At 39.5% G+C, this 44,063-nt stretch carries 32 protein-coding genes, 22 tRNA genes, 1 pseudogene and 1 riboswitch; of the genes and pseudogenes, 12 read left to right on the top strand and 43 right to left on the bottom strand.

All coding sequences use genetic code 11. The features are described 5' to 3' along the window. Positions 1-240: 240 nt before the first annotated feature. A complete protein-coding gene (locus tag H0185_RS17630) occupies positions 241-1,257 on the top strand; it encodes a TIGR00341 family protein (protein ID WP_221874803.1) in 1,017 nt (338 codons plus the stop codon). A 164-nt stretch (positions 1,258-1,421) separates the two neighbouring features. Here H0185_RS17630 and H0185_RS17625 read toward each other — a convergent pair whose 3' ends face one another. From H0185_RS17625 to H0185_RS17585, 9 genes are all read right to left on the bottom strand, one after another. Continuing rightward, positions 1,422-2,312, bottom strand: a complete 891-nt coding sequence (locus H0185_RS17625; RefSeq protein WP_221874802.1) for a spore coat protein — start codon at positions 2,310-2,312, stop codon at positions 1,422-1,424. Positions 2,313-2,605: 293 nt separating this feature from the next. Further along, positions 2,606-2,926, bottom strand: a complete 321-nt coding sequence (locus tag H0185_RS17620) for a transposase (RefSeq protein WP_221874801.1) — start codon at positions 2,924-2,926, stop codon at positions 2,606-2,608. A gap of 107 nt (positions 2,927-3,033) precedes the next feature. Then, positions 3,034-3,702 carry a collagen-like protein gene (locus H0185_RS17615; protein WP_221874800.1) on the bottom strand — a complete coding sequence of 223 codons (669 nt, stop codon included), beginning with the start codon at positions 3,700-3,702 and terminating at the stop codon, positions 3,034-3,036. A 40-nt stretch (positions 3,703-3,742) separates the two neighbouring features. Next, positions 3,743-5,782: a PKD domain-containing protein gene (locus H0185_RS17610; RefSeq protein WP_221874799.1), complete on the bottom strand. Its 2,040-nt coding sequence runs from the start codon at positions 5,780-5,782 to the stop codon at positions 3,743-3,745. A 191-nt stretch (positions 5,783-5,973) separates the two neighbouring features. After that, positions 5,974-6,351: a hypothetical protein gene (locus H0185_RS17605; RefSeq protein ID WP_425515837.1), complete on the bottom strand. Its 378-nt coding sequence runs from the start codon at positions 6,349-6,351 to the stop codon at positions 5,974-5,976. Between the two features lie 406 nt (positions 6,352-6,757). Next, positions 6,758-8,863: an MMPL family transporter gene (locus H0185_RS17600; RefSeq protein WP_221874798.1), complete on the bottom strand. Its 2,106-nt coding sequence runs from the start codon at positions 8,861-8,863 to the stop codon at positions 6,758-6,760. A gap of 225 nt (positions 8,864-9,088) precedes the next feature. Then, complete coding sequence (locus H0185_RS17595) at positions 9,089-9,661, bottom strand: TetR/AcrR family transcriptional regulator (protein ID WP_221874797.1); 573 nt, start codon at positions 9,659-9,661, stop codon at positions 9,089-9,091. Between the two features lie 72 nt (positions 9,662-9,733). After that, positions 9,734-10,183 carry a small multi-drug export protein gene (locus H0185_RS17590; RefSeq protein WP_221874796.1) on the bottom strand — a complete coding sequence of 150 codons (450 nt, stop codon included), beginning with the start codon at positions 10,181-10,183 and terminating at the stop codon, positions 9,734-9,736. A gap of 174 nt (positions 10,184-10,357) precedes the next feature. After that, on the bottom strand, positions 10,358-11,554 hold the full coding sequence (locus tag H0185_RS17585) for a phosphoglycerate dehydrogenase (protein ID WP_221874795.1): 1,197 nt from the start codon (positions 11,552-11,554) through the stop codon (positions 10,358-10,360). 394 nt (positions 11,555-11,948) lie between these two features. Next, a riboswitch (ZMP/ZTP riboswitch) is annotated at positions 11,949-12,029 on the bottom strand. Between the two features lie 254 nt (positions 12,030-12,283). Between H0185_RS17585 and H0185_RS17580 the strand changes: the two genes are divergently transcribed. The 3 genes from H0185_RS17580 (at position 12,284) to H0185_RS17570 (ending at position 18,487) form a co-directional block, all read left to right on the top strand. Further along, on the top strand, positions 12,284-15,577 hold the full coding sequence (locus H0185_RS17580) for an SH3 domain-containing protein (RefSeq protein ID WP_221874794.1): 3,294 nt from the start codon (positions 12,284-12,286) through the stop codon (positions 15,575-15,577). Between the two features lie 152 nt (positions 15,578-15,729). After that, on the top strand, positions 15,730-16,506 hold the full coding sequence (locus H0185_RS17575) for an SPOR domain-containing protein (RefSeq protein ID WP_221874793.1): 777 nt from the start codon (positions 15,730-15,732) through the stop codon (positions 16,504-16,506). Between the two features lie 247 nt (positions 16,507-16,753). Further along, the gene (locus H0185_RS17570; RefSeq protein WP_221874792.1) at positions 16,754-18,487 is read left to right on the top strand and encodes an ABC transporter ATP-binding protein; all 1,734 of its coding nucleotides are present in this window, start codon (positions 16,754-16,756) and stop codon (positions 18,485-18,487) included. 159 nt (positions 18,488-18,646) lie between these two features. Here the strand turns inward: H0185_RS17570 and H0185_RS17565 are convergent, their stop codons facing one another. Then, the gene (locus H0185_RS17565) at positions 18,647-20,044 is read right to left on the bottom strand and encodes a hypothetical protein (protein WP_221874791.1); all 1,398 of its coding nucleotides are present in this window, start codon (positions 20,042-20,044) and stop codon (positions 18,647-18,649) included. A gap of 448 nt (positions 20,045-20,492) precedes the next feature. After that, on the bottom strand, positions 20,493-20,756 hold the full coding sequence (locus H0185_RS17560) for a CGCGG family putative rSAM-modified RiPP protein (protein ID WP_221874790.1): 264 nt from the start codon (positions 20,754-20,756) through the stop codon (positions 20,493-20,495). A 206-nt stretch (positions 20,757-20,962) separates the two neighbouring features. Here H0185_RS17560 and H0185_RS17555 point away from each other — a divergent pair, with 206 nt between their 5' ends. Continuing rightward, on the top strand, positions 20,963-22,579 hold the full coding sequence (locus H0185_RS17555; RefSeq protein ID WP_221874789.1) for an ATP-binding protein: 1,617 nt from the start codon (positions 20,963-20,965) through the stop codon (positions 22,577-22,579). A gap of 141 nt (positions 22,580-22,720) precedes the next feature. On the opposite strand, the gene H0185_RS17550 is transcribed toward H0185_RS17555, so the two are convergent. Further along, positions 22,721-22,861, bottom strand: coding sequence for a YrzI family small protein (locus H0185_RS17550; protein WP_221874788.1), 141 nt, complete (start codon positions 22,859-22,861; stop codon positions 22,721-22,723). A gap of 241 nt (positions 22,862-23,102) precedes the next feature. On the opposite strand from H0185_RS17550, the gene H0185_RS17545 reads away from it, so the two are divergent. Beyond that, a complete protein-coding gene (locus tag H0185_RS17545; RefSeq protein ID WP_221874787.1) occupies positions 23,103-23,483 on the top strand; it encodes a VOC family protein in 381 nt (126 codons plus the stop codon). A 66-nt stretch (positions 23,484-23,549) separates the two neighbouring features. Here the strand turns inward: H0185_RS17545 and H0185_RS17540 are convergent, their stop codons facing one another. After that, a complete protein-coding gene (locus tag H0185_RS17540; RefSeq protein ID WP_221874786.1) occupies positions 23,550-24,065 on the bottom strand; it encodes an ankyrin repeat domain-containing protein in 516 nt (171 codons plus the stop codon). A 212-nt stretch (positions 24,066-24,277) separates the two neighbouring features. On the opposite strand from H0185_RS17540, the gene H0185_RS17535 reads away from it, so the two are divergent. Genes H0185_RS17535 through H0185_RS17525 form a run of 3 tightly spaced genes read left to right on the top strand, consistent with a single transcriptional unit; the run spans position 24,278 to position 27,924 of the window. Then, a complete protein-coding gene (locus H0185_RS17535) occupies positions 24,278-25,378 on the top strand; it encodes an endospore germination permease (protein WP_221874785.1) in 1,101 nt (366 codons plus the stop codon). Beyond that, the gene (locus tag H0185_RS17530; RefSeq protein WP_221874784.1) at positions 25,350-26,804 is read left to right on the top strand and encodes a spore germination protein; all 1,455 of its coding nucleotides are present in this window, start codon (positions 25,350-25,352) and stop codon (positions 26,802-26,804) included. Before H0185_RS17535 ends, H0185_RS17530 begins: the two co-directional genes overlap by 29 nt. A gap of 4 nt (positions 26,805-26,808) precedes the next feature. Further along, entirely contained in the window at positions 26,809-27,924 is a 1,116-nt protein-coding gene (locus H0185_RS17525) for a Ger(x)C family spore germination protein (protein ID WP_221874783.1), read from the top strand. 75 nt (positions 27,925-27,999) lie between these two features. On the opposite strand, the gene H0185_RS17520 is transcribed toward H0185_RS17525, so the two are convergent. Then, on the bottom strand, positions 28,000-30,081 hold the full coding sequence (locus H0185_RS17520; protein ID WP_221874782.1) for an ABC transporter permease subunit: 2,082 nt from the start codon (positions 30,079-30,081) through the stop codon (positions 28,000-28,002). Between the two features lie 207 nt (positions 30,082-30,288). Between H0185_RS17520 and H0185_RS24085 the strand changes: the two genes are divergently transcribed. Together H0185_RS24085 and H0185_RS17510 are read left to right on the top strand one after the other, a co-directional pair. Then, entirely contained in the window at positions 30,289-30,753 is a 465-nt protein-coding gene (locus tag H0185_RS24085) for a glycine zipper domain-containing protein (protein WP_246629267.1), read from the top strand. A gap of 204 nt (positions 30,754-30,957) precedes the next feature. Beyond that, positions 30,958-32,161 (top strand): annotated as a pseudogene (locus tag H0185_RS17510) (MFS transporter). Positions 32,162-32,215: 54 nt separating this feature from the next. On the opposite strand, the gene H0185_RS17505 reads toward H0185_RS17510, so the two are convergent. The 7 genes from H0185_RS17505 to H0185_RS17475 form a co-directional block, all read right to left on the bottom strand. Beyond that, complete coding sequence (locus H0185_RS17505; RefSeq protein ID WP_221874781.1) at positions 32,216-33,457, bottom strand: ABC transporter permease; 1,242 nt, start codon at positions 33,455-33,457, stop codon at positions 32,216-32,218. Beyond that, a complete protein-coding gene (locus H0185_RS17500; RefSeq protein ID WP_221874780.1) occupies positions 33,450-34,382 on the bottom strand; it encodes an ABC transporter ATP-binding protein in 933 nt (310 codons plus the stop codon). Before H0185_RS17500 ends, H0185_RS17505 begins: the two co-directional genes overlap by 8 nt. Next, on the bottom strand, positions 34,379-35,254 hold the full coding sequence (locus H0185_RS17495; protein ID WP_221874779.1) for an ATP-binding cassette domain-containing protein: 876 nt from the start codon (positions 35,252-35,254) through the stop codon (positions 34,379-34,381). The genes H0185_RS17500 and H0185_RS17495 overlap by 4 nt, the downstream gene beginning before the upstream one ends. Positions 35,255-35,257: 3 nt before the next feature. Then, positions 35,258-35,653 (bottom strand): GntR family transcriptional regulator, encoded by a 396-nt coding sequence (locus tag H0185_RS17490; RefSeq protein WP_221874778.1) that lies wholly within the window; start codon positions 35,651-35,653, stop codon positions 35,258-35,260. Between the two features lie 27 nt (positions 35,654-35,680). Further along, positions 35,681-36,403: a hypothetical protein gene (locus H0185_RS17485; protein WP_221874777.1), complete on the bottom strand. Its 723-nt coding sequence runs from the start codon at positions 36,401-36,403 to the stop codon at positions 35,681-35,683. Between the two features lie 410 nt (positions 36,404-36,813). Continuing rightward, complete coding sequence (locus tag H0185_RS17480) at positions 36,814-38,631, bottom strand: ABC transporter ATP-binding protein (protein ID WP_221874776.1); 1,818 nt, start codon at positions 38,629-38,631, stop codon at positions 36,814-36,816. Continuing rightward, a complete protein-coding gene (locus H0185_RS17475; RefSeq protein ID WP_221874775.1) occupies positions 38,624-40,366 on the bottom strand; it encodes an ABC transporter ATP-binding protein in 1,743 nt (580 codons plus the stop codon). The genes H0185_RS17480 and H0185_RS17475 overlap by 8 nt, the downstream gene beginning before the upstream one ends. 262 nt (positions 40,367-40,628) lie before the next feature. Here H0185_RS17475 and H0185_RS17470 point away from each other — a divergent pair, with 262 nt between their 5' ends. Next, positions 40,629-41,390, top strand: a complete 762-nt coding sequence (locus H0185_RS17470) for an AraC family transcriptional regulator (protein WP_221874774.1) — start codon at positions 40,629-40,631, stop codon at positions 41,388-41,390. 140 nt (positions 41,391-41,530) lie between these two features. Here H0185_RS17470 and H0185_RS17465 read toward each other — a convergent pair. The 22 genes from H0185_RS17465 to H0185_RS17360 form a co-directional block, all read right to left on the bottom strand. Continuing rightward, positions 41,531-41,604: transfer RNA gene (locus H0185_RS17465), tRNA-Arg, on the bottom strand. A gap of 23 nt (positions 41,605-41,627) precedes the next feature. Further along, a tRNA-Ile gene (locus H0185_RS17460) sits at positions 41,628-41,701 on the bottom strand. 4 nt (positions 41,702-41,705) lie between these two features. After that, positions 41,706-41,779, bottom strand: a tRNA-Gly gene (locus H0185_RS17455). Positions 41,780-41,791: 12 nt separating this feature from the next. Next, a tRNA-Leu gene (locus H0185_RS17450) sits at positions 41,792-41,873 on the bottom strand. 4 nt (positions 41,874-41,877) lie between these two features. Continuing rightward, positions 41,878-41,949: transfer RNA gene (locus H0185_RS17445), tRNA-Cys, on the bottom strand. Positions 41,950-41,959: 10 nt separating this feature from the next. Further along, positions 41,960-42,034, bottom strand: a tRNA-Gln gene (locus tag H0185_RS17440). A 38-nt stretch (positions 42,035-42,072) separates the two neighbouring features. Continuing rightward, positions 42,073-42,148, bottom strand: a tRNA-His gene (locus H0185_RS17435). 6 nt (positions 42,149-42,154) lie between these two features. Beyond that, positions 42,155-42,228 (bottom strand) — tRNA-Trp (locus tag H0185_RS17430). Positions 42,229-42,279: 51 nt separating this feature from the next. Then, positions 42,280-42,363, bottom strand: a tRNA-Tyr gene (locus H0185_RS17425). 8 nt (positions 42,364-42,371) lie between these two features. Further along, a tRNA-Phe gene (locus H0185_RS17420) sits at positions 42,372-42,444 on the bottom strand. A 290-nt stretch (positions 42,445-42,734) separates the two neighbouring features. Next, positions 42,735-42,811 (bottom strand) — tRNA-Asp (locus H0185_RS17415). A 22-nt stretch (positions 42,812-42,833) separates the two neighbouring features. Then, positions 42,834-42,910, bottom strand: a tRNA-Met gene (locus H0185_RS17410). Positions 42,911-42,942: 32 nt separating this feature from the next. After that, positions 42,943-43,035, bottom strand: a tRNA-Ser gene (locus tag H0185_RS17405). Positions 43,036-43,042: 7 nt separating this feature from the next. After that, positions 43,043-43,116: transfer RNA gene (locus tag H0185_RS17400), tRNA-Ile, on the bottom strand. Between the two features lie 23 nt (positions 43,117-43,139). Then, a tRNA-Ala gene (locus H0185_RS17395) sits at positions 43,140-43,212 on the bottom strand. Between the two features lie 27 nt (positions 43,213-43,239). Further along, a tRNA-Pro gene (locus H0185_RS17390) sits at positions 43,240-43,316 on the bottom strand. Between the two features lie 6 nt (positions 43,317-43,322). Next, positions 43,323-43,399, bottom strand: a tRNA-Arg gene (locus tag H0185_RS17385). 36 nt (positions 43,400-43,435) lie between these two features. Further along, positions 43,436-43,520, bottom strand: a tRNA-Leu gene (locus H0185_RS17380). A 41-nt stretch (positions 43,521-43,561) separates the two neighbouring features. Further along, positions 43,562-43,634 (bottom strand) — tRNA-Lys (locus H0185_RS17375). A 29-nt stretch (positions 43,635-43,663) separates the two neighbouring features. Next, positions 43,664-43,739: transfer RNA gene (locus H0185_RS17370), tRNA-Thr, on the bottom strand. Between the two features lie 38 nt (positions 43,740-43,777). Next, positions 43,778-43,853 (bottom strand) — tRNA-Val (locus tag H0185_RS17365). 36 nt (positions 43,854-43,889) lie between these two features. Continuing rightward, a tRNA-Glu gene (locus H0185_RS17360) sits at positions 43,890-43,964 on the bottom strand. Between the last annotated feature and the right edge of the window lie 99 nt (positions 43,965-44,063).

Below are 44,063 nucleotides of genomic sequence, written 5' to 3'. Positions count from 1 at the left end.
AATCTCCTTGTTGTTTCTCATAATGTCCTTGAAAGTGCTTTTCATAGACAAAATCTCCTTGTTGTTTCTCATAATGTCTTTGAGAGTGCTTGTCATAGACAAAATCTCCATCAAGACTGCCTCAAATGTCCTTGAGCTCAAGAATCGTTGGCGTATGCTCTCTTTCTTTTGTTACTTTATTTTAAAACAACTATTATTGGCAAAACTATAAATCAATTAGCTTTATAGGGAGTTGGATTTGTGGATTTACAACTTGTTGAAGCTTACATCCCTGAAAAATATTTTGAGAAAGTGAATGAGTCTTTACATGAATTTCCCCTTGTTTCTTATTGGGTATCAAGGGAGTCAGAAGAGCGCAAATTAATTCGAGTTCTTGTTGAAACCAAAAACACAGAGGAAGTTTTAAACTACTTAGAAAATGTTTCAAATGTAGTGGATGGCTTTGAAGTCCTTCTGTTTCCAGTACAAAGCTATTTGACTAGATTAACACAGGAAGAGAAAGAAAAAATTAAACAAGAGGAAAAGGAAGAAACCACTAAAATACAAAGAGCTAGCCGCCATGAACTTTTAGGTGCGATTGAAAAGTCTAGTCGAATTACGCTCAACTATACCTTACTAGTCATTCTTTCAGCGATTGTGGTAACGATAGGGTTTATCAAGAATAGCGAAGCGGTGATTATTGGGGCGATGGTGATAGCACCGATGTTAGGACCAGTTATATCGATTGCGTTTTCATCCATCCTGGGTGATTTTTCTCTAATCAGGCATTCGTCGATAACGCTTCTATATGCCATTGCCATTGGGGTTGGCATCAGCATCTTGTGCTCGTTCTTTCTTCCAGTCCCACTCGATAACACCGAATTTGCTTCCAGGACTCATGTCAATTTATCTGATATTGTTCTAGCCTTAGCATCTGGTACAGCTGGTGCTTTGTCGATTATCAGTCGTCTTCCTGACGCACTTGTCGGCGTGATGGTCGCGGTTGCCTTGTTACCCCCGACCGTTGTCCTTGGGATGTCTTTAGGGGAAGGCTTGTGGCAAGAGGCTTATGGGTCGGGGCTTTTATTAGCCGGAAATATAAGTTCAGTAATTTTAGCAGCGATTATTGTCTTTTCCTTAAGTGGCATTCGACCAATAAAGTGGAAAGATGTGGACCGGGCAAAAACATCTGTCAAATTTTCCATTCTATTTGTCAGTATCACGATTATCATTCTAATTACGGCAATTGTTTTCAGCAAGCAGGTTGATATTTTATAAAGGATAACATAAAGAGGGAAATAGATAGAAAACAACGAAAAAATTCAGAGTGAGCATCCGCCTTGGGATGGGTGTATATAAAAAGTGTCTGTCAGCTTCTAGCAGTAAATTAAATAAATTACCTGTTAAAGTGCCCCAAGTTGTTCACTTGGGGCACCCTTTGCTTAATGGTTAAATTTTTGGTTCCCTTGATAAGTATGCATATTTGTTTGGTATGCGGGAGGTGTATTCATGTTACCACTTTGCCCGAAGGTTTTCATAGGCTGCCCGGAGGCATTCATACTCTGCTGCTGTCCCATTGAACTTCCAGTTGGCATACTTCCCATTGTCCCAAGGTTTTGACTATGACCTCCACCCATTTGCCCTGAAGGTGGATAGCTTTGGGCTGGAGTAGCAGCATTCATATAATTTGCAGGAACTTGGGGTGTAGTCTGCTGCATATAAGGTTTCATTGGATTGTCTTTTCCTAAATTTTGATTACCTTGCATGGTGTATTGCGCTTTTAATCCTTCGCTAGAAGGCTGGTAGCTGTGTAGATAGGTTTTCGCAGTATGGTCTTTTATTGTCGGTACTTGGTATAAACCTTGTTGGTTCATAAATAAAAACACTTCATAAGCTTGGTTCACACAGTTCATCGCACTGTTGGTAAGCATTTGGCGAAGATTAGGGTCCGCTATTTCTAATGCTGCCTTAACCCCATTTGCTGCGGCATTTTTATGACATAAAAGCATGGCTGTAGCCACTTCATAATCATTTAAAGCTGCATTTGTTTCCGGGGCTAGCATGGATGGATTATCAAGACCATATTGGATTTGATCTGGTTTTATGTTGCTGACACTCGTATTAGGAGGGATCGGTGTAAACTGAGTATAGTCATGGGTGTACTTGACCAGCGCATCATAAGACTGAATTTCTTCTTGTTGATGACGCATAATCATACTTTTAAGTTCAGGATTTTTGGTTTGCATGGCATAAAGATTAAAATGGCTAATCATATTCATTTTTTCTGCTAGTACCTCATGGACTTCCATGGTTTCATGTGCGCCGAATGGCATATGCTACACTCCTTTTGTTAAATAACTAATCAATAAGCTAAGTGTTATTGGTGAAAACTTTTTGTTGACGTCAGTTGGACTTTGATATTTAATGCAACAACCTAAAGTTGTTTCTCCTCTTCAAAATCCACCTTTATCATGTGTTTAACCAATCAACTTAATCCTCCATTTAAAAATAGGAAATTCACTAGAAAAGGAATAATGTTTTTATCCCGACAGATAACTAAAAGGGGAAGGTTTGAAGAGTGAATAAAAGGGGATAAAGAGTAAAACCTAACAAAAAAGTCCCACTCTTATGAATGGAACTTTAATTTTCTTTCTCTCTGGGCATGTTCACTAAACGTCCATACAACCAACCTATAGAGGAGATATACGCCCATATAAGCACCTGTTAATAAAAAAACAGGATTTAAAAATAAGCCGTGTATATTGGTCATAAACACTGTATTATCCTTGATAATCTCATAAATCGCTAAAGCTGAGATATTTCCAAAAACGAGTGCACTAATAATTGCGAGTAAGTTTAAGTACAACTTAGATTGGCCCCAATACAATCGCAATCCAAACATCGCAAGCGGAGTGAGAATACTCCCGGCAATAATCAGAAAAACCATCCCATTCACCTCGTTTTAATTCTTCACTTTTTTCATGCAGTGTAAACACAATCCTTTGATTACTGCGACACAATAAAAATCGGTGCCCAAAGGACACCGAGTTACTTTTATTGACCAATCCTCATTACCTGTAAGGTTGGCAGGCTATAACTAGCGCCTTCAGGTATTTCTGCAACAAGCTTAACCACATCACCTTCTAATAATGAAAACAATTGCGAAGAGGATAGCTGAGCAGAAGTGCTAGTTTCTGTTGTAGATGAGATGACATTTATTCTGTCATTGATAATGAGATGAAATCTCGCTACGGAGGTTGTTTCAGTATTTGTTTTATAAGCTACTTTATAACTAATATGATAGATTCCTGGAGTTAAAACATGAAGGCCTCTAGGTGTTAATTCCACATTTTCTAATGGCCCTGCAATTGTAAATTTGACATCCCCACTTTGATTATTACTTGAGGTTGAGTAAACATACCCATAGGCTGAATTTGCGGTTCCTCCTGACAGACCCATTGGACCTCTTTCACCTTGAGGACCTGGATCTCCCTTTGGTCCCGGTGGTCCTTGTTTCCCTTCAGGACCTGGGTCTCCCTTTGGTCCCGGTGGTCCTTGTTTCCCTTCAGGACCTGGGTCTCCCTTTGGTCCCGGTGGTCCTTGTTTCCCTTCAGGACCAGGATCTCCCTTTGGTCCCGGTGGTCCTTGTTTCCCGCGGGGACCAATCACTGCAAGGTCATGTTTATAATCATGACAACCACCGCAATACGGACAATAATCCATACGCATTTCTCCTTTCTTCACTTCGTCTTTTATCTGCCTTTTACTGGCGAATATTTAATGGAATAGCTAAAAGTGTTCCACCGGAGCTAGATTGAATCGAAATTGCCCTGGTAGCATCAGGTTGCACGGAAGATGGTTCAAACCGATACGCCCAATCACCTAATGCATCGACTGGAACCACAGCAAGGATCATGCCACTTAATGTATTCCCGATAAAAATCGTAATCTCTACGCCAGCGCCAGGAACATCAGATGTCCCAGAGATCCGCCATTCTGTATCTCCTGTTCTAAACTCTGCTCGAGTAACGGTTAGGTTATCAGCTACCGTCGTGATTTCCGTACGATCAGTCGAGGTTCCACCTGGTCCTTGAACCGTTAGCTGAAAAACAAGGGTTCCCAACTGTGTCGGGAATGTGAAAGTTGCTGTTGGTGAATCTGGATTTGTTAATTGTACTAGCGGCCCTGAAATTTGTTCCCATCTATAGCTGGTCACTTCTCCTTCAGCAGTTCCAGACAATGTGACGAGAGTTCCTTGTTGAACAGTTTGGTTTGCCCCCGCATTGGCAATAGGTCCAGCTGCTGATTCAATCACCTCCACAGTTACTGTATCAGTGGATGGGCCACCTTCACCTTCTACCGTCAATTGAAAGACTAGGGTACTCGTAATAGAAGGAGCGGTAAAGGATGCTTCGCTCGTGTTCGGATTAATCAAGTTCACTTCTGGACCTGAAAGCTGTGTCCAGTTGTAAGAGGTAATAATTCCCGTGGAATTCGACCCATCAAGAAGGACTTGAGTGCCAAAGAGTACGATTTGATCAGCACCCGCATCGGCAGATACAGGAATCGGACCCTCACCGGAACCGCTTACAACCACAGGTATGGTTACTTCGCCTCCTGCAGATGAAACGATGGTCACGCTCGCCGGCACACTTGTAAGATTCATTGTGAACAAACCTGTTGACGGTAACGGTATATCACCTTGACCAAAATTTGCTATTGATAGCACAATTGGATGGATGGTATCACTTGTAGTAGCTTCAATTGATAGAGTTTCAGAGTCAGTATGATATTTTACAGTGGCTGAAATAAAATCTACAGGGACAACTTCATGAATGCTTGGAGGATTATCAGTGATATTTGCTATAATAATCGAAGGTGGCGGGGTTTCACCAATATAGGCAATACGTCCGAAATATAACCCGTTCTCTCCTTGAAGAATCGTAGGTTGCATCCCTATGCCAGTTACTTCGATTTCTTGTGGGCTAACATCGGAAACAGCAAACACATCGATAAAACCACCAGAGGTATCGGTTTGTGTGTAAGAAGCTCTTGTCACCTCTACACCCGAGATAGGTGAGATTTTGCCTAATAGAGCGAAGTTTCTCGTTTCGATACAATTATCACCGTCAATACCTGGTGTAGTTGCTCGGTCTGGTGAACCGATTCCAATGCCAGGACCTTCGATTCTAAATATATTTTGAGGTTCGCCAAACCTGTCGATAAATACACTTCCGACAACTGGATGGAGAACGTTCGGGTCACCGATATATCCTACTGGTGCAACTGGACCAACCGTAGGGTCCCATTGTAAAAAAGGATGGACTTTTGAGTTTAACGCAAGTTCAAAGTCACCCCCGTTAAATCCGCCAATATCCTCAGTAAAATTAATTTCACCCAATCCGTCTCCATCTGGTTCGGCAGTGAATGTATTCACTCCGTACGGATGGGTAACCGTATATTCGGCATTAGGCTGTAAACCTTCAACGCGGATTCGGATACGACCAAACACAATTTGCTCTCCTCGTAACGGGACTTCATTGACAAAAGCCGCCTCTAATGCCAATACAAGCCGTGCTCTTTCACCTGTACCGGTTTCCATTTCAGCTTCAGCTGCATAATAAAATGCCTCACCTGGGAAATTGTCTGGAAAAGATACAGGCTGTGCCGGATTTGGCAGGTCAGCAGGCGTGATCCCGGAATACGGATCATTTGGATCTACATTCAATTGCAAACGGAGCCCGTTTTCATCACGATACCATTCAGGAAACCCGTGCAAAGCATTAATTGGTCCTACTTCCATATGAAACCTCCTTTAGTAGTTTAGCAATGATCTATTTGCTCTATAGCAGGAAAATTCCAAAGTCACAACAACATTGAACAAGCAAAAAAATGATTGTCCTTATAATAGTAGATTCTCAAAAAAGTAAAACGTTCCAAATTATTCCGCAAAAAAACTACCCAAAATTTGGGTAGTAGCTTGGTTTGATTTCCTTAATAATATGGGTAGCCGCCGCCATAAGGAGAGTACGGAGGATAATACGGGTTTGGATATGGAGCAGGATATGGATAAGCACTTCCTGCTGCTGCCGAAGCTCCTAATGCACCTAATGTCAGTCCACCTAATAGACCTCCTACTAACGGTGCTGCACCATAACCTCCATGACCTCCGTGATGGCCACCATGATGGTGTCCCCCGTGATGCCCTCCGTGGTGATGTCCCCCGTGGTGGTGACCGCCATGATGTCCTCCGTGATGTCCTCCGTGATGGCCGCCGTGATGTCCTCCGTGATGGCCGCCGTGATGATGTCCACCATGACCTCCGTGATGACCCCATTGTCTTAGTTCATACATCTGATTTTGATTTTGCAAATTTTCACAACTCCCTTTCCCATAATAGTTTCTTACCCTCTAATACGGTATGTAGGATAGTTGTCCTTTGAATGGGCTATGGTTGACCGATTAGGAGCTGGCTTGCACACCTCAAACCATTCCTTTTACTTTTTTCTCTTGTTTCTGTCCGAACTGGGCTCGGGTTCGGACTCCGTTTTACTTTTTTCTCTTGTTCCTGTCCGAAACTGGGCTCCCCTTCAGACTGCGTGCGTTTAACTTTTTATCCTGTTCCTGTTCGAACTAAAATCGGGTTCGGACTCTATTTTAAAAGTCAGGATAAAAAGCGGTGTGACGATAGATGAAAAGGTAAAGACAGAAACAAAAACAACGCTTGAAAGGTTTCCAAGCGTTGTTCATTTAGAGCCATAGGTTACGAATTAAAATATTAATTTTTACTTACCGCTTTTTCTTTTTCAAATAACATAATCAACCCAGGAAGTAAAATTCCTCTGATTAGGAATGTGTCGAGTAGAATTCCTACTGCGACAATAAATCCAAAGACAAATAGTAATTGAATTGGTTGGGTCATTAATACAGCGAAAGTGGCAGCGAGAATTAATCCAGCTGAAGAGATGACTCCTCCTGTATTGGCAACAGCAATCTCCACTGATTCCTTAACAGAATGCTTCTTTCGCTCTTCTTGGAAGCGAGAAATCAACATGATATTGTAGTCGATTCCAAGTGCGACTAAAAAGACGAATGAATATAGTGGAACACGATTGCTAATCGAATCGATGCCAAAGAATAAATTCGATAAGAACATTCCCAATCCCAAGGCTGCAAGGAAGGAAATTAGAATCGTTCCCATCATGTAGATTGGCATTTTAACAGACTTGGTTAACACGATTAACATCGCAAAGATTAAGATTGTTTCCAAGACAACAATAACGATTACGTCGCGATTATTGATTGAGCGGTCATCTACTTTCGTTGCTGTTTCACCAGCGAAATAAATATCCCCACTCACACCACTATCAGTCAATATTTGGTCTGATTTCTCCATCATAGTTTCTAATGCATCCATGGATTCTTTATCATAGGGACTTTCTGTAAAGGTAAGGCTATAGTTCAATATCCTCCCCTCTTCTGCTACACCATTTACCCGAACGGTACTAACATTTGGTTGATCTGCTAATTCCGCCCTCAGTCCCTCTTGTTGTTCAGGAGTTAAAGCCTCTTCCCCCTCAAACAAGACCGTTGTCGGTGCAAGGTCACCTTTAGCAAATTCTTCTTCTAAAATGTTATAGCCCTGGCGGGAAGGCATATCTTCAGGAAAAGAATTCAAGGTGTTGAATTCAAATTTAAGATTAAACATATTGGTAGCCGACAAGAGAAGGAAAGCACTAACTAATACAACGGCCAGCCCTGGCTTTTTCACAACAAAACGTGCAACCCTACTCCAAATCGAATTCTTTTTCACCGTTTCATCGCCAACACGCGGAACCTTGGGCCAGAATGCTTTACGACCAAATAAAGTAAACAATGCTGGTACAAGCGTAATCGAAGCGATCATGATGATGGCCATCGTTGTCGCAAAAGTTGGGGCAAAGTTTCGATAGTCCCCGAATTGAGCAAAGAACAACACAAGCATCGCCGCTAAAACAGTACCTCCTGAGAAAAATACAGGCATTCCTGTTTCCCGCATTGCCGCTCTCATCGCTTCATATTTATCTTCATGTAGTTTTAATTCCTCACGATAACGTGAAAAGACAAAGAGAGAATAGTCAATGACGGCAGCAAACAACAGAATCGACATAATCGAGATTGTTTGATTGCTCATCACTAGTCCGCCCCTGCCCATCAAACCAAGTGTTTGCATGACAACTTCATATACAAACACGGCCGCTAATAATGGTATTAACGCCAATAATGGTGAACGATAAATGACAATTAATAGAATAAGAATTAACCCTACCGTGGAGAATATCAGCACTAGATCCGCACGGGAGAATAGGTCGAGTGTATCTGTTGCTATCCCTGCAGGACCCGTAACATATAAGTTTAAGTCAGAGTTTCCTTCAACTAGCTCAACAATTTTCTCTTTTGAAGTTTTTATTTCTTTCGATTCCATTTCACCGTCGAAGTTTAATGGAATAACAGCTGTTTGCTTATCATCTGAAAAGAAGCCTGCAGTGGCTTGTGGGGGCAATGCCGACAATGGGACCACTTGCTCTACACCTTCAATTTCTTCAGCCTCTACTAGCTTAAACAAAGAAACTAATTCTTCAAATTGAATTTCTCCGTCCTTGCTTTGAAAAACCAAAATACCGGGTATTCCTTCATTATCTTTGAAATATTCATCTACTTTGTTTTGAGCAATAACAGATTTTGCATCCTCTGGAATTGAATCAAGACTCGAAACTTCATAATCTTTCACACTTGGAGCGAACATGGCCAAAAGCATGGTCACAACAAGCCATGATGCTAAGGTAATCCACATTCCTTTTTTCGTCGCTACAGCATCTGTTATGGACTGTAAAAAAGATCTCATCTCTATAACCTCCTACCTTATTTTCACTAACACATTCATTGGTGACAGCAGTGTCACTTTGGATAAAAAAATAAATATCAAATCTGCCTTTATCATTATCATCCAATGTGACAATAGTGTCAATTAGGATGTTCAAACATTTCATGGAAACAGACGGAGGAATAGGTAAACTTCCCACTTTGGATAAAACGGTATAGCATCTGTTCCCTAATTCTCTCCTCTGTCCTATTTTACAAGCATTCCATGACAGATTATTTCCTTAATACTTTTCACCCATTCTGACCACGGAACCGAAAAATGGTTAGGGATTACAATGGTCTGAAAGATGAATCCTAATATTAATGAGTCAGGTAGATTAGGTTTAAGTTTCCCCTCACTCCTGCCTAATTCAATAAATTCTTGTAAATTATGGTACATGGAAAAGCGCTGTTGTTCTAGCTTGATTAGATTGTCGCGAACTTTTTGGTTTAGATTGCTCGGAATATTCCTCCCAATTTCAATCAAGCGAGGAATGGAAGCATTTTTAAAAATTAAATCTAGCAAGAAATCAACCTGGTTCTCAAATCCTTCAACCGTACGAATGTGCTTCAATTCATCAAGGAATTGATTCATCTCATGAATCATAAAATCTGTGATCAACTCTTCTTTATTTTCATAATACTTATAGAGCGTTCCCCTTGAAACTTCTAATTGGTCAGCTAGCAAGCTGAAAGAAAACCCTTCGTAACCATATTGGAGTAAAAGCTCTGTAGTTTTTTGGAATAAATCATTCGTGGAAAACTTGCGGTCACGTGCCATCCTATCACTCCACTTTCTATTAACAATCATCGGCAATACTCAGTATAAAGATAGATCGTTCTGTTTGCTAGCTTATCGCTGTTGGACAAAAAAATCAAAACCTAACATCGTAAGGACCCCAAAGACAAGTGTCCAAAGTGCCAAACTTGACATCATCCATAGCATTGCCCAACTCTTCTTTGCTCCTAAAGACATCCCGATAAATGCCGCAATATGAATGCCTATTAAAATCGGTCCTAAAAATGCTAAACCAGGAAGCCCATACTTGTTCCAAATTTTTTTGGCTCGTAAGTTTCGTTTAGAAATTGCTTTGGTTGTTTTTTCTTTGCGTTTTTCATACCAAATCCGCAGTCGTTCAAAGCCGATAATAACAGGAATAACCGTGATGGCATTTCCAATAAAGGCCAAAAACATCACCCAAAATGGTGATAACCCGCGAATAATCCCCAATGGGATGACTAACGCAATTTCAAACCATGGGATGGCGGCTCCAAGAAACACAAGTATATATTCAAAAAGCATCCTTTCCCTCCTCTTAGTTGATTCAATGAACCTGTTGGACATTTTTACCCGTCCGTCTTAGGCTTTTATTAATAGTTGCTTCCCTCGTATCTATAATGAATCTATTTCTTAATGTAAAAGAATAAAGAAAAAAACACCACCTTTATGATGGTGGTGCCTTTTTTCAAAAAAGTATTAAATCACCCGTACGTTTACAATTCCTTCGATTTGTGTGATTTTTTCAATTAACCCTGGAATCACATCGCCATTCACTTTGTTGTCGATGTCAATCATGGTATAGGCATATTCGCCGCGGCTTCTGTTTACCATGTCGGCGATGTTTAAATTGTAGTCTGAAATGGCACCTGTGATTCGTCCCACCATGTTTGGAACATTAAGGTGGAAAGCAGTCACACGACGTTTTCCTGTATAAGGTAGAGAAGCGTTAGGAAAGTTTACAGAATTTCTAATGTTTCCTGTTTCAAGAAATTCCTTCACCTGACGCGCTGCCATTAGAGCACAGTTTTCTTCTGATTCTTTAGTAGAAGCACCTAAATGAGGAATGGGAACAGCATTCTTCATTTTCAACACTTTTTCATTTGGAAAATCAGTTATATACTTTCCTACTTTGCCGCTTTCAAGTGCAACTGCCATATCATCTTCGTTTACTAATTCTCCACGAGAGAAATTCATAATATGCACACCTGGCTTCATAATGCTAAATGTCTCTTCATTAAACATTCCTCTAGTATCATCGGTTAATGGCACGTGGACAGTAATATAATCGCTATTTGCAAATAACTCTTCCATCTTCATCGCACGCTGTACATTGCGAGATAAATTCCATGCGGTATCGACAGAGATAAATGGGTCAAATCCAATCACATCCATATCCAAGTCAAGTGCATCATTCGCGACTAAAGCTCCGATTGCCCCCAACCCAATGACACCAAGCGTTTTTCCTTTGATTTCTTTCCCGACAAATTGCTTTTTCCCTGCTTCAACAAGTTTAGGAATTTGATCCCCTTCACCCTCTAAAGATTTCGTCCACGATACACCAGCAAAAAGATTACGAGAAGAAGCCATTAACGTTGTTAACACTAATTCTTTTACCGCATTTGCGTTAGCACCAGGTGTATTGAACACGACAATGCCTTGTTCTGTACATTTGCTAACTGGGATATTGTTAACGCCTGCACCAGCACGTGCAATCGCCTTAAGATTACGATCAAACTCCATATTATGCATATTAAAACTGCGAACAACCACAGCATCTGGGCTATCACTATTTTCATCAATTGTATAATTTCCGTTGTTAAAGACATTTAAGCCGCATTCTGCAATATTATTTAATGGCTTAATTGTTTTCATTTTCGTAGCGATTGTACTCATAAGGTTCTCCTCTTTTCATTTATTTTAAGAATAGCTATGTTAAAGCTGATGTGGAATTACACTCCTAAGAACAAGCTTAAATGAATCCTTAAACTACATAAACTATTTTGTTCATTATTATAATTGAATAATTCATATCAAAATTGCATAACACCATTAATCTGAATAATTAATAAATTAACATTAAAAACGTTCGTTGTACACCCCAATTAGGTGATATTCACGTAAATACTTCAAAAACTTTTTCTAATTTCCAATCACAGTTCATACCTTAATTTCCCCTATTGTGATAAGAGAACTTTCCTACTATATAAATTTATAGAATGATAAAGTCATAATCATCCTTATCTCTATCCCCCCTAGAAAGCATAAAGAGGTAAGGGATTTCCTCCCTTACCTCTGCCCAGGCGAACGGCTCTTCCGAACGATATGCTCCCTCACGGTAATCCGTGTTTCGCCAGTTACACATCGCCTTTTCATTTGTTTCATCTTACCAAAATCCCTTCTCCCCATCAACCTTTTCCATTTATTTTTTTCTTAAGAGTTCGAAAAAACAGAGAATATGCGTGTTTTTAGTAGATTTTTGTTCTATATAAAGGAAATACAAAGAAATTTTTCTAAAAATGCCATAATTTATCCCTTTTTAGAATTCTATTATCTATTAATATGTTAGAATTTATCTAACAAAAAGGTATTTAGTAATACCCTGTAAGCTTTAAGGAGGTAAAAATGAAGAAGAAAGTCCTATTGCCGAGTCTATGTTTTGCTGTTCTATCCACAGCAGCTTTTGATCAAGTCGTTCAAGCTGCAGAAAATAGTACTCCCGTGTCGACGGCAGCTCAGGCAAACATTACTCAGTATGTAAAAATTTCACCTGGTTCAAACCTAAATTTACGAGCTACAGCGTCAACAAGTGCTGCTATTTTAGCTAGTCTAGCAAATGGCACTCAAGTATCCGTTCACTCGAATGAAAATGGGTGGGCAAAGATTTCTGCCAATGGCAAAACGGGGTTTGTTAGTTCTAAATTCCTGTCTACAAAAAATGGGGGCTCTTCTAGTTCACCTGCTCCTGTTAAAGAGGAAGCGAAAACTTCTACCCAATACGTTAATGTACAGGCTGGATCGAAGTTGAATTTACGTGCTTCTGCTTCAGCTAGTTCTTCTATTTTAAGTAGTCTAGCGAGTGGCACTAAAGTGTCCGTCCACTCGATTGAAAATGGATGGGCAAAGATTACTGTAAATGGTAAAACAGGATTCGTTAGCACAAATTTCTTAACTACTAAGAATAGTGGCGGGTCTTCAAATGCTCCGGCTAAGGAAGAAACGAAGACTTCTACTCAATACGTTAATGTTCAAGCTGGCTCAAAGTTGAACTTACGTGCTTCTGCTTCAACTAGTGCTGCTGTTTTAAGTAGTCTTGCAAGTGGCACCAAAGTATCGGTCCACTCGAATGATAATGGATGGGCAAAGATTACTGTGAACGGAAAAACGGGATTTGTTAGTTCTAAGTTCTTATCAACTAAAAATACGGGGGCTTCTAGTTCACCTGCGCCTGTAAAGGAAGAAGTGAAGACTTCTACTCAATACGTTAATGTACAGGCTGGATCGAAGTTGAATTTACGTGCTTCTGCTTCAACTAGTGCTGCTGTTTTAAGTAGTCTTGCAAAAGATACTAAAGTATCGGTCCTTTCGATTGAAAATGGATGGGCAAAGATTACTGTAAACGGAAAAACAGGATTCGTTAGTTCAAATTTCTTAACTACTAAGAATGGCGGCGGCTCTTCTAGTGCTCCTGCTCCGGCTAAGGGAGAAGTGAAGACTTCTACTCAATACGTTAATGTTCAAGCTGGATCGAAGTTAAATTTACGTGCTTCTGCTTCAACTAGTGCTGCTATTTTAAGTAGTCTAGCAAAGGATACTAAAGTATCCGTCCTTTCGGTTGAAAATGGATGGGCAAAGATTACTGTGAATGGGAAAACGGGATTTGTTAGTTCAAACTACTTAACTACTAAGAATGGCGGCGGCTCTTCTAGTGCTCCGGCTAAGGAAGAAGTGAAAACTTCTACTCAATACGTTAATGTACAGGCTGGGTCGATGTTGAACTTACGTGCTTCTGCTTCAACTAGTGCTACTGTTTTAAGTAGTCTTGCAAAAGATACTAAAGTATCGGTCCTTTCAATTGAAAACGGTTGGGCGAAGATTACTGTGAATGGAAAAACAGGATTCGTTAGCACAAATTTCTTAACTACTAAGAATGGCGGCGGCTCTTCAAGTGCTCCTGCTCCGGCTAAGGAAGAAGCGAAGACTTCTACTCAATACGTTAATGTTCAGGCTGGATCAAAGTTGAATTTACGTGCTTCTGCTTCAACTAGTGCTGCTATTTTAAGTAGTCTTGCAAAAGACACTAAAGTATCCGTCCTTTCGGTTGAAAATGGATGGGCAAAGATTACTGCGAATGGGAAAACGGGATTTGTTAGTTCGGAGTTCCTTTCGGCAACGAAAGCTGGTTCTACAGTCACACCTCCTCCTATCAAAGAGGAAGCGGTCATTAAAAAGGTTAACGTGAGTTCTAAATCTAGCTTAAACATGCGGACCAAACCGAATACCAAAGCATCAATTATCGTAAAGCTAGCGAGCGGGGTTCAAGTCACCGTTCTTTCTGAGCAAGATGGCTGGGCGAAGATAAAGGTTTATGGGCAAGAAGGCTATGTGAGTGCTGAGTTTCTATCAAAAATAGAAAAGGATTCTACTAGTAAAGACAAGTCTGAGGAACAAATAAATTCTCCAGAGCCTAGTCCGGTAACAGACGAAAAGGAAGAGACTGTAACAGAACCAGTTGAAACGACACCAGCTCCAAGCGAACAACCTTCTAATGTAAAATATGTAAATGTGCAGGCCGGTTCTAGTCTAAATATGCGATCAAAACCGTCAACTTCAGGTTCAATCATAACGAAGCTTTCTAAAGGTACCCCTGTTACAGTAAAATCTGAAGAAAATGGGTGGGCGCAGGTAACGGCAAATGGGGAAACTGGTTATATAAGTGTCCAATACTTAACAGATAAACAAGAAGGATCTCAGGACCCCTCAAAAAGGACCGTCAAAACCATAAACACGCAATATGATGTTACGTTAGATGAATTTACACAAATGCAATTGAAAACAAACCCGCAGACGGATAAAAAGTATACAGCCTACATAAGGGAAGACGCACTAATCCTTAATGACCCATCCAATCCAACAACCGGGAAAGTACAAGGAACTGGTTGGAAGATTAGAGGTGGAGCTAGTACAAGTGATTGGGTGATTGGAACAGTTAAAAACGGAGAGTTCCTGCAAATCATATCTAGTAAGAAAGGGTCGGACGGGTATATTTGGTACCAAGTCAACTATTCAAAGTCTTGGGTGAACGCTAGTCCAGAGGACGTGAAAAAGCAGCTTGATCCAAAAAATCATATCAACGACCCTGTTGCGTCTTTGCAGTTCTTAAAATTATCGGAGAACACGGATTTAGATCAGTTTGAAGTGAACGAAAAAATTCTCGCAGGCAAAGGTGTGCTTACCGGGCATGCGGCTACTTTCGCTACCGCGAGTAAAAAATACGGTGTGAATGACGTTTATTTAATCTCCCATGCCCTTTTAGAAACAGGAAATGGCACCTCACAGCTTGCGAAAGGTGTTGAGATCTATGGGAAGACCGTTTACAATATGTTTGGAATTGGCGCCTACGACAAATCGGCGGTTTCAAGCGGAGCTCATTTTGCCTATAACGAAGGCTGGTTTACTCCTGAGGCTGCAATCATGGGAGGAGCTAAGTTTATTGCCCAAGGTTATATTCAATCAGGACAAGACACCTTATACAAAATGAGATGGAATCCTGAAAAGACGATTGCCAATGGAGTCGGAAGCCACCAATATGCTACGGACATTGGCTGGGCGACAAAACAAGTCTATCAAATTCATAATTTATATAGCTTACTAGATTCGTATAAAGTCACCTTAGAAATACCAACCTTTAAGTACTAGAAGCAAGCATTAGCATTACCATTAGCATTAAAAGGTGCCTGGCCCCACTAAAGTATAGTCGTCCTATGCTAGGGTTTAGGTACCTTTTTTCAATTAATTCTTGTTCCCCATACAAAGTGCACCTTTATTCCATATAATAGATAGAAGGATATATGGAGAGGAAGAAGGATATGGAACATTCTAGCCAGAACAGCATCATGTATAAAGTGATTGCTGGCTCGTTTAAATCAAAAAAGAATGCTGAGGAGCGCGTTGTTTTTTTACAATCTAAGGGAGTACAATCCTTTGTTCACACCACTATCATTTCGGATTCCATTTGGTATCGGGTACAAGCTGGTGCTTTCTTAAACCAGCAAAACGCCCAAAGTCGTTTGAATGAAGTGCAGAAGAGCGGCATTGGGGATGCGTTTATCATCACTACCCATACAACTGAGGACACTGAGGATTCTATTTTAGGAGAAACCATCTTGACCGCTGAACAAATGAATCAATTTGTGAGAAGCATTCATCCACAGGCAATCCAGTTAGGTGCCAATTATGTTACCTTTGGGAAAGATTATGGAATCAGAGGAGACATCGCTTTTGCACAAGCGATGCATGAAACAGACTTTTTTCGCTTCACAGGTGTAGTTCAACACAACCAAAACAATTTTTCCGGAATTGGAGCGACTGGAGGAGATGTCCGAGGGGCAAGCTTTTCCACCCCCGAAGAAGGCGTCCTCGCACATATTCAGCATCTATTTGCCTATGCATCAACAAAACCTTTGCCAGATAAACATCCCCTAATCGACCCTCGGTTTCAGCTCGTAACAAGAGGATCTGCCCAAACTTGGATTGAACTAAATGGAAAATGGGCCGTCCCTGGTGATGGCTATGGACAATCGATCCTATCCCTTTATGAACGAATGGTGAATGAAACAAAAAACTAGCGCTCAGATTATTCTGAGCTTTTATTTGTTGGTCGACTGAGGAAAGCCTGATCTCTGCTCCCATTAAAATGGAATATAACTAAGGCTACTGGATAAACTTTTCCTAAACTCCCCTCCCCCTCCTCTTCAAACTGGCATTATTTTAAAATTACAGTAAGATAGATATGTAAAACGTTTGGGAGTTAATACCTAATTCAAATTCTCCCAAACCGTTTACAACAGTTTCATAGGATAAGGAGATATATTTATGGACAACCAACAAGCAGGTTTAAAACCCTTTTTTTCACTTATTCTTTCCACTAAACTCCCCAAATTGGCTTTAAGCTTTGGGTTACTTACTAGTGTTATTACCACTCTATTTGGTCTTGCGATTCCTCTTTTGACAAGAGATTTGGTGGATGGATTTTCTGTTTCATCCATCAGTGTTTCACTCATGTTTTTAATCGGGGGCGTTTTTATTCTTCAAGCTGTTATTGATGGAATTTCTACTTACCTGCTAGCAGCGGTTGGCCAAAAAATCGTAGCTCGTTTGCGTGAGATGATGTGGCTAAAGCTTCTCCGATTACCGGTTACTTACTTTGATAAAACCCAAAGTGGCGAATCCGTCAGTCGGGTTGTCAACGATACCGGGATTGTCAGGGATTTGATTTCACAGCATTTCCCAAGATTTATAACTGGAATCATCTCCATTATTGGTGCACTCATTATTTTACTTATCATGGATTGGAAAATGACCCTTCTTATGTTGGTTTCCGTCCCAATTACGATGGCCATTATGATTCCGCTCGGCAGAAAGATGGCGAAAATCTCAAGAGGCTTACAAGATGAAACAGCGATTTTCACAGGAAATATTCAACAAACATTGAGTGAAATCCGATTAATGAAGTCCTCAACTGCTGAGGATTATGAGGAAACAAAAGGAATAAAGGGAATCAACAAATTATTAGATTTCGGATTGAAGGAATCGCGAATTTTCGCTTTGATCGGACCTTTCATGTACCTTGTGGTCATGGTCGTGATCGTAGTGATTATAGGGTACGGTGGGATTCGGGTTGCGAACGGAACGATGTCAACAGGATCACTTGTCGCCTTTTTGCTCTATTTGTTTCAAATCATCTTCCCTATCACTTCGTTTGCGATGTTTTTTACACAGCTTCAAAAAGCAAAAGGAGCAACTGAAAGAATTATTGGAATTCTAGAACTTCCCTTAGAGGAAAATCATGCTGGGATTGAACTAGATATTTCAAATAAACCGATCACTGTTTCTAACGTTTCCTTTGCTTATAGTGACGATGAACCTGTTATTGAAAATGTCTCATTCGACGCACAACCTGGGCAAATGATTGCCTTTGCTGGACCGAGTGGCGGTGGGAAAACAACCATGTTTGGATTGCTTGAGCGGTATTATGAACCTACTGTTGGCGAAATTAGAATTGGCAACACCCCCATTAAGGAATTATCACTCGATTCATGGCGCAGTCAAATCGGTTATGTTTCCCAAGAAAGTGCAATGATGGCGGGAACGATTCGGGAAAATCTATGTTACGGTCTAAAGAATCAGGATAAGATTACGGATGAGCGTTTATGGCAAGTGGCAGAAATGGCTTATGCAGATCAATTTATTAAGGATTTTCCAAAAGGATTAGACACAGAAGTGGGCGAACGTGGGATTAAACTATCTGGTGGGCAAAGACAGCGAATTGCGATTGCGCGTGCCTTTTTACGGGATCCGAAAATTTTGATGATGGATGAAGCAACTGCAAGCCTTGATAGCCAATCTGAAAGCATTGTTCAACAGGCTTTAACAAGGCTGATGGAAGGAAGAACAACTTTCGTGATTGCGCACCGCTTATCGACGATTGTTGATGCAGATAAAATTATTTTTATTGAAAAAGGCAGCGTAACTGGCATTGGTACACATCGTGAACTGATTCAAACACATTCTTTGTACCGACAATTTGCTGAACAACAATTAGCTTAGGTAGGATTTGAGGAAAACCAAGAAACAGCTTAAATCGTGTTAACCCCTGTACAGCGAGAATATAAGTTCACAACATTGCAAAACACTGGCATTCATAGAGGATGCCAGTGTTTTATCTTATAAGGAATTCTCCCACAGCGAATCTTCACCCTTTTGTCCTTAGGCCCGTTTCTGAAGATTGATACACAATTGTCGGAAGGCTTCTGCTTCGTGATCCATTCCCTTGTCTTGATAGATTTTCGCTAACCATTGAAGTGGCTTAGGATCATTCGGCTTCAGCTCCATTTCCCAACAGAAGCACTCGATTGCTTTATCTAGCTGCTTGAATTCCACATACAATTCCCCAAGAGTTTGCATTTGATCTAAGTCATCGTTCAACGTTAGCATCGTGTCAATTTTTTCAAAGAGTTGAAGATGTGAGTACTTTTCCTTAAAAGGTGCGAGCCACTCTTTTAAATAAGATAGTTCATGAGTGTCGAGCAATGTGACAACGGACTTATACAGAAAGTCCTCCACCCTATCAGGGAAAAACTTCACCACGGTATTCATTAACGCTCTAAGCATTTCAGGGTGAATAAACTCATCCTCAAAATCAAGATCATCTAGAATGCTCCCAAAGGTTCGTGATTCCGACTTATTCAAATGGAACTCTTTTTGATTTACTAAATAAAATACTTTTTTCATTTTATGGGCTTTTAGATAAGAGGTAAATAACTCTTGTTGGATTGGAAGATAGGCAGGGACTTGTAATGATAGCTTTTCTAAAATCGCAGTCGTTTCATGTTCATCAAAGGTTTGATGGAGTAGTTTAACAAATGGTTTATAAGTATCATTTGAAGGAGTTTCTTTCAACTTGTCACTATAAAGCGCAATCAAGCTGAGCAATCGGGAATCCTTTTCATAGCAATGAACAAGTTGGTGAAAGGTTTCAGTTTCATTTCTTTGAGCATAGAGAAGTTTCTCAGCAAAAATGGGGTCTTTCTCCACTAGTTGTTCAGAAACTTGGTTATAGAGCTCAGTATATTTATTGAACACTAAGCTGCTCATAAGCTCTTTAACTAAGCTATGATTTGGAGCAAAATCATGTAAGATTCGGACAATCCGATAAGCTAAGAACATCTGTCCGTTTCGGCGGTATTCATAAAAAATGGAACTAATTTCATGAAACAAGTCTTTTTTGGGGTAAAAGGATTCAAAGAAGGTTAGAATAAGTGCCCTTTCATGCTTTGAATAGAGCTTCTCTAGTTTTTTTAGGAAGGATTTGAACGTAGTTCGTTTATAGGGGAAATCTGTGGAAAGGAGTTTATTGATGATTGGGTGTGGAGAATCGAAAACCAACCCCTCTTTAAAAGCGCGCTCAATATAGGAATTTCGGCGAAGTTTTTTAGCTTTACAGGCAGTAAGATAATGAGATTTGTAAAAGAACAGATAATAGACCTCATTCCTAGCTTCATTAAACGCCTCAATCATTTCCCCTTGTAGATAAAAGGTCACTCGTTCTGCTTGAAGTTGAATACACTTTTCTTGATCCATTAGTAAGATTCGATCTTGATTCATCTCATATCCCCCTTCTTGTTTACATATGTAAACTCGTAACTAACTGTTCTACCGCGACAATAATGGCTTCTGGTTTTTAGTGTTCCATAGAAGCAACTTTCTTTTATAATACCATAGTTTGGAATGAAACTCAGTAGCATAAGGCAAAGAAAGGATTAGCGAGAATTTCATCCATCTACAAGTACTCACGGAAAATACATTTCTAATCTGCTATTGAGTGCATAAAAAGTATAGTAGTTTGGAAAATCATGATTTTTTAAGACGTTTGGAAATTCCTTTAAGGAAACTATAAATGCACCCTGTTTTCGTTTAAAGGTGATCTGTTCATGGTCGACCTTGATTGATGTAAAATGAAATCCCTCCCTCCTCCATAAAAAGTCATCTTCTTCATAATAGTTCAAGATCACTTGGCGATTTCGATATTCCTCAAAGCAAATTAGGTATATTCCTATTCTTTCCATACTTGTAGTACGTACCCCCCACAACCGCATTGATCGATAAATTTCATTGTAATCTTGTTTTCAAAGATGGTAGCAAGTGCTTCTATTAAATAATCCTTAGGGTGCCCAAAACCTTCAGGGGTAACTAAATTTACATAATGCCCAAGGGTTGTTTCCTCTACTGCATCAACAGCATCATGAATAACAAGTTCTAGATTGTTTTCATATTCATCATGCTCCAGTGAAATGGACCAATTGATGTTTTTCGCCATGGTATCCCTCCTCTTCTTTATTTTAATGGTGGAAGCGAAGGGGAAAGTTGATTTATATCACTGTTTAAAAGGATATTTACGTGTTTATATAGAATCAGCAACCTCGTTTTCGTTCTCCCTATTTCCAATTACCCTATAGAACTTTTATGAATTTATGTTTACAATGTTACTATCGTATTTTTGATTATTTTTAAGGTGGCAAAAGGATGAGTGACAACGAACCACACTATATAACTCAATCTAAAAGATTCTGTTTAGAAAATGGCATGGATCCAAACAAGGTTCCAAGTCCTAAAACGTTTATGTCTGAGCAGGAGCTTTCGAGAAAACGAGTTGAGTATAACGAAATCTTATCTGTTATCAGCTATTTCTCTAACAAGGTTTTGGATGCATTAGGAGGAACACCCGTATTGATTGTCGTCTCTGATTCAAAAGGATACCTATTGGATATAGTAGGCGATGAGACCATTAAATCAACGGTTGAAGAATTAGGAATTAAAATGGGGAGTCGCTTTACCCAAGAGGATGTAGGGACAAACGTTATTAGTTTAGCATTGCAACAAAGACACCCAATCAGCTTAATCGGGACAAACCATTACCATAGGCATCTCCATGAAATAGCCTGTTATGGCGCTGCCTTTCACTATATAGATGGAGATAATTTATTAGGTACTCTCAATATCATGACGCCGATACCTTTTCAGAATCCAATGTTATTAACGATGTTGTCACAGGTCGTTGAGTCGATTGAAAGAGAGTTGCTGCTTAGAAGACAAAATCGAAAGTTGAATCTATTAAATCAAATCATGATTACCAGAACAAGAAATGGCATTATCCTTATAAATGAAAAAGGATTAATTACTGAGTTTAATCAATTTGCTGAAGAAATGTTCGATCTCACGAGAAGTTCTGTGATAGGCAAGAGCATATATGAGTTCCCTTTGACGGGGAATTATTTTAACCAAGTCATCGAACACGGGAAAACATTTGAAAATGAGGAAATTAAATTTACAAACAATGGTGGTAAACTCATCATCAGTTTACTAGATGTACAGCCCGTTTATGAAGATGGAAAAATGATTGGTGTTTTTTGCCAATTTAGAGATATCACGGAAAGATATAGAATGGAAGAAAAAATAAAGGAAGCTGAGAAAAAAGCGCTAGCCGGTCGGATCGCAGCGGGAATCGCCCATGAAATACGAAATCCATTAACAACCGTTAGAGGCTATCTACAATATCTCAATGAGCAAGTAGATGAAAATACCTCAGAATTATTTTCTAGTTTATTAATTCCGGAAATAGATCGTGCCAATAAGATCATTTCTGATTTTTTAAGATTATCTAAACCTACATATAAACAGGATGAAACGATCACAGTTGAACACTTGCTTATTGGGTACATAGGGAAGTTTCTCCAAAGTGAGGCGTTGCTACACAATGTTGAAATGAACATTGAATTGGATTCTACAACCAGCTCTCTTCCCATCCTTTGTAACCGTGAAGAGCTTCTACAGGTGTATATTAATTTATTTCAAAATTCATTGCATGCAAAAGGGCAATCTTCTCTAAGAATCGATATCTGTACAAAACTTGTAGACAACAAAGTACAGTTTATTTTTCGCGATAACGGGAAAGGAATCCCCCCTTCCATCCAACCCAATATTTTTGAACCATTCTTTACTACAAAGGATGCCGGAACGGGATTGGGGTTATCGGTATCCCGTAACATTGTTGAAAACCACGATGGAACCATGCATATGAAAAGCAATGAAAAAGGCACAATCTTTATCATCGAATTGCCTTATGCAAAAGAATTACCATAAAACTATGACTTGAAGGAACCCTTTACATCGAGAAAATAGACAATTGAAAGGACCGACATCCATCTTTGAACATTGGATTTCAGTCCTTTTTTTAACATGATGGCACTCTGACCTCCGTGTAATTGGTACGTGAGGTCTTTTTTATACCTGACGCAAGATGGATGCTTGACGAGCCTTATGCTCTTCCATATGCCTTTCAACCATTTGATTATGCAGCTCTTCTTCTATTGAAAGTTCGCGTTTTTTTATGTTAATCGTAAATAAGATAAGGTTTAAAGTCATGTTTCTAACCTCCTTTTATCTTTTTGAATTCATCCACCAATGTAATGTTGCCATTATTTGGTGTTGATTCTATAGAGATAACGGTTGAGGAAGGCAAAACGTTGCGGGGGAAAGTCACATTTTTTAACCCTTTATTGAGGTAGACTGGAACAAATTAGAGGAATCTTCCGCTTTTACTAGAAACATAGAGGTAGAAATAAAAAATGGAATGAGCTTAAAAGCTATTGAAAGGATGAAATGTGTGGAACTGACTCATACAAGATTATTAGTGAACAATTATCAAGAATGCTATAAATTTTATAGCGAGGTATTACAATTCCCTTGTACATGGGGCGATGTATCTTCTAACTATGCGCAATTTACCGTTGGAACTACACAACTCGCCATTTTTGAAAAGCTACAAATGCTAGAGGATATGGGTGAAAGCTTGCCTAGCTTAGAAGAAAACACGTTTCAGTCCATGTTAATTTTCAGAGTAGCCGATGTAGATCGAACATATGAAGAACTTCAATCGAAAGTAGGCTTTATTAATGAGCCACACGATAGAAAAGACTGGGGAATTCGAGTCGCACACTTTAAAGATCCTGAGGGAAATGTAATCGAAATTAATCATAATCTTTGAAATAATAAACTAAACCAAGCATAGTGAATGGATCACTATGCTTGCCTTTTCTCCCACTTCGTTGATTTATATAGGATTCCTTCGTAATTGTTCGGCAACTTTTATATGTCCTTGTTCCTCCGCTAATTCTAACGCGGTCCTCCCATCTTTCCCTTTCGCACTGACTGAAGCCCCAGATTCAATTAATAGCTGGATAAGATCGGGATTATTTTCATGGTATGCAGCTGTATGGAGACAGGTGTGTCCATTGCTATCAACTATAGTCGTTTTTGCCTTGTGTTCTAAAAGCGTTTGAATCACAGCTAGGCTCCTCTCCCCTGCTATCGCCGCATGCAATGCTGTATTCGAAGGGATATAGCTTACTTTTGAGTGAGAAACCGCATTAACATCGGCTCCAAAAGCTAACAGCAGCTCGACTGCCTCTTTTTGACCAAAGTGTGCCGCATAACCTAGCGGAGTTAACCCCTCTTCATTTTCTGTGTTTGCTAGACTCGGAATTATCTGAAGAAACTCCTTTAATGTGCGGATATCATTCTTTTCTGCAGCATGGAAAAGCTCTTTCACGATTTTGCCTTCATTCATTCAAACCATCTCCTCTTATTACACGCTTCTATTAGATTCTATAAAGGGCCATTCTTCTCCTTTCCCTTTCCCTTTGAGAAGATTACGGATGCTATAGAAAAAACTGTTGGATTTTCATACCTTAAATTTGACCCTTATCATCGCTAGAATATTTCTCCTCTTCCAGGCAAAACTATCTTTTGAAGAAAAAACCAGAAATAAGGTGTTTAAGATTGAATGAAAAAGCGATTCGGGCAATTCATATCTATATACTTATGATTATGTCTACAGGATTTATGGTTCATGTCCTGATTATCCCAATCCTTTTAACCACCTCTAGTAGAGATTCTTGGTTAAGTGTTATTTGTAGTACCGTACCCTTTCTCATTTGGATTCTCTTTGTCTTTTATCTCTATAAAAAAATAAATAAACAAAGTGACTTCCTTTCATTACTTAAAGAAAAATTTACTCATAATTGGTTTTATATATTGCTTACAATGATTCTTGGGTCCTATTTTTTACTAGAAGCCTTCATCACTTTAAAATTCACTTTTTTTTGGGCAAAAGGAAACTATACCCTTGATACTCCTGATATTGTCATCATCACACTTTTCGCATTCGTTTGCTACTACTCGTCGTCGAAAGGATTACTTACGATTAGTACCATAGCCCTTCTAACCTTGCCGATTGTTTCAATCTTTGGTTTTTTAGTTGGGATAGGAAATTCTCCAAGTAAAAACTATGAATTGCTATTCCCTATTTTTGAAAATGGATACAGCCAATTTTTGCACGGAATTATATATTCATGTTCTGGTTTATTTGATATCTTTTTTCTATTGTTTTTAACTCCCTTTATTAAAAATAAACTTAAGGTTAAGTGGCTAGTCTTAACCGGAATCATGCTTGTGTTGTTAATACTAGGACCACTTACAGGAGCTCTATCTGAATTTGGCCCACATGAGGCAGCAAAATTAATCAATCCTGCCTATGAGGAGTGGAGATTGTTAAAGATAGGTGAACACATTACCCGTCTAGATTTTCTCTCTATTTTCCAGTGGCTTTCAGGGGCATTTGTTCGAATCAGCTTATCAATGTTTATAGTTGAAAGGTTATTTAATCATACTAAGAAAAAACATTGGTTACTTCCTACCCTTTATTTCATCCTAATCATTGGCGCATATCTTCCATGGAGTGCAAGATCTTTTTATTTATTTTTACAAACGTACTATTTTCCCATTAGCCTTGGATTTCAAATTGGGATTAGCCTATTGTTTTTACTATTGATTCGCTTGGTGGGGGTTCAACATGAAGAAAGCAGAAATGAACAAAGTTGAAGGCATCATAAACCAATTAAATACTTGGTTTGAAGATTCCTCAGATATCGTGGTAACAAAGAAAACATATCCAGATTTCACATTGGAATTTATGTATTGCTCACAATTAATCGATATGAGTCGCTTGAATGAAGTGACTCCTACTATTTATCAGGTGTGGGAAAAGCATCAATACTTAACCTATGATTTAATAAGCAATGTTCTCGAAACCAGTAAACTCAAGGATTTACAAAAGGCAAAACAAGAAATTGAAGAAAAGATATTTTCAGGTGAGTTGCTCGTCTTTAGTCATGATTTTAATGACTTGTTTTTTATCCCACTATCAAAGATCCCAAAGAGAAGTCCTGAAGAATCCAATCTAGAATCCTCCATCAGAGGACCAAGGGATGGGCTAGTTGAAAATATTTCTGATAACATGGCATTAATCCGTCAAAGGTTAAAAACATCTTCTTTAAAAAGTATTGAATACTCTATTGGAGAAAGAAGTAGAACAAAAATCGTCCTCCAATATATTGACGATATTATTAACCCATCCGTTCTAGATGAAGTCAAAAAAAGGTTAGAATCGATTAAGGTGGATATGATCGTGAGTAGTTATGAAATTGAGGAACGACTGTATGACAAAACGTTTTCACTCTTTCCCTTAATGGATCATTCAGGACGACCTGATTTTGCTGTTAAATCGTTAAACCAAGGTCGATTTGTCATTTTAGTAGACGGGAATCCATCCTGTCTAATAGGTCCCACAAATTTCAATCAAACCTTATATTCACCCGAAGACATGCATGATAGTTTTTTTTACATTAGTCTTGTTCGAATATTGCGGATGATTGCACTTCTAACAACTATTTTCTTCCCGGGATTGTATATTTCTTTAATATCTTTTCAAATTGACCAGCTACCCTATTCATTGGTCGCAACTATATCAGCATCTCGATTAGGTCTACCATTTTCTGCTCCAATAGAGACATTATTGATGCTGACCTTATTTGAATTATTTAAAGAAGCTGGCATTCGTCTTCCAAAACCTGTTGGCCAAACAGTTGCGGTTCTAGGTGGTTTATTTATCGGGGATGCGGCTATTCGGGCAGGCTTAACATCTCCTTCATGTTTAGTGGTGATCTCCATTACGGTAATTTCTGGTTACATCCTAATCAATCAGTCCATGTCAAATAATATTGTTATAATGCGTATTTTTGTGTTATTTATCTCGTCTTTATTAGGGTTATATGGCTTTTTTATCGCCTTTTTCATTATTATTACAGCACTCGTTTCTTTACAAAGTTTTGGTTATCCTTATTTCTCAAATCTAGCTCGCCCAAATCGAGAAGATACCATTAAAGCTCTTTTCAGGATACCTCTAAAATTTATGAAGAAACGAAACCAAGCCTATCAACCTGTTGATGGTGATTCACAAAGGGAGTAAGAGTATGAAAAAAACAATTCTAGTACTCACACTATGGAGTGTACTGTTTCAACTTGTTGGTTGCGACGCAAAAGAAATCCAAAGTCAAACCTATATTACTGGATTAGGGATTGATTACGCAGACGATGAATTTATCGTCTATACCCAGGCACAAAATTTTGCTAATATCGCCAAACAAGAAGGGACTACTTCCCTTCAACAATCTGCCCCAATGTTAATTGGCGAAGCAAAGGGTAAGAGCATACACTCGGCTCTAGACCTATTAGAACAAAACTCAGCATTGCCATTTTATTATGGACATGTAAATACCATCCTTTTAAGCGAGAATGTCATCAAGGAAAAAATGAATTCTGTCATTGATTTTATCGGCCAAAACCCTTTCTTGCGTTACAATATCTGGCTTATGGGGACTCAAGAGAATATCAAAGATATCTTTTTGGGCGAAAGTTTTTTTAACTTTCCATCCACTTATACAATTCTACACAGTCCAAACTTACTTACAAAAAACACCATTATCATTCCAATAGAAGAGTATAATAAATTTGTCTCCGCCTTTTTTCAGCCAATTGGTTCGTTTATCATTCCATCCATTGCTCTAAACGATACGAATTTTTTCAAGGGCGATGAGCAGAAAAATATCTCAACTTTAACGGGTGGATTTGCTATATCTCAACAGCAATTTAAAGGATGGGTGGATAAAGAGGACTTAGTAGGAGTGAAATGGGCATCAAAAAATGTAACAAACATTCCCTATTCGCTATTTCAAGAAAAAGTGAGTTTGCTTATACAAAAACCCAAATTTAGAATTGAAGTTATTAGTGGCCCCAAACCCAGTTATAACTTAATCTTGAAAATGGACGCTCAAATTGACCAGAATCAGGAAAATATTAGTTATGACCGCATTGAAAAAGAATTAGAAAAGGAAATAAAAGAGGAACTGATGAAAACCATAGAGAAAAGTGAAGAGTTAAAAACCGATTTATTAAATATTAGTGAAACAACTTACCGCTATCACTTAAAAGAATGGAATCTAAAGAACATTCCTTCAATAAGCAAAGATTCTATCAATAAAATAGAAGTTAACCTTAACATTATTAATACTTTACATTATAAAAGATAGATTTTAGTCTAACCGATTGTAGTATCAAAAAAACAAATAGACCAAATCATCTGCAATTTGGTCTATTCTTTAGGTTTACGATTTCATTTGTTCCTTCACTGAAACGGAACTACTTACATGTAATCCGTTATTTTTTCTAATAAAATGATCCTTGGCAAGGTGTTGCCCCTGAATGGTAGTTGTCTCTAGTCTCTTGTCACGTCTTGTTTTCCTTTTAGGTAGTTTATATAAAACGCCAACTTTCACCTGTTGAACTTCTTTTACACCTTGGATGATCAATTGCATGGCAAAAATAGAAACCATAAAAGCTACCATTGGCCATAAGTACCAGTACCTTTCACTACTAAGAGCACTTCTGCCAATTTGCCCAATTAAACCGGACCACTCATAAGTCATCGACCTCGGCGGATCTGCTTGCATGCCAAAGCTCAAAAGCGTTCCGCCAAAAAAGAAATTAAAAACACCTAAGTGGATAAAGACTAATAGAACTTGAATAAACTGTTGGCCAAATACAATGGTTAATCGCGGGCCAATATGTGGGAACACATGACGCCAAAATACGTGAAACCCGCTTCCCCCTAACACCCTCGCGCTCGAAATAAATTCATTTTCGAGTACTTCCTTAATCTCCTTACCTAGTAAAACGGTCGTCAACGGAACAACTAATATGGTTAAAATAAAGATTTCTAAAAGAATGCGCTCGGTAAACGTATAGGCAAAGCCCTGCATTGTCGGGATTAATATTGGAGCAAGCAAAATATAAGCGATTAAACTTAATGGCAGGAAATGGATCGAGTCAACCATCCTCCCTACCCACGTTTGCGTGTGTGGTCTTAAGCGAAAAGCATAAAAGGTTCCAAATAATAGACCCACAATTACACGTAAAAATGCAATAAGTAAAGCAAAAAATAAAGTGTATTTTGCCCCGATTACCAATTGATCAAAAATACTAAACCCTAGCCTGTCTGAACCTAATAAAAAGGGTTCAGGTGGTGGAAACGGTGACCTGCCAATAAGCGTAGTTCCGTCTTCCTCATATAGGAGTCTAACTTGGTCAACGTGATTATCTGTTGTAAATGAATAAATCAAACTATAGCCTATGGTAATAATAAAAAATAAGCTACCTAGTGCAAATTTCCAATTTTTCATATGCTGAGCAACTAGACTAGACATTTGTACAATTGAACCCCATAGCTTTAATCTCGGTAATTTCCACTCCTTAATAAAAGAGATAAACGATTGTATCCACTGAAAAGAAAATCCTGCTTTCCACCTTTCCCATGTGCCTAGTCTATCCATTTGGTGCATTGAAGCGTTCTCCTCTTTTAACCATAACTCCATAAGTTGGAAGAAGAAATAAAACGGTGTAAAAATCAAGATTAGGGTAAAGGCAATGGTCATAGGCGTAAAGCTTTCTAATAAATAATGAGTCAAGCCATGAATATTAAAGATACGTTCGATAATAAACTGACTGGAAAGCGCTCCCCAAATGATTAACTTCATATGATGAAACGAAATCGGCATGATATTTTTTACTATATGGTTCATCAAAATACTCAAGCTAGATATTCCCTTGCTTTTTAGAAAGACCACATAAACCTTTAAGAGTTCCTCTTCAATCATAAGGAGCAAAATTTTGAACATCGACACCATCGGTAAGATTGCTAAGGTGAGAATCGGTGCTAGGTATACATTTTCTGTGTAACTAGCTACCCGAAAAACATGAATCCCAGTTATTTGAAAAAGATAGATAGCGAGCATTTGCAGAAGTGCGGCAATAATAAGGTCTGGAACGGATTCAAGAAAATCGAGTACCCGCTTGACTGGATTGAGTACGATTTTCGGCATAAAAGTGGCTGCTAATGCAAACCAAAAGGCAAAGAAGAACCCTAATCCCAGCGCACCAAGCAAGATTTGCATGGAATAAATAAATGGTTCCCACAAAACCTCAAAAATTGGAAACGCCCTACTTGAACCTGAAACCGTATATAGCCATTGGTTCGGATTTAGGATTTCCAAGAGGAACGAGGCAAGTTGCTGAAAATACCCTGTTGAATCTGGCATTCCCCTTGTTGAAAAGTACTGTGGGAAGACACTTACACAGAGGATTGCCACAATCCCCAATAAATAGAAGAAGATTAATTTTACTAGTTTCATTGTTTCTCCCTGCTCATTCAGAATAATTGAAAAATATGTAATCCCATAATACCAAATAATAGTAGATTTGAAGAGCTTTTTTTGAGTATCGCCTTAAGATTGAAAGATTGAAACCTTTTCATTTGTCAATCCGTAAATAAGGAAGGAAAGCATAAATGACCTGGACAGCGGAGAAGAACATCCATTTAATATTGGAGGTCGGATTTTATGAAGAACGAACACTCCGAAAAAATACTCGAAGAGGTTATGGCACTTAAATCAAGTGTTGAACCAAAGGTAGCCCAAAAACTTGATTTAGACAAATGGGAGCGTGTACTGATACGATTAGACTCCTTTTCCCCAGATTGTAAGGAATGCAGCACATTATTAATTGCCTATAATGATCATATCCACCAATTGAAAGAAAAAGGGCAATCTCTTGAGAGTTCTGATTTTATAAAGCATCGTCATACGATGGAAAACTTTATCTCGCATTTGCAAAAAGAACACAAGTTAGTGACCGAGGGCACGAACCAAAGTATCTATATGTCGCTAGGTTTAAGTTTGGGTGTTGTCTTTGGTCTACTTTTTTTAGATAATCTAGCACTTGGAATATCGTTTGGGTTCAGTATCGGAATTGCAATTGGGATTGGGTTGGATGTAGATGCGAAGAAAAAAGGACGGACAATCTAGAATTCCCCACGAAAGACTGACAGCAAATGGTATCTGCCAGTCTTTTTGCATTGACTAAAAACACTGCTTGCTTTTTCGCTCATTCGTAATTAACCAGTAACCCTCCCCTACGGATATTTACGTGATCTCAATCCCTTCAATAGACATTACAATGCACAAGTTATAGAATATGGAAGAGATATGGATAAAGAAACGAGGATTTCTATGACCTATATTGAGCCGGGGACACGCGAATACAAACGAGCGCGGCTTGCCTTATTTATTGCGGGGTTAGTCCCCTTTATCTCGATTTATACAACACAACCGACGATGCCTTTATTTGCTGAGGAGTTTAGCGTATCCGCCCCAGTAGCCAGTTTATCCTTATCAATGACAACTGGTTTGCTTGCGATTACCTTACTAGTAGCAGGATCCGTCTCAGATTATCTTGGTATGAAAAAAATCATGGTTTTGTCTATGATTCTCACATCCATTTTAGGTGTCTTGTCTACCTTAAGTCCCAATTTTTATACCCTGCTACTATTTAGGACACTATTAGGCGTATTTGTGGCTGGTGTGCCGTCCATTGCAATGGCGTTCATCGGAAGAACATTCAATCCCCTACATACTTCGATGATTATGGGGTTCTACATCGCAGGTTCCAGTATCGGTGGAATGTCGGGCCGAATCGTAACGGGAGTCTTGACCGACTTTTTCAATTGGCGAATCGCTATTGCTGCAATTGGGGTGCTCACCTTTCTTTTAAGTTTGATCTTTATGTATACTCTTCCAACCACACAAACTCCTAAAACAAAGAAATTGAGTTGGGGTGCAATCTATGGTGCATATAAGATGCATGTAACAAACAGAAAGCTATTGCCCTTATTTATGCTAGGATTTTTGTTGATGGGTAGCTTCGTTTCCATCTATAACTATATTTTTGCTTACCCATCCTCCTTATCATCTTAGTCAGACGATTATTGGCTTTATTTTTATCGTGTATTTATGCGGAACCTTTAGCTCTATTTATATGGGGAAAAAGGCGAGTGTGTTTGGAGAAACTTTTATTCTAAAAATCTCATTTATCATTGCTATTTTCGGAACGCTTCTGACTCTTTTTCCAAGTGTTATTTTCAAAATAGTTGGACTTTCGATTTTTACCTTTGGTTTCTTCGCTAGTCATTCAATTGTGAGTGCTTTGGTGACAGAACGCGCAGTGGAAAATAAAGCTCAGGCATCTTCGTTATACTTACTCTTTTATTATTTAGGTTCGTCCTTTGTTGGCTCCATCGGCGGGTATTTTTGGGAGAGTTTTCACTGGGTTGGGGTGATAGGTTTTAACTTATCCTTGCTTAGCCTGGGATTTACAATTATTTTCGTACGTGAGTACAAAGAAAAGCACAGAGAGCATTCTACTGCTTCCATGTAGAAAAGAGTAGAATGTCATCCCTATGCCCCTAGTGTGCAATTGTGGAAATTAGTTTTACTGTCTAATCCATTTCCAAATTTCTTGAGGTGTAGCATTTTTCCCATACATGAGGATACCCGTTTTAAATATTTTCCCAGCAAGCTTCATAAAGAGCCAAATACTTGATACTAAGAGAACCAAAGAGATTATGATCTCAACCCATGGCCATTCCTCCAGGACCGAGAGACGGAATAGCAAAATCGCTGGTGAAGTAAGCGGGAAATAGGAACCAATTTGGGCAATCAACCCACTTGGGTTCGAGAGTACTGGGCCAATAATGATGGCCGGTAGAAACGGAAGCATCATCACCATTGCTTGAAAATTGCTTGTTGCGTTCATGTCTTCTACTGTCGCACCCAGGCCAACAAAGATGGCGGCAAAAAGCAGATACCCCGCAAATGAAATAAATAATAACAATAGAAGCTCAGGAACAACTAAATAGCTAAAAAGTGGAAATTCAAAAAACCAGGTGATAATCGGAATGGCAAATAACATCCAGACAAACACTTGCACCATCCCCAGACCAAAGTATCCAATTATCTTCCCGTTCATTAACTCTTCTGGAGTCAAGGAGGAAAGGACAATCTCGGCTACTTTTTCTTTCTTTTCCTGCGAAGCACTTTGGAAAATCATCATGCCTGTAATGACTACAGAGAATAGAATGATGCCAGCAGTAGCACCCGGTACGATCCGTTTTAGTTGTTCTTCTGCACCAGCTGTTATCCCTTCAGGGTCACCCATGGCTGTTTCCTCTGCTTCAGTAAGCGGGACTTCCTCGAAAATAACGCCTTTCGTTAAAACTTCAATCTCTTCAGTTGATAATCCTAGCTTTTGTAATTGCAGCTGCCTTAAAGGTTCTTCTAATCCATTCAGCTGATAGGTAAAGGTATCTTCTACGTTTTCACTCAAGTAAACTTGAATTTTCCCTTCTTCTAAAGCAGCCTCTGTTAAAGCGATATAAGCAGTATTCTCTTGCTCTTGTAATCTTTCCAGCAGCTCAGCCTCTGGTTCCGTTGTCATGTTGACATCCCACTCTACCTCTAATGCGGCGAGCACTTTTTCCATCTCACTCCAACTATTCAATTCATCTTTTATATAAACATGTACACTTTCCTGCTCATCACTATTCTCAAGCAGGGTCGGGACCGTCGCAAAAACAATAAAGAGAATTGGCGTTAAAAAAAGGGAGATAATGAAAGATTTATTCTTTATGTTTCGCTTTAATTCCCATTTCGCAACCTTAAAACTATTACGCATGTCGTACTCCCTCCTTTGTTCTCTTTCCTGTCGCAATTTCAATAAATATTTCGTGGAGTGTGGTACGATCAATGGATAATTCCTCAACCTGTATCCCATCTGGCCACTGTTTTAGCCATTGTGGAATATCCACTTCAACGGATAAATAGAGGATGGATTGCTTTCCATTTTGTTCTATACGTTGAACATCAGGAATCTTTTCAAGGAGGGCCGTTTCATTGTCTCCATGGATGCTACATTTAAAATTCGCATAATCTTTTTTCACTTCAGCCAACGTCCCTGACAAAACTTTTGATCCTTGGTGTATCATATATAAGCGATCACAAAGCTCTTCTACTAGATTCATTTGATGCGAAGATAATAGAATTGCCGTACCTTTATTTGCTAAGTCTTTTATTTCCTGCTTAAAGACTTCCTGACTGACAGGGTCTAGACCTGAGAATGGCTCATCTAAAATGAGCAGTTCAGGTTCATGAATGATCGCGGCGATAAATTGAACCTTTTGGCCCATCCCCTTGGACAATTCCTCAATCGACGTTTTCTCTTTCCCCTCAAGACCGAACTTGGCCAAATAAGCAAGCGCCCGTTGCTTCGCTTTGGCAACAGGATAATCCTTTAATTCAGCGAAATATAACAAAATATCCATAATACTCACACTTTTATATAAGCCACGTTCTTCCGGTAAGTAACCAATCTTATGTCGTGGAATCGTGCCTGCTTTATAATGGTGAAAAGTAACCGATCCTTCATCTGGATACATGATTCCCATAATATTGCGAATGGTTGTTGACTTCCCAGCACCATTTGGACCAAGAATCGCCATGATTTCACCTTTGTTTACATCGAAAGAAATATTCTCAATAATTTTCTTTTCTTTAAATGATTTTCCTAATTGGTTAACACTAAGGACGATTTCCCCACTCATATTGGTTCTCCTTTCCTCTCATGGTTCAATACAATGGTGATAATCTCTTCTAAATCAAGTACCTCTGCATTGAGCCAACGCTGTTTTTCAGTTAACAAGAAGCTTTCTGTTTTCTCTGGATGATTGCTAATTATTACGCGATCACCATTTCGGGCGATTTCTCCTGGCAAGGGCTGAGATGATAGTGGATGCTCTAGCCAGTATTGTTTGTATTGAGCGGCTAGTTCTTCTTTTACATAATTCCCGACAATCTTTCCTTCTTGAAACAGGACGAGGTAGTCTGCTAGTTTACGAATATCTTCAATTTCGTGACTGGCAATAAGCATGATTTTGTCCCCTCTTTCCATCCATTCAACGAGGATATTCATTAAGATTTGTTTAGTGGGGATATCCATATGTGCTGTAGGTTCATCAAGTAATAAAACCTCGGTGTCCCTTGGGATGGTTAAGGCGAGGTTTAGTTGTTTTTGGACCCCTTGCGACAATTTGCCATAAGGCTTTGATAGGGGGATTCCAAACTGGTTGATCATCTTTGTAAACAAATCCTCATCCCAGGTTGGATAATAATTTGAAATTAACTTTTTCAATTCCTTTCCAGTGAACGAATCCATGCCCTTCAGAGTTTGTGGTTGATAGGAAATCCTTTGCTTCCAAGCTTCATTCTCCCCTAGAATGGATTGACCATTTATGGTGATATCCCCTTCTGTTGGGGAAACTAAATTCATTAACAGCTTAAAGAACGTACTTTTCCCTGTGCCATTTTTCCCTACCAGTGCAGAAATGGTTCCTGGTTCAAATGATAGGCTAACGGGCCCTAGTGCGAAGTCTTCATTTTCTACTCTTACATTCTTACATTCAATCGAAGGTGCCAAAACCTATTCCTCCTTATTTTTATAATTGGCGATAATCGTATGAAAGATTTGCTCTACCTCAATCGGTGTATAATCATGGCGAAGCGCTGTTTCAATGGCTGCTTCAAGTGCTTTATAAACAGCGTCCACTTTTACCTTTTCTTTGGTAGCATCTTCAATCTCAGCCACAAATGTCCCTTTTCCTTGTGTTGTTTTGATGAACCCTTGATATTCAAGGTCTTGATAAGCACGCCTTATTGTAATAACACTAGTTTCTAAATCCTTCGATAACGCGCGAATTGATGGCAAAGGTGATCCTGTTTTAAGCTGGCCACTTGAAATAAGAGCCTTGATTTGATTTTCAATTTGATGATAAATCGGCTCCCTTGACTCTTTTGTTAGTCTGATGGGAAGATGCATTTCTTTGCCTCCTTCCTTTCACCTTCATCATAGATAATTTACTTTCCGGATTCTATTTTTCATATTCCTTCGCCAATACATCGTACTGCCTCCTGCAAATAGAAGCGAAACCAAACTAGATAAAATTGGCCATTCGTTTGCAGCAATAATGGTCCATGTTACAATCCCTTCCCCAGTCCACATTTGAATCAGTACAAGTCCAACCACAATTCCAAAGAAGAGTGGAATCGTTGTTAACACTGATCTCAACATCGTAATATAATCTCCTGCATCAACGGCCGGAAAAACAGATCCAATCGTCATTCCATAGCTAAGCCATATCAACGAAAATACCATGTAAGATGGGATGTTAATCATCTCTTGAAGTGCCGGTGTGAATAGGTACCCAAATAGTAGTACCAGTACATGAAAAGGAATCGAGTATACATAATAAATAAGAAATCGGCTATGAACCAAAATATCACGTTTGATGGGCAATTGGCTAAGTGTCATAAAGTATGGAAGACCCCATGTACGATCATTTATTTTTTGATACTGAAACTCCTTAGGCTTAGCCCATATTGCGGCGATTCCAAATACAATAAGGAAAAATAACTCATAGATGATAATTCCTGTGTCCCGATAGAATTCAAAAAACATCTTAAAAAAGTAGATGGAAAAAATCGTCATCAACATTAAAAGCCATATTGCCGAGATCGATTTTTTCAATTCAAATTTTATTAACCAAAAGGCTTGTTTCCAGTTATCCAATATAGATCCTCCTTAAAATTTAAGTGTTATAGTGTGTATATCTATATATACACTATACGACACTGAAATCGAAATGGCTACCCTTACTGGAAATTTTTTTTGAAAAATGTAAAAATGAACTCCTACTAACTCGGGTCTGATAATCATGTAAGCCTTCCATTTTTTTGAAGACTCTATTCTCAAACATTGTTGCTCTTGGATGCATATTAGGTTGCAATAAGCTATGGTTCACTACGAAGTAGCCTTTTAATAATGAGAAAAGAACGGGCCAACCACCTATAACATGCGCTAAGCTTATCTTGCATTAACATCAGCATAGGTTTTTAATAACAAACTCTACGAAAAAAGCACCTTACTCTAAGAGTAAAGTGCACGCGATTTTATAACTAAATAAGATTCCAAGAGACCTCTCAGATTTGAAACTGACTCTCATACATCTCCGCATAAAAGCCTTCCTTTTGAAGGAGTTCATGATGCGTTCCTGCTTCAATAATCTGTCCTTGGTTGATGACGAGGATTTTGTCTGCCTTTTCAATCGTTTTTAAGCGATGGGCAATAACAAAGCTTGTCTTGCCTTCCATTAATCTATCCATCCCTTTTTGAATGTGGATTTCTGTTCTTGTATCAATACTAGAGGTTGCTTCATCTAGAATTAAGAGATCAGAATCTGCTAAAATTGCTCGAGCAATGGCAAGCAGTTGGCGTTGTCCTTGACTTAAGTTACTGCCACCAGCGGTAAGTTGTGTGTGATAGCCTTCTGGTAAATGCTTGATAAACTGATGAGCTCGAGCCAGTTTTGCAGCCTCTATGACTTCTTCATCGTTAGCCTTCAAACGGCCATAGCGAATATTTTCCATGATGGTGCCAGAAAAGAGAAACGTATCCTGGAGGACAACCCCAATTCGTTTACGTAAATCACTGATTTTATAGTCTTGAATCTTCTCTCCATCAATTCTGATTTCGCCAGAACTCACCTCGTAAAATCTCATTAACAAGTTGATGAGTGTCGTTTTCCCTGACCCCGTTGGACCGACGATGGCAATCTTCTCCCCTGCCTTTGCTTCGAAATGGATATTTTTTAAGATTGCCTTCTCCTTCTCATAGCCAAAATAAACATGGGAAAACTCCACATTTCCTTTAAAACGGTCAACATTCTTTGCGTTTTCTTTATCTTTTAAGGCAGGAGTTTCATCCATCACTTCAAAAACTCTCTCAGCACCAGCAATCGCAGATTGAAACATATTTAATAGACTTGAAAGTTGATTGATTGGACGGTAAAACTGCCTTGAATAGGTAACAAACGCCGCAATGATCCCAACGGTTGTCATTCCTTGAACCGTCATCACCGCACCAATTGCAATGATAAGTCCTAACCCAAGATTGTTAATAAAGTTATTAATCGGTCCTAGAAAACCAGAAATGGTTTCGGCAGCTGTGGCCGAAGAACGGAGGCGTTCATTAATTCCAGAAAACCTTTTGAACACCTTTTCTTCTTTCCCAAATAACGTAATGACTTCGTTCCCAGAAATCGCTTCCTCAATAAATCCATTTAGCTCCCCTAAATCTCGCTGTCTTTTAATAAAATTGCTACTACTATACTTGATGATTTTCTTTGTCGTAACCATCATTAAAGGCACAATGAGCAAAGTTACGATGGCGAGCACCCAATTGAGCGAAAACATCGCAATCGTCACACCGGATGCCATGAGAATCGTAGAAAAGATTTGAACCACACTTTGGCTCATCGCATTGTTTAAACTCTCTATATCATTCGTGACTCGACTCATCAGGTCACCATGTGTTCGTTTATCAAAGAACCGTAATGATAGAGTCATAAATTTCGCGAAAAGATCTTCACGTAATTTCTGAATCGTCCGCAATGAAACGCGAACCATCATATAGGTTTGTAACCAAGTAAAGATTGATGCAAAAGAATAGACAGCACCCAAGAGAAATAAGAAACGTACCGTCCCAGGAATGTCCTTTGGCATGATATAGTGATCAATCAGAACCCCGATGAGATAGGGAGCTAGTAAGTTTAACAAGGTGGAAAAAATAACAAAAACAATCGACGCAAGGAGTGCTCGCTTTTGGTTCTCCATATACTGCCAAATTCGCTTTACCGTGCCCTTTGCGTCTTTCGCTTTTACTACTGGTCCACCAAATCCTCTTGGCCCACGAGCCCTGCCAATGGCGTTCTCTGCTGTCGCTGCTGTACTTTTACTCATAGGAAAGATCCTCCTTCCCGTTCTGGGTTGCATAAATGTCCTGATACACCTTGCTAGTGATTACCAACTCCTCATGCGTTCCCATTGCCTCAATCATCCCGTCCTCCATGACAAGAATCTTATCAGCATGAATGATCGAGGAGATCTTCGCAGAAATGATTACCACCGTTGTTTGAGGAAACATTTGTTTTAATGATTGTTGAACCTTCGCCTCTGATAGAGCATCAATCGCAGAGGTAGAGTCATCTAAAACAAGAATTTTAGGGTCCCGGATAAAAGCCCTAGACATCGATAAACGTTGTTTCTGTCCACCTGACAAATTCGTCGCTCCTTGTAAAAGAGTGTGAGTGTATGTATCATCGAATGCTTGTATAAACTCACTTGCAGCCGCTGATTCCACAGCAATCTCCATCTCAGCCTCGGTTGCATCCTCTTTCCCATAGTGCAAATTATCCTCGATCGTTCCGGAAAACAAGATCGCCTTTTGTGGTACAAATCCAATGGCGGACCTTAACTCTTCTAATGAATATTCCTTAATATTAACGCCATCAATGAGGATTTCTCCCGTATCTGGATCATAAAGACGTGGAATCAATTTGACTAACGTCGATTTCCCACTTCCAGTTGAACCAATTATGCCAACGGTTTGGCCTTGTTTTACCTCAAAGGAAATATCCTTAAGCACATACTCTCCATTTTTACTATAACTAAAATTCACTTGTCTAAATTCGATATCTCCTTTAATTGTGGAGTGCTGTTCCGGATTGTCAGGTTCATCTAGTTCAATTTCTGTTTGTAGAACTTGTTCTACCCGCTCCGCTGATGGGAATGATCGAGTGATTTGCATTAACACATTGCTGCTACTCATTAGACCATTCAACATAATGTTCAAGTAATTGATAAATGCCAAAATAACTCCGACTTGTAGACTGCCTTCATTCACTTTAATGGCGCCTAGCCAAAGGCCGGCGACCACAGCTATATTCACGACAAACATCATAATCGGCATCAATGTGAACACAACTTGTTCAGCGGAAAGATTTCGTTTTGTTAAATTTGCATTGACCGTTGTAAACTGGCTATTTTCATAATGACCGGAATCAAACGCTTTGATTACCCGAATACCTGCTAATGATTCTTGCAACTTTGTATTTACCAGGTCCATTGCCTTTTGCACGAGTCCAAACAATTTCCCTGATTTTACAGAGAAAAAGTAGATACAAATGATTAATATCGGAATGGCTACAAGCAACACAGGAAATAATTCTCGAGCAGTCATCCAGACAATTACAACCGAACCAATAAACAATAGCGGTCCCCGTACAAAGACGCGTAGGGTCATCATCAACGCCTGTTGAATCGCAGCAAGGTCATTGGTGACAATCGTAATTAATTTTCCAGTCCCAAAAGATTCCGTATTTCGATTGGAGAATTGCTCTGTTTTTCTAAACACATCCCGACGAATATCTGTAGCAAAATTTACGGCCGCTTTCGTAGCATAAATCGAACTCCCTACCCCGCCTAACAGACCAATAAATGCACTTAGGAGCATGAACAACCCAAACTTTATTACATAAGCATTATCTGAATTGGCAATCCCCGTATCTATAATCATTTGCATAATCGTTGGCTGTAAAAGGTCCATTGCCACTTCGACGCACATGAACAGTGGACCTAGGATAGCGAATAGCTTATATGGCTTTATGTATTGAAGTAATCCCAACATACCTTTCATGATAATCTCCTTATCTAGCTTTAGCTCTAAATACGTCATTTTGTATATGTATATAAAACTACTAGTTAGCCTTTCCTAAATTTAAAAGATTTTATCATTATACCATTTTACAAGAATATGAATAATAACACTTTCCGCTGGATTCATAAAAAAAGGAATAATCTTATGTACTTCCTCCTTATTAACAACGTCCTGACCAATTCCTATTCCATTTATAGTATAATTTAAGACAATATTCGTGTTTATGAAGGAGGTAATCGTTTTGGTATTTTTTGAGCATCATGGAGTCGAAGAAAAAGAATCCTTTCACTCTCTCAACCTAGTGAATGCCAACTTCCCTCTCCACTTTCATCGAGCTTATGAACTTATCATTGTGAATGAAGGCGAATTACTCGTAACCATTGATCAAAAAGAATACTTGATGAAGAAAAAGGATGTAGCATTCATATTCAATAATCAAATGCATGAATTTAAAACAAATAAGTCTTCGACGATTACGGTCGTGATTTTCTCACCTGAATTAATTGGCCATTTTTTTATGAATTATAAGGGATTTATTCCGAAAAATAATGTGTTCCATTTAACCCAGATACCTGATATGAAGGCATTACATTCCATTTATAGACAGAAAAGTTTCCTGTATGATTTTTGTAGTCATTTAGTTGAACATACAGATTTCATGCCTGTAGAACATTCAACAAAAACCAAAGTGTTACACAAAATACTTCTATTCGTAGATAAACATTATCGGAAAGATTGTACATTAAAAGAGGTTGCGAAGCACTTACAATACGATTATGCCTATTTATCAAAGCTTTTTGTTCAAATGACGAGCATGACCTTCACTGAGTACCTCACACATTATCGAATTTCCGAGGCCTGTTATCAGTTGAAAAATAGTCAACAGTCCATTGGCGAGATTGCCATGAATTGCGGTTATGATAATCTTCGTTCCTTTAACCGCAATTTCAAAAAAATCACAAACCATTCACCTAGAAAGTATCGAGAGTTGTCTAGTACATAAGTTTTATTTGAAAGACGTTATGGTAGCACAAAAATACGCTGTTGAAATCACATCAACAGCGTATTTTTTCATTCGAGAAGAAAACCTAAACCGTTGTATCAAAAAAACCTAACCCTTAGAGTAAGGATTAGGTTTTTTTACGCGCCTTAGAGGATTCGAACCTCTGACCCACGGCTTAGAAGGCCGTTGCTCTATCCAGCTGAGCTAAAGGCGCTAATTAAAAAATATGTAACTAAATGGGCCTAAGTGGACTCGAACCACCGACCTCACGCTTATCAGGCGTGCGCTCTAACCAGCTGAGCTATAGGCCCCTATTGGAGCGGGTGATGGGAATCGAACCCACTACATCAGCTTGGAAGGCTGAGGTTTTACCAGTAAACTACACCCGCAATCATCTTAAGTACCGGTGGTCGGGGTCGAACCGACACTCCTCACGGAACACGATTTTGAGTCGTGCGCGTCTGCCAATTCCGCCACACCGGCATAAAGGCGGCAACCGGATTCGAACCGGTGAATAAAGGTTTTGCAGACCTTGGCCTTACCACTTGGCTATGCCGCCGAAGTAAAAATGGCTGGGCTAGCAGGATTCGAACCTACGAATGACGGAGTCAAAGTCCGTTGCCTTACCGCTTGGCTATAGCCCATTCATATCCTATTCAAACAATACGAAAATTGTTAAAAATGGGGCGATCGATGGGAATCGAACCCACGAGTGTCGGAGCCACAATCCGATGCGTTAACCACTTCGCCACGACCGCCATAGTTGGCAGGGGTAGTAGGAATTGAACCCACACCAAAGGTTTTGGAGACCTTCGTTCTACCTTTAAACTATACCCCTAAAGTTTATATATGAAAGCTATTTTACTCCGCTACGATCCGTAAAAAGCTTTGGTGGAGGGGGACGGATTCGAACCGCCGAACCCGAAGGAGCGGATTTACAGTCCGCCGCGTTTAGCCACTTCGCTACCCCTCCAGTAAAGGTGGCTCAGGACGGAATCGAACCGCCGACACATGGATTTTCAGTCCATTGCTCTACCAACTGAGCTACTGAGCCTAATAAGTATTGCTTCTCTTTGTTGTTCGTGCGTGTCCATTGCTCGAATAACCTTATGGTTTTTCTCGCAAGTTGCCGCAGTAGCCTATTCAATGATGGTAGCAACTTGCTCTACCGACTGAGCTACTGAGCCTAATAAGTTTTGCTTCTCTTTCTAGTTTGTGAGTTGTCCATTGCCACAGATGCCTTTTAATGGAGCAAGCAATCTGCTCTACCGACTGAGCTACTGAGCAACACAAATCAATCTATTTCAACAATAGGAAAAAACCTACTGGGTTATTCATATGTAATGGCGGTCCGGACGGGACTCGAACCCGCGACCTCCTGCGTGACAGGCAGGCATTCTAACCAACTGAACTACCGGACCATATTTAAAATGAGATAAGAATTGGTTGCGGGGGCAGGATTTGAACCTGCGACCTTCGGGTTATGAGCCCGACGAGCTACCGGACTGCTCCACCCCGCGATAATAATATTCAGAAAAAAAGGGTTAAATAATGGAGGAGGAAAGGGGATTCGAACCCCTGCGCGATTTGACTCGCCTGTCGGTTTTCAAGACCGATCCCTTCAGCCGGACTTGGGTATTCCTCCGCATTAATGGACCCTGTAGGACTCGAACCTACGACCGGACGGTTATGAGCCGTCTGCTCTAACCAGCTGAGCTAAGGGTCCAGTAAACTTTGATGTATATAAAATGGAGCCTAGCGGGATCGAACCGCTGACCTCCTGCGTGCAAAGCAGGCGCTCTCCCAGCTGAGCTAAGGCCCCATGGTGATTTAGTTAAAACATTACAACTGGTCGGGAAGACAGGATTCGAACCTGCGACCCCTTGGTCCCAAACCAAGTGCTCTACCAAGCTGAGCTACTTCCCGTTATAATGGCGCGCCCGAGAGGAGTCGAACCCCTAACCTTTTGATCCGTAGTCAAACGCTCTATCCAATTGAGCTACGGGCGCAATTATGAAACGTTTTTTTGCTTGTGCAAAAAAATATGGTGCGGGTGAAGGGAGTCGAACCCCCACGCCTTGCGGCGCTAGATCCTAAGTCTAGTGCGTCTGCCAATTCCGCCACACCCGCATTATAGAAAGTTATTTACATTATTAAGAAAATAACTTTGATGAGCCATGAAGGACTCGAACCTTCGACCCTCTGATTAAAAGTCAGATGCTCTACCAACTGAGCTAATGGCTCTAAATGTTTAAGATACTACTTGTTGAAAGTGGTGCCGGCCAGAGGACTTGAACCCCCAACCTACTGATTACAAGTCAGTTGCTCTACCAATTGAGCTAGGCCGGCAAGTCTTGATGGTTTTTTTCGCTATCGCTAAAAAATTATGGTGGAGGATGACGGGATCGAACCGCCGACCCTCTGCTTGTAAGGCAGATGCTCTCCCAGCTGAGCTAATCCTCCAAAGAAAGTTTATTTTCTATAGTAAGAAAAAAACATTGGTGACCCCTACGGGATTCGAACCCGTGTTACCGCCGTGAAAGGGCGGTGTCTTAACCGCTTGACCAAGGGGCCTAATTTAATGAAAAATCATTGAGCCTTTTCAGGCTAGCCTGGCAACGTCCTACTCTCACAGGGGGAAGCCCCCAACTACCATCGGCGCTGAGAAGCTTA

The organism is Mesobacillus maritimus (assembly GCF_019749255.1).
In the GTDB taxonomy this organism is placed as follows: domain Bacteria; phylum Bacillota; class Bacilli; order Bacillales; family Cytobacillaceae; genus Mesobacillus_B; species Mesobacillus_B maritimus_A.
The sequence above is the reverse complement of the archived record's forward strand: the minus strand, read 5'-3'. Positions and strand labels throughout refer to the sequence as shown.

Excerpts from the sequence above, each read along its gene's own strand:
- H0185_RS17625 (WP_221874802.1), bottom strand. The coding sequence starts at position 2,312 with ATGCCATTCGGCGCACATGAAACCATGGAAGTCCATGAGGTACTAGCA.
- H0185_RS17620 (WP_221874801.1), bottom strand. The coding sequence starts at position 2,926 with ATGGTTTTTCTGATTATTGCCGGGAGTATTCTCACTCCGCTTGCGATG.
- H0185_RS17615 (WP_221874800.1), bottom strand. The coding sequence starts at position 3,702 with ATGGATTATTGTCCGTATTGCGGTGGTTGTCATGATTATAAACATGAC.
- H0185_RS17610 (WP_221874799.1), bottom strand. The coding sequence starts at position 5,782 with ATGGAAGTAGGACCAATTAATGCTTTGCACGGGTTTCCTGAATGGTAT.
- H0185_RS17600 (WP_221874798.1), bottom strand. The coding sequence starts at position 8,863 with ATGAGATCTTTTTTACAGTCCATAACAGATGCTGTAGCGACGAAAAAA.
- H0185_RS17595 (WP_221874797.1), bottom strand. The coding sequence starts at position 9,661 with ATGGCACGTGACCGCAAGTTTTCCACGAATGATTTATTCCAAAAAACT.
- H0185_RS17590 (WP_221874796.1), bottom strand. The coding sequence starts at position 10,183 with ATGCTTTTTGAATATATACTTGTGTTTCTTGGAGCCGCCATCCCATGG.
- H0185_RS17585 (WP_221874795.1), bottom strand. The coding sequence starts at position 11,554 with ATGAGTACAATCGCTACGAAAATGAAAACAATTAAGCCATTAAATAAT.
- H0185_RS17580 (WP_221874794.1), top strand. The coding sequence starts at position 12,284 with ATGAAGAAGAAAGTCCTATTGCCGAGTCTATGTTTTGCTGTTCTATCC.
- H0185_RS17575 (WP_221874793.1), top strand. The coding sequence starts at position 15,730 with ATGGAGAGGAAGAAGGATATGGAACATTCTAGCCAGAACAGCATCATG.
- H0185_RS17570 (WP_221874792.1), top strand. The coding sequence starts at position 16,754 with ATGGACAACCAACAAGCAGGTTTAAAACCCTTTTTTTCACTTATTCTT.
- H0185_RS17565 (WP_221874791.1), bottom strand. The coding sequence starts at position 20,044 with ATGAATCAAGATCGAATCTTACTAATGGATCAAGAAAAGTGTATTCAA.
- H0185_RS17560 (WP_221874790.1), bottom strand. The coding sequence starts at position 20,756 with ATGGCGAAAAACATCAATTGGTCCATTTCACTGGAGCATGATGAATAT.
- H0185_RS17555 (WP_221874789.1), top strand. The coding sequence starts at position 20,963 with ATGAGTGACAACGAACCACACTATATAACTCAATCTAAAAGATTCTGT.
- H0185_RS17550 (WP_221874788.1), bottom strand. The coding sequence starts at position 22,861 with ATGACTTTAAACCTTATCTTATTTACGATTAACATAAAAAAACGCGAA.
- H0185_RS17540 (WP_221874786.1), bottom strand. The coding sequence starts at position 24,065 with ATGAATGAAGGCAAAATCGTGAAAGAGCTTTTCCATGCTGCAGAAAAG.
- H0185_RS17530 (WP_221874784.1), top strand. The coding sequence starts at position 25,350 with ATGAAGAAAGCAGAAATGAACAAAGTTGAAGGCATCATAAACCAATTA.
- H0185_RS17525 (WP_221874783.1), top strand. The coding sequence starts at position 26,809 with ATGAAAAAAACAATTCTAGTACTCACACTATGGAGTGTACTGTTTCAA.
- H0185_RS17520 (WP_221874782.1), bottom strand. The coding sequence starts at position 30,081 with ATGAAACTAGTAAAATTAATCTTCTTCTATTTATTGGGGATTGTGGCA.
- H0185_RS24085 (WP_246629267.1), top strand. The coding sequence starts at position 30,289 with ATGAAGAACGAACACTCCGAAAAAATACTCGAAGAGGTTATGGCACTT.
- H0185_RS17505 (WP_221874781.1), bottom strand. The coding sequence starts at position 33,457 with ATGCGTAATAGTTTTAAGGTTGCGAAATGGGAATTAAAGCGAAACATA.
- H0185_RS17500 (WP_221874780.1), bottom strand. The coding sequence starts at position 34,382 with ATGAGTGGGGAAATCGTCCTTAGTGTTAACCAATTAGGAAAATCATTT.
- H0185_RS17490 (WP_221874778.1), bottom strand. The coding sequence starts at position 35,653 with ATGCATCTTCCCATCAGACTAACAAAAGAGTCAAGGGAGCCGATTTAT.
- H0185_RS17480 (WP_221874776.1), bottom strand. The coding sequence starts at position 38,631 with ATGAGTAAAAGTACAGCAGCGACAGCAGAGAACGCCATTGGCAGGGCT.
- H0185_RS17475 (WP_221874775.1), bottom strand. The coding sequence starts at position 40,366 with ATGAAAGGTATGTTGGGATTACTTCAATACATAAAGCCATATAAGCTA.